The 57,671-nt window shown below is 35.7% G+C and carries 55 protein-coding genes (1 of these 55 running past the window's edge); 12 read left to right on the top strand and 43 right to left on the bottom strand.

Features of this window, described 5'->3' with window-relative positions; translation table 11 throughout:
* The 6 genes from ACLIBH_RS05620 to pdxS all read right to left on the bottom strand — a co-directional run.
* Window positions 1–936, bottom strand: partial view of a BCCT family transporter gene (locus tag ACLIBH_RS05620; protein ID WP_439315721.1) — the 5' portion only. Its footprint begins 537 nt before the window's first position; the window shows 936 of its 1,473 coding nt (coding positions 1–936); the start codon lies at window positions 934–936; its stop codon lies off the left edge, out of view.
* A gap of 200 nt (window positions 937–1,136) precedes the next feature.
* Window positions 1,137–2,657, bottom strand: coding sequence for a malate:quinone oxidoreductase (locus ACLIBH_RS05615; RefSeq protein WP_439315720.1), 1,521 nt, complete (start codon window positions 2,655–2,657; stop codon window positions 1,137–1,139).
* Window positions 2,658–2,949: 292 nt separating this feature from the next.
* The gene (locus ACLIBH_RS05610; protein ID WP_439315719.1) at window positions 2,950–3,225 is read right to left on the bottom strand and encodes a hypothetical protein; all 276 of its coding nucleotides are present in this window, start codon (window positions 3,223–3,225) and stop codon (window positions 2,950–2,952) included.
* A gap of 27 nt (window positions 3,226–3,252) precedes the next feature.
* Window positions 3,253–3,537 (bottom strand): hypothetical protein, encoded by a 285-nt coding sequence (locus tag ACLIBH_RS05605; protein ID WP_439315718.1) that lies wholly within the window; start codon window positions 3,535–3,537, stop codon window positions 3,253–3,255.
* Complete coding sequence (locus ACLIBH_RS05600) at window positions 3,524–4,255, bottom strand: nuclease-related domain-containing protein (protein ID WP_439315717.1); 732 nt, start codon at window positions 4,253–4,255, stop codon at window positions 3,524–3,526. The genes ACLIBH_RS05605 and ACLIBH_RS05600 overlap by 14 nt, the downstream gene beginning before the upstream one ends.
* Before the next feature lie 590 nt (window positions 4,256–4,845).
* Window positions 4,846–5,712, bottom strand: coding sequence for a pyridoxal 5'-phosphate synthase lyase subunit PdxS (pdxS, locus tag ACLIBH_RS05595; protein ID WP_439315716.1), 867 nt, complete (start codon window positions 5,710–5,712; stop codon window positions 4,846–4,848).
* Between the two features lie 149 nt (window positions 5,713–5,861).
* Here pdxS and ACLIBH_RS05590 point away from each other — a divergent pair, with 149 nt between their 5' ends.
* Window positions 5,862–7,265, top strand: a complete 1,404-nt coding sequence (locus tag ACLIBH_RS05590; RefSeq protein ID WP_439315715.1) for a MocR-like pyridoxine biosynthesis transcription factor PdxR — start codon at window positions 5,862–5,864, stop codon at window positions 7,263–7,265.
* 1,152 nt (window positions 7,266–8,417) lie between these two features.
* Here ACLIBH_RS05590 and ACLIBH_RS05585 read toward each other — a convergent pair.
* From ACLIBH_RS05585 to ACLIBH_RS05575, 3 genes are all read right to left on the bottom strand, one after another.
* Window positions 8,418–9,521, bottom strand: coding sequence for an HD-GYP domain-containing protein (locus ACLIBH_RS05585; protein ID WP_439315805.1), 1,104 nt, complete (start codon window positions 9,519–9,521; stop codon window positions 8,418–8,420).
* A gap of 546 nt (window positions 9,522–10,067) precedes the next feature.
* Complete coding sequence (locus tag ACLIBH_RS05580) at window positions 10,068–11,252, bottom strand: amidohydrolase family protein (protein WP_439315714.1); 1,185 nt, start codon at window positions 11,250–11,252, stop codon at window positions 10,068–10,070.
* Window positions 11,253–11,285: 33 nt separating this feature from the next.
* Complete coding sequence (locus tag ACLIBH_RS05575) at window positions 11,286–12,677, bottom strand: sodium:solute symporter family protein (RefSeq protein WP_439315713.1); 1,392 nt, start codon at window positions 12,675–12,677, stop codon at window positions 11,286–11,288.
* Window positions 12,678–12,980: 303 nt separating this feature from the next.
* Between ACLIBH_RS05575 and ACLIBH_RS05570 the strand changes: the two genes are divergently transcribed.
* On the top strand, window positions 12,981–13,874 hold the full coding sequence (locus ACLIBH_RS05570; protein WP_439315712.1) for a LysR family transcriptional regulator: 894 nt from the start codon (window positions 12,981–12,983) through the stop codon (window positions 13,872–13,874).
* Between the two features lie 370 nt (window positions 13,875–14,244).
* Here ACLIBH_RS05570 and ACLIBH_RS05565 read toward each other — a convergent pair whose 3' ends face one another.
* The 9 genes from ACLIBH_RS05565 to ACLIBH_RS05525 all read right to left on the bottom strand — a co-directional run bounded on the left by ACLIBH_RS05565 (window position 14,245) and on the right by ACLIBH_RS05525 (window position 22,071).
* Window positions 14,245–14,934 (bottom strand): SDR family oxidoreductase, encoded by a 690-nt coding sequence (locus ACLIBH_RS05565; RefSeq protein ID WP_439315711.1) that lies wholly within the window; start codon window positions 14,932–14,934, stop codon window positions 14,245–14,247.
* Between the two features lie 31 nt (window positions 14,935–14,965).
* Entirely contained in the window at window positions 14,966–15,895 is a 930-nt protein-coding gene (locus ACLIBH_RS05560) for a nucleoside hydrolase (protein ID WP_439315710.1), read from the bottom strand.
* Window positions 15,896–15,917: 22 nt separating this feature from the next.
* On the bottom strand, window positions 15,918–16,868 hold the full coding sequence (locus ACLIBH_RS05555) for a nucleoside hydrolase (RefSeq protein ID WP_439315804.1): 951 nt from the start codon (window positions 16,866–16,868) through the stop codon (window positions 15,918–15,920).
* Between the two features lie 33 nt (window positions 16,869–16,901).
* Window positions 16,902–17,810: a ribokinase gene (gene rbsK / locus ACLIBH_RS05550; RefSeq protein WP_439315709.1), complete on the bottom strand. Its 909-nt coding sequence runs from the start codon at window positions 17,808–17,810 to the stop codon at window positions 16,902–16,904.
* 89 nt (window positions 17,811–17,899) lie between these two features.
* Window positions 17,900–18,739 (bottom strand): energy-coupling factor ABC transporter ATP-binding protein, encoded by an 840-nt coding sequence (locus ACLIBH_RS05545; RefSeq protein ID WP_439315708.1) that lies wholly within the window; start codon window positions 18,737–18,739, stop codon window positions 17,900–17,902.
* Window positions 18,736–19,599, bottom strand: coding sequence for an energy-coupling factor ABC transporter ATP-binding protein (locus ACLIBH_RS05540; RefSeq protein WP_439315707.1), 864 nt, complete (start codon window positions 19,597–19,599; stop codon window positions 18,736–18,738). The genes ACLIBH_RS05545 and ACLIBH_RS05540 overlap by 4 nt, the downstream gene beginning before the upstream one ends.
* Complete coding sequence (locus tag ACLIBH_RS05535; RefSeq protein WP_439315706.1) at window positions 19,596–20,345, bottom strand: energy-coupling factor transporter transmembrane component T; 750 nt, start codon at window positions 20,343–20,345, stop codon at window positions 19,596–19,598. The genes ACLIBH_RS05540 and ACLIBH_RS05535 overlap by 4 nt, the downstream gene beginning before the upstream one ends.
* A 61-nt stretch (window positions 20,346–20,406) precedes the next feature.
* Entirely contained in the window at window positions 20,407–21,012 is a 606-nt protein-coding gene (locus ACLIBH_RS05530) for an ECF transporter S component (protein ID WP_439315705.1), read from the bottom strand.
* Between the two features lie 33 nt (window positions 21,013–21,045).
* Window positions 21,046–22,071 carry a LacI family DNA-binding transcriptional regulator gene (locus tag ACLIBH_RS05525; protein ID WP_439315704.1) on the bottom strand — a complete coding sequence of 342 codons (1,026 nt, stop codon included), beginning with the start codon at window positions 22,069–22,071 and terminating at the stop codon, window positions 21,046–21,048.
* Window positions 22,072–22,521: 450 nt separating this feature from the next.
* Here ACLIBH_RS05525 and ACLIBH_RS05520 point away from each other — a divergent pair, with 450 nt between their 5' ends.
* The 3 genes from ACLIBH_RS05520 (at window position 22,522) to ACLIBH_RS05510 (ending at window position 25,526) form a co-directional block, all read left to right on the top strand.
* On the top strand, window positions 22,522–23,574 hold the full coding sequence (locus tag ACLIBH_RS05520) for an alpha/beta fold hydrolase (protein WP_439315703.1): 1,053 nt from the start codon (window positions 22,522–22,524) through the stop codon (window positions 23,572–23,574).
* 84 nt (window positions 23,575–23,658) lie between these two features.
* Window positions 23,659–24,423 (top strand): SDR family NAD(P)-dependent oxidoreductase, encoded by a 765-nt coding sequence (locus tag ACLIBH_RS05515; RefSeq protein ID WP_439315702.1) that lies wholly within the window; start codon window positions 23,659–23,661, stop codon window positions 24,421–24,423.
* Window positions 24,424–24,518: 95 nt separating this feature from the next.
* On the top strand, window positions 24,519–25,526 hold the full coding sequence (locus ACLIBH_RS05510; protein WP_439315701.1) for a Gfo/Idh/MocA family protein: 1,008 nt from the start codon (window positions 24,519–24,521) through the stop codon (window positions 25,524–25,526).
* A gap of 184 nt (window positions 25,527–25,710) precedes the next feature.
* Here ACLIBH_RS05510 and ACLIBH_RS05505 read toward each other — a convergent pair whose 3' ends face one another.
* The 13 genes from ACLIBH_RS05505 to ACLIBH_RS05445 form a co-directional block, all read right to left on the bottom strand.
* Window positions 25,711–26,727: a Gfo/Idh/MocA family protein gene (locus ACLIBH_RS05505; RefSeq protein WP_439315700.1), complete on the bottom strand. Its 1,017-nt coding sequence runs from the start codon at window positions 26,725–26,727 to the stop codon at window positions 25,711–25,713.
* A 112-nt stretch (window positions 26,728–26,839) separates the two neighbouring features.
* Window positions 26,840–28,012, bottom strand: coding sequence for an ABC transporter substrate-binding protein (locus ACLIBH_RS05500; protein ID WP_439315699.1), 1,173 nt, complete (start codon window positions 28,010–28,012; stop codon window positions 26,840–26,842).
* A 64-nt stretch (window positions 28,013–28,076) separates the two neighbouring features.
* A complete protein-coding gene (locus ACLIBH_RS05495; protein ID WP_439315698.1) occupies window positions 28,077–29,396 on the bottom strand; it encodes an ArgE/DapE family deacylase in 1,320 nt (439 codons plus the stop codon).
* Window positions 29,397–29,437: 41 nt separating this feature from the next.
* A complete protein-coding gene (locus tag ACLIBH_RS05490; protein ID WP_439315697.1) occupies window positions 29,438–30,202 on the bottom strand; it encodes an ABC transporter permease in 765 nt (254 codons plus the stop codon).
* 20 nt (window positions 30,203–30,222) lie between these two features.
* A complete protein-coding gene (locus ACLIBH_RS05485) occupies window positions 30,223–31,020 on the bottom strand; it encodes an ABC transporter ATP-binding protein (protein WP_439315696.1) in 798 nt (265 codons plus the stop codon).
* A gap of 39 nt (window positions 31,021–31,059) precedes the next feature.
* Complete coding sequence (locus ACLIBH_RS05480; protein WP_439315695.1) at window positions 31,060–31,869, bottom strand: ABC transporter permease; 810 nt, start codon at window positions 31,867–31,869, stop codon at window positions 31,060–31,062.
* A gap of 21 nt (window positions 31,870–31,890) precedes the next feature.
* Window positions 31,891–32,691, bottom strand: coding sequence for an ABC transporter ATP-binding protein (locus ACLIBH_RS05475; protein WP_439315694.1), 801 nt, complete (start codon window positions 32,689–32,691; stop codon window positions 31,891–31,893).
* Between the two features lie 42 nt (window positions 32,692–32,733).
* Window positions 32,734–33,627 carry a sugar phosphate isomerase/epimerase family protein gene (locus tag ACLIBH_RS05470; protein ID WP_439315693.1) on the bottom strand — a complete coding sequence of 298 codons (894 nt, stop codon included), beginning with the start codon at window positions 33,625–33,627 and terminating at the stop codon, window positions 32,734–32,736.
* A gap of 170 nt (window positions 33,628–33,797) precedes the next feature.
* The gene (locus ACLIBH_RS05465; RefSeq protein WP_439315692.1) at window positions 33,798–34,664 is read right to left on the bottom strand and encodes a carbohydrate ABC transporter permease; all 867 of its coding nucleotides are present in this window, start codon (window positions 34,662–34,664) and stop codon (window positions 33,798–33,800) included.
* A 64-nt stretch (window positions 34,665–34,728) separates the two neighbouring features.
* Window positions 34,729–36,021, bottom strand: a complete 1,293-nt coding sequence (locus ACLIBH_RS05460) for an extracellular solute-binding protein (RefSeq protein ID WP_439315691.1) — start codon at window positions 36,019–36,021, stop codon at window positions 34,729–34,731.
* Window positions 36,022–36,047: 26 nt separating this feature from the next.
* Complete coding sequence (locus ACLIBH_RS05455) at window positions 36,048–36,872, bottom strand: carbohydrate ABC transporter permease (RefSeq protein ID WP_439315690.1); 825 nt, start codon at window positions 36,870–36,872, stop codon at window positions 36,048–36,050.
* A gap of 304 nt (window positions 36,873–37,176) precedes the next feature.
* The gene (locus ACLIBH_RS05450) at window positions 37,177–37,959 is read right to left on the bottom strand and encodes an SDR family NAD(P)-dependent oxidoreductase (RefSeq protein WP_439315689.1); all 783 of its coding nucleotides are present in this window, start codon (window positions 37,957–37,959) and stop codon (window positions 37,177–37,179) included.
* Between the two features lie 467 nt (window positions 37,960–38,426).
* Complete coding sequence (locus ACLIBH_RS05445) at window positions 38,427–39,884, bottom strand: aspartate aminotransferase family protein (protein WP_439315688.1); 1,458 nt, start codon at window positions 39,882–39,884, stop codon at window positions 38,427–38,429.
* A gap of 1,746 nt (window positions 39,885–41,630) precedes the next feature.
* On the opposite strand from ACLIBH_RS05445, the gene ACLIBH_RS05440 reads away from it, so the two are divergent.
* The 7 genes from ACLIBH_RS05440 (at window position 41,631) to ACLIBH_RS05410 (ending at window position 49,047) form a co-directional block, all read left to right on the top strand.
* Window positions 41,631–42,179, top strand: a complete 549-nt coding sequence (locus ACLIBH_RS05440) for an HD domain-containing protein (RefSeq protein WP_439315687.1) — start codon at window positions 41,631–41,633, stop codon at window positions 42,177–42,179.
* A 358-nt stretch (window positions 42,180–42,537) separates the two neighbouring features.
* The gene (locus tag ACLIBH_RS05435; protein WP_439315686.1) at window positions 42,538–42,687 is read left to right on the top strand and encodes a hypothetical protein; all 150 of its coding nucleotides are present in this window, start codon (window positions 42,538–42,540) and stop codon (window positions 42,685–42,687) included.
* A 161-nt stretch (window positions 42,688–42,848) separates the two neighbouring features.
* Window positions 42,849–44,282, top strand: a complete 1,434-nt coding sequence (locus ACLIBH_RS05430; RefSeq protein ID WP_439315685.1) for a WG repeat-containing protein — start codon at window positions 42,849–42,851, stop codon at window positions 44,280–44,282.
* A 100-nt stretch (window positions 44,283–44,382) separates the two neighbouring features.
* Window positions 44,383–45,741: a PD-(D/E)XK nuclease family protein gene (locus ACLIBH_RS05425; RefSeq protein ID WP_439315684.1), complete on the top strand. Its 1,359-nt coding sequence runs from the start codon at window positions 44,383–44,385 to the stop codon at window positions 45,739–45,741.
* Between the two features lie 108 nt (window positions 45,742–45,849).
* Window positions 45,850–46,926, top strand: a complete 1,077-nt coding sequence (locus tag ACLIBH_RS05420) for a helix-turn-helix transcriptional regulator (protein WP_439315683.1) — start codon at window positions 45,850–45,852, stop codon at window positions 46,924–46,926.
* 105 nt (window positions 46,927–47,031) lie between these two features.
* Window positions 47,032–47,925 (top strand): hypothetical protein, encoded by an 894-nt coding sequence (locus ACLIBH_RS05415; protein ID WP_439315682.1) that lies wholly within the window; start codon window positions 47,032–47,034, stop codon window positions 47,923–47,925.
* Between the two features lie 231 nt (window positions 47,926–48,156).
* Window positions 48,157–49,047, top strand: coding sequence for a DUF2779 domain-containing protein (locus ACLIBH_RS05410; protein WP_439315681.1), 891 nt, complete (start codon window positions 48,157–48,159; stop codon window positions 49,045–49,047).
* Between the two features lie 133 nt (window positions 49,048–49,180).
* Here ACLIBH_RS05410 and ACLIBH_RS05405 read toward each other — a convergent pair whose 3' ends face one another.
* The 12 genes from ACLIBH_RS05405 to ACLIBH_RS05350 all read right to left on the bottom strand — a co-directional run.
* Complete coding sequence (locus ACLIBH_RS05405) at window positions 49,181–50,773, bottom strand: recombinase family protein (RefSeq protein ID WP_439315680.1); 1,593 nt, start codon at window positions 50,771–50,773, stop codon at window positions 49,181–49,183.
* A 21-nt stretch (window positions 50,774–50,794) separates the two neighbouring features.
* Window positions 50,795–51,628: a recombinase family protein gene (locus tag ACLIBH_RS05400; protein ID WP_439315679.1), complete on the bottom strand. Its 834-nt coding sequence runs from the start codon at window positions 51,626–51,628 to the stop codon at window positions 50,795–50,797.
* Window positions 51,629–51,647: 19 nt separating this feature from the next.
* Window positions 51,648–51,929 (bottom strand): hypothetical protein, encoded by a 282-nt coding sequence (locus ACLIBH_RS05395; protein ID WP_439315678.1) that lies wholly within the window; start codon window positions 51,927–51,929, stop codon window positions 51,648–51,650.
* 28 nt (window positions 51,930–51,957) lie between these two features.
* Window positions 51,958–52,332, bottom strand: a complete 375-nt coding sequence (locus tag ACLIBH_RS05390) for a recombinase family protein (RefSeq protein WP_439315677.1) — start codon at window positions 52,330–52,332, stop codon at window positions 51,958–51,960.
* Window positions 52,333–52,421: 89 nt separating this feature from the next.
* Window positions 52,422–52,544, bottom strand: a complete 123-nt coding sequence (locus ACLIBH_RS05385) for a hypothetical protein (protein WP_439315676.1) — start codon at window positions 52,542–52,544, stop codon at window positions 52,422–52,424.
* Window positions 52,545–52,658: 114 nt separating this feature from the next.
* Complete coding sequence (locus ACLIBH_RS05380; RefSeq protein WP_439315675.1) at window positions 52,659–53,030, bottom strand: hypothetical protein; 372 nt, start codon at window positions 53,028–53,030, stop codon at window positions 52,659–52,661.
* Between the two features lie 42 nt (window positions 53,031–53,072).
* On the bottom strand, window positions 53,073–53,414 hold the full coding sequence (locus tag ACLIBH_RS05375) for a hypothetical protein (protein ID WP_439315674.1): 342 nt from the start codon (window positions 53,412–53,414) through the stop codon (window positions 53,073–53,075).
* A 29-nt stretch (window positions 53,415–53,443) separates the two neighbouring features.
* Window positions 53,444–53,827, bottom strand: coding sequence for a hypothetical protein (locus ACLIBH_RS05370; protein WP_439315673.1), 384 nt, complete (start codon window positions 53,825–53,827; stop codon window positions 53,444–53,446).
* Window positions 53,828–53,923: 96 nt separating this feature from the next.
* Window positions 53,924–54,268, bottom strand: coding sequence for a hypothetical protein (locus ACLIBH_RS05365; RefSeq protein ID WP_439315672.1), 345 nt, complete (start codon window positions 54,266–54,268; stop codon window positions 53,924–53,926).
* Between the two features lie 1,202 nt (window positions 54,269–55,470).
* Window positions 55,471–55,815 carry a hypothetical protein gene (locus ACLIBH_RS05360; protein ID WP_439315671.1) on the bottom strand — a complete coding sequence of 115 codons (345 nt, stop codon included), beginning with the start codon at window positions 55,813–55,815 and terminating at the stop codon, window positions 55,471–55,473.
* 38 nt (window positions 55,816–55,853) lie between these two features.
* Window positions 55,854–56,186: a hypothetical protein gene (locus ACLIBH_RS05355; protein ID WP_439315670.1), complete on the bottom strand. Its 333-nt coding sequence runs from the start codon at window positions 56,184–56,186 to the stop codon at window positions 55,854–55,856.
* A gap of 562 nt (window positions 56,187–56,748) precedes the next feature.
* Window positions 56,749–57,671: tyrosine-type recombinase/integrase (locus tag ACLIBH_RS05350; protein WP_439315669.1), on the bottom strand; the 923-nt coding region annotated here is incomplete at its 5' end.

Below are 57,671 nucleotides of genomic sequence, written 5' to 3'. Positions count from 1 at the left end.
CGTCCAATCATTAATCCACTGTCTCTTTTCTGTATGAACAGGCTTTAAATCAAAGCTCATTTCAATAAAATTGCCAAAATAATTGCCGATCGTAGTGGTAAACATATTTAAAATATACATGGAAGGACCTACGATGAATAATGTGATTACGAGGAGTATCGCAACAATCATGTTAATCGTGCTTAAATATTTAATCCCTTTTCCAATTCCAGTCCAAGCAGATAAAATGAATAACCCTGTAGCAATAACTAGGATAAGTAATTGAAACCAAAATGTTTTAGGCGCTTGAAATAAAAAGGATAATCCACTATTAATTTGCGCAGACCCAAAGCCAAGTGTTGAAGCAACACCGACAATAGTAGCAAAAATAGCAAGCGTATCGATGACACTCCCAGCTTGTCCACGCATAAGCTTTTTCCCAAATATCGGCTCTAATGTTGCACTTATTAACCCCGATGAACCTTGATGGAACTTAAAATAAGCAAGTACAAGCCCTACAATAGAATATAGTCCCCAACCATGAAAGCCCCAATGAAAAGCAGCATACTGAAAGGCTTCTACAATCGCTTGATCGGTTCCCGGTTCTGCGTTTGGAGCGCTTTTGAACGCATGAGAAATCGTTTCCGCTGTTGTAAAAAACATAAGACCTATACCCATCCCAGCACTAAATAGCATCGCAAACCAAGCCGTTAAACTAAACTCGGGCTTATCATCCTCTTTCCCTAGCTTAATACTACCGAAACGAGAAAACATTAAATAAATGCACAATACAATCATTGCAATGATGACAAACATATAAAACCATCCGAACCGGTTATATATAAAAACAGTCATAGAGCTAGTCAGTTGATTTAAATTTTCAGGAGCTATAGACCCCCAAAGAACGATCGCAACACATATAATTACTGCGTACCAAAACACATTCGTAATATGCAATGAAATCCCCCCATCCTTTATCGTTAGGATGAGCAAGATCGTCTAAAGCAATTCATTTTATATAAAAAAAGTCCGTACTGGAAACTACAAGTGCCTCACTTCATTTTGTTTTAAATTTAGTGGCTAAAAACGAAAAAAGAAGGCAAACATAATTCGTTTGCCTTCCTCTTTTAAAACTTATAATAAAAATGGCTGTAAAGCTAGTAAGATCCAGTAGCTTCAGCATGGCCAACTGTTTTTTCGTCTAAGCCAAGCAACTCATCCGTTAAAGCTTGAATTTCTTGAAAAAGCGCTCGATCGTCTGCCAACGACTGCCCATACGATGGAACCATCTCTTTTATTTTCGGCTCCCATTCTTCCATACGCTCTGGGAAGCATCGCTGCAATACATCAAGCATGACATGAACAGCAGTGGAAGCACCCGGAGAAGCACCGAGTAATGCAGCAATCGAGCCGTCTGCAGCACTAACTACTTCGGTACCAAACTGAAGCGTCCCTTTGCCACCAGCCTCTGTATCTTTAATAACTTGCACACGCTGTCCGGCTACAATTAGCTCCCAATCAGAATCTTTTGCATTCGGTATAAACTGACGTAGCTCCTCCATGCGCTGCTCTTTCGATAGCATAAGCTGTTTAATTAAATATTTCGTTAAGGCCATTTGTTTTGCGCCAGCTGACAGCATTGTCAAAACGTTATACGGCTTCACTGAAGTGATTAAATCAAAAATCGATCCGGTTTTTAGGAACTTCGGTGAAAAGCCAGCAAATGGTCCAAATAATAACGACCGTTTATTATCGATATACCTTGTATCCAAATGTGGCACAGACATTGGCGGTGCGCCAACAGGAGCCTTGCCGTATACTTTTGCATGATGCTGCTCAACGACATCAGGATTGTTGCAAACCATAAATAGACCGCTTACCGGGAAGCCGCCAATATTTTTAGCTTCTGGAATACCGGACTTTTGCAATAAGTGCAAACTCCCGCCTCCAGCACCGATAAAGACAAATTTCGCCGTATGGTGCGTAATTCGGCCACTTTCCATATGAATAACTTCTAATTCCCATAAGCCACCATGCGTACGTTTAATATCCAACACATTGTGCTTATAATGAATATTTACGTTTTCATTTTCCAAGTGATCGAACATGATCCGTGTCAGTGCGCCAAAATTAACATCTGTGCCTGTATCCATTTTTGTTGCCGCAATTGGTTCGTTACTTTCGCGTCCATCCATCATAAGAGGAATCCATTGCTTTAATTGCTCCGGATCATCGGAAAATTCCATCCCAGCAAACAAAGGATTTTGTGAAAGCGCCTCATACCGCTTTTTTAAGAACTGTACGTTTTCTTCTCCATGTACATAACTCATATGCGGCAAGGACATAATAAAGTCCTCGGGCTTGCGCAAACGACCATTCTTTACGAGATACGACCAAAATTGCTTAGACAACTGAAACTGTTCATTAATCTTTAATGCTTTGCTTATGTCTACAGAGCCATCCGGATTTTCTTTCGTATAATTAAGCTCACATAATGCTGCATGTCCTGTTCCTGCATTATTCCACTCGTTCGAGCTTTCCTCACCAGCAGCTGCTAATGTTTCAAAAACGGTAACCTTCCAGTCCGGTACTAACTCTTTTAAAAGGATCCCTAAAGTCGCACTCATAACCCCGGCACCAATTAATATAATATCTGATTCTGTTGGTTTATCGTACATTTTACCATATCCTTATTTCATATAATTATTTATTGTGCAATCTAAAGAAAGGATGTACATTACCTGCCCATCCATCGCTATTGTCTGGACAAATTTCGTCATCCATTACTTATATACCAATTATACATAATAATAGTTTAATAAAGCACTTCATAGACTATAGTATTTATTAATAGTATGTAATAAATAAAAGTTATACGATTGGACTTCTTGTAAACAAAGCTTAGATTCCTGTGGACCTTCGACCGGTGCCTTTCGTACAAAAGTCTACATGTAGCCCGATTTTCGCTAATTAATCCGTTAATGGAATTGTGAATGTTTCCTCACTGCCAGGAGTAGGTAAACTCCCGTCTAGACCGTCTACTAATAAAACATTGTTTACAACAAGACTTTCTGGCGTACCGTCTATCTGTTTAAATTTAAACGTATACACTTCATGCGCATTAGGGGGAATTTTTTCCATATGAGGAAACGACTCTGTTCCTTCTCCTTTATCCGTCTGCAAGGTTAATGTACCCGAACTTCCCCAGCCAAAGGCTACACTATACTTTTCATTTGTATTTTCCACACGCATCTCTACATGGTAGCCATCACTTTACTTTTCAATTGTAAAATCAGAAAACACTAGATTACTTGTAATAAAAGGTTCAATATGTGTCAAATCAAAATTCGAGTCATTACGTACATTTGCACTACTCAGCATTTTCTCGTCATCAGCAGTTAATTCTTTGATAACTTCTGCCTTAACCTCTTCCTTCAATTCACTTTTAACTTCCTCTCGAATTTCCGCTTCTGTTTTCGTGCTCTCCTTTGCCGAACAGCCTAACACACTAACTGTAAGAACTATGAGGATTACTGCTACAAACTTATACCGCATCATATTCAAGTGCTCCTTCTTCTATAAGTTTCTTCGTTTTTTCTATATCTAATTTCGATACTTTATGTTTTGGCACATAGTTCATTAAGTACTTCTTTAGCTCGTCTGGATCTGTAATTACCGCTGTCCTTTCGGAGTATACATTCACACTTACCTTTGGATTGCAAAAAAACACAACCCCTTCCACCCATGTTGGAATGCTATTCTGCTTTAAGAATTTGGACAGAATAAACGTTTGTCTACGAACTTGCTTTACCGGGTTTCCCATTTGGTTTGAGTACCTTCCACCGTTACGACCTACTTTATGTTGCGTCCACTTATAATCCGCTTCATTTCCTACAATATTACCTTTATGATTTTTCACTTCTACAATAAAAATTCCGTTTTCAGCAACTACTAAATGGTCGATTTCCGCATTTCCTTCACTCGTATTTATTTGCACAGAGCGAAATACCTTATAACTACTGGGGAGTTCTTGTAAAGCTATTGATGTTCTTTCTTCTCCCTTCAATCCCGATTTAAGAGCTGCATACTTGCGCCAAAAATTAATCCCGATTAGACCAGGAATAAATGGTAACAGATGAAATATTCCATCAAAATGAAATCCTTGGGTGAAGGCGATAAAATAAATAATTGTAGGTATCCAAAACAGGATAGATAACGTCACATATGTATTTGCTTTGCTATAAATTGAATTTTGCTTATATTGTTTTTTTCGCATTATACCCCCTACCTTCCATGAAATTTGCATCAGAAGCAAACGATACTAAATCTATTATACGATACAAATTGCCCTTTTGTTACTATTTGTCGAAAGATGATTGAGCCAAGTATTTGTGGGTGTTATTTTAAGAAGTTAAAAAACCTCTCTTTGTATTCGTTACTATTAGTATTGATTCCTACCGACCGCAGAGATATACACTACGGTTTCCGTGGGCACGGCCTCACCCTCCTCTAGAAAATCAACGGTGTTATTCATGTGTATATCGTTCGAAGTGTTAGATTCGTGCATCTGTTCCCCCACAAACACTTTACTCATACTCGAAAGATACTCTAACTACAACCTACCAGAAGAAAAGAAGAGTATAGCAATACTCGCAAATTATAAACCAAGAAATACGTTCGTTAAAGCAAAGAAAAACTAAACAGTGCAGCAGGAGCGATACGCTTCTTACATACGCCGTTTAGTTTCGTTTTTTCACTTACCGCCATTTCGCAGCAACAAAGGGTATTATTAGCACAAGTTCGATGAACCTATTGAACCGTTCACTCTTACTATATATATCGGATAAAACATAATTCACTGTAATCCTACCAGCCGCGATCTGACATTCTTTCTTCCGTACGTAATGAAGCAATCTCAAGCCCTTTCATTGCGGCTCCTAAATCCTTTGAAAGCTGACCAATTAACTCATAATCTTGGAAATTTGTCGTTGCTTGAACGATTGCTTTCGCGAACCTTTCTGGGGAATCCGATTTAAAAATACCAGATCCTACAAATACACCATCTGCACCTAGCTCCATCATTAATGCCGCGTCTGCTGGTGTCGCCACACCGCCTGCTGCAAAGTTAGCAACCGGGAGTCTGCCTGCTGCTTTAATTTGCTTCAATATTTCATACGATGCACCAAGGTTTTTCGCTTCTGTCATCAGCTCATCGTCATTCATACGTACTACTTTACGTACTTGTGCATTCACTTTACGAAGATGACGAACCGCCTCCACAATATTGCCGGTTCCTGGCTCGCCCTTCGTACGGAGCATTGAAGCACCTTCACCAATTCGACGAGCTGCCTCGCCTAAGTCACGGCAACCGCAAACAAATGGTACATTGTAATCGCTCTTTAAAAGGTGAAACTCCTCATCTGCTGGCGTTAACACTTCACTTTCATCCAAATAATCGACATTCATTGCTTCAAGCACACGTGCTTCTGAAATATGACCGATTCGAACCTTTGCCATAACCGGAATAGATACTGCTTGCATTACCGCTTCAACAATTCGAGGATCGGCCATTCGTGCAACACCACCAGCAGCGCGAATATCCGATGGAACTCTCTCTAACGCCATTACCGCTACCGCGCCTGAAGCTTCAGCAATCTTCGCCTGCTCTGGATTGATTACGTCCATAATGACGCCACCATTTGTGATTTCCGTAAAACTTTTCTTGTTTCCCATTTATATCACTCCACTCAAAGTTGTGTTTTCTCATTCTATTTTTTATTATAGAAAGGAAGTGACACTAATGAAATAGCCAGTTTTGATGAATTTGATGGTATCAGATGCGAAAGCACCGAAGAAAATGATTAATAAGGGGGAATTACTAGGTGGATATGCTAGCTTGTCATTTAAATCGAGCAATAGACATTCCGTTATATGAACAATTGTACGATTTTATTAAAAAGGAAATTACAGAGGGGCATTTAGCGTATGGCTCAAAGTTACCTTCAAAACGGAAGCTTTCTGAGTTCTTAAAGGTTAGCCAAAATACGGTAGAAAATGCTTACGGACAATTAATAGCGGAAGGGTATATCGAAGGGGTGCCTCGCAAAGGCTACTTCGTTTTAGCTTATGAGGACTTGGAGTATGTCCAAACAGAGACACCATCTGCTCATGAGAAAACAGTCGAACATAAAGATACTGCGTATTACTTTCACCCGAGTCGTATTGACACCGAAAGCTTCCCATTTGCCCAATGGCGTAAATATGCTAGAGATACGATTGACCAAGCACACCATTCCTTGCTATTGCTCGGAGATAAACAAGGCGAATTGGAATTACGAAAGCAGATTGCGAATTATTTGTATCACGCTCGTGGTGTGAAGTGTTCAGCAGATCAGATTATTATTGGTGCCGGAAGCGATATCCTTTTACAGCAGCTCATCCTTCTGTTTGATAAACAGACTGTTTATGGCGTGGAAAATCCAGGATACCACGTAATTTTACACATTTTAGAAAGCTATCAAAACACCGTACAGCCTTTAGAAGTTGATGCAGACGGCGTCAAAATACAATCAATCGAAAAAGCGAACATTGATGCCGTTTACGTTACACCTTCCCATCACTTTCCATATGGATCGGTCCTTTCCGTAAATCGTAGAATCAAACTATTAAACTGGGCAGCTGAAAAGGAGAATCGCTATATTATTGAAGACGATTACGATAGTGAATTTCGTTACAGCGGAAAGTCCATTCCTTCCTTACAAAGCATGGATCATCGCGAAAAGGTCGTTTACTTAGGCTCTTTTTCCAAATCACTAATCCCATCGCTACGTATTAGTTATATGGTATTGCCAATGCATTTATTAAAAAAGTATAAGGATAAAGAGCTGTCCTACTATCATTGCTCTGTATCCCGTATCGACCAGCATATCCTTTCGCAATTTATGAAGGAAGGGGAGTTCGAAAAGCATCTCAATCGCATGCGGAAAATTTATCGGCGAAAACTTGAAAAGACATTAGACGTATTAAAACCGTATAAACAGACCGTTGAAGTTATTGGTGAGCACTCTGGGCTTCATATTGTTTTAAACGTAAAAAACGGCATGCAAGAGCAAGAGCTCGTACAAAATGCTTGGAAGGCAGGCATTAAGATTCACCCGCTCTCCGCTTACTTATTAGAAAAAAGGGCGGATCCATTACCAAAAATGATTCTCGGCTTTGCTGGAATTGCCGAAAAGGAATTAGAAAAGGCGCTTACCTTATTACTCGAAAGCTGGGGAATTCGATAAGATGGAGGAGGGGGGGCTTGCTTAGCCCAACCCGTTATTCAGTGTATTCACTATGCTCCGACAATGATTACATAAATAACGGAAACCGATTTCCTCCTCCAAGCTTCACAATACTTGCTCGCAAAAAAACGGCTGGCGGAGGATTATTACCTATTAGAAAACAGTATGTATAGCATTCTGAGGACGCACAGCTAAGCTAGAATGATAGGTTTTTTCTCAAAGAGAGATTACGTCATTTCTTACGATATCCCCCTCGTATATTACGTTGAGGCATTATTTTCCGCCTATTGTTTCTAAATGGTTCTATATCAATAATCGGGTATGTTATACCCGTTACTTTGCACTACAGGCGGACGCTTTCCGCGGGCATGGCTTGAGCCTCCTCGGAAGAAAACCACTTCCTGTGGGGTCTCAAGACGCATGCTTTTCCCGCAGGTGTCGCCGCCTTTCATTCCAAGTAACTCATAAGTGCAATCATTGGTATAAGTGATTGAGTCTCTGTCTGAATAATATGTCAAACATCTTGGACGTTCCGTCATATTCCTAGATAATGGTCTTAGGATTATTTGGGATATTTAGTACAATTCTTATCCCCCTTGCAGGCATAAACATTCGGAAGACTGTTTCCCAGTCTGCGTTTTGACCTTCATACACGCAGGCTGTACACCTTGCTATTCAAACCTGGATGTTAGTAGCTCTAGGGCGGCTGTCAATACAAGGATCGTACTCATAGACGAGGCTGCTGATCAGCGTTCACACTAGGGATATTACAGAGCGTCCAAGAGCTAAGTTCCAATGATTATAAATCGAAAGGAGTGTTTATCCCATGAAGTTATTTGTTGGTTTAGATGTTCGTTTTTTTAATATCAAGGTTTGTATTGAGCACTCGTCTTCACCCCGCAAGAAAATTTGCACGTTTGGTGGATACGCTACTACGCAAAAGCCAAGTTTACACGTACAAAAGGGTCGTAGATATATGAAGCATAAATAGCTTCTAAACCCTTTTATGTTACCAGTACTTTACATATTTTTACTGGTGTTAGTTTTGTGTTGCCTTTTTAATATTTTTTAAGATAATAGTACCTTGATAAACCAATAACTAATTATTTTCTTCTTGACATATTACAGCAGGTCTACACAGTTTAATCGACTTTAAGCTTGCCCGGTTGCAGATACGTGTGCCAATTCAATCGGATCTTTATTGAGCTCCAGATTTTTCTTATGTACTTTTTCTACAATATAGCCCCAGTCATCAAGTACCATTTGAGCAATAACCGGGTCAAACTGTGTGCCTTTTCCCCGCTCTATCTCCTCTCGAATTTTGTTAAAATCCATTGCTTTTCGGTAAGATCGATTCGAGGACATAGCGTCAATTGCATCGGCAACCCCGATTACTCGAGCAATTAAAGGAATTTCCTCTCCTTTAAGACCTGCAGGATATCCTTTTCCATCCCATCGCTCATGGTGATATAGTACCCCATCAATAAATTCAGCTGGAATGCCAAGGCTTTTGCAAATATTAGCCCCTTCTACTGGATGCCTTTTCATCAAACGATATTCTTGATCCGTAAGCTTCCCTTTCTTTAGCAGCACAAGATCGGGCGTCGTTAACTTCCCTACATCATGTATGACCCCTGTTTGATACACCAATTCTTTATCCAATTGAGGGAAAAATTTGCTAATCGTTTTGCTTAGCAACGCCACACGCTGTGAATGCCCCTTCGTATATAAATCTCTTGCTTCAACACTTCGAGATAAACTCATAATCGTATGAATTTGCTTTGATTCTTTTTTCGTATTTTGAATCAGCTCTTGTACAACAAGAAAAATTAAAAAAATCATAATTAAAAATGATGTTAAATGATCGAGTAATACGACCATGTTTTCAGAGTGAGATATATCCTTTGTCATAAGTAAAAATAATAGCACCGAGCTAGTTGCTGCAAAGAAATAGAGCTTTCGATTTTTAAATAACAGTGATAGGACCGGGACAAGTAGAAAAAGACCACTTAGCGCCACTTCTCCCATTAGCAAATAAGCACTTGAAACAAGAGTTAACGCATTACAAACAATAACGAGCGGTGTAAACCGCTTTAATATAGTGTAATAGGCTAAAAAAGAAGGTATAAATCCAATTATTGCAATAAGTAAGACGAACCAATAGTGATTTGCCGGAGCTACAAAAAAATGTCGCATCGACAGCATAAATCCCCCAAAAAGTGAAGATGCCTGACCAGCTAGTATAATTTTTCTCATCACTCTGCACGCTCCTTTTGATATGTATCTATGTTTATACAGATCGTTTTTATGTATTGGTTAAAAGACTTTCTTCTACCCCATTTTCCAGTTGTACTAGGTAAATATAAAAACGAGCAGCTTTATTGCCTGCTTCATTCTATCAATGAGCACTGTCTGAGAGAGCATGCGTTGCGCATAAAGAAAGCGCTTACCAATGTTTTCTTAAAAATTATATTCAAGATTACTTATCATCCATATTTATTATACTAAATAGCTTTTTGAACTGTATATACTATTTTATCGGTAAAAACCTTTTTATATGTAGCTCTTTTTTTAAAATTGAATTAAGCTGTGCTTTACAACGTACGCACGAGAATCAAAAATGTACGTACTCTTACTTAGCTAACGAGTAATCGTAGGAATTGACCATCTGCATGCATTCATACGATAGTTCGCCACTCCACAGCAACGATATCTTTATTACTATAAAAAAAACAGTACTTTCACCTCTAATTTTCATATGGATAACTAGAGTGGAAGTACTGTTTCAACTTTTACTTATTCTTATTCATTATATGAACTATTCGTAATTTCACCATTCTTTAGTACGATCTTTTCATCTTTTAGTACACGTAAATCGGTACATGGATTTTCATTTAATAGTAACAAATCGGCTTTCTTTCCTTCCGCGATTATCCCTCTATCATCGATTCCTAAGCAAGCTGCCGCAATAGATGTTGATGATTTTATTACATCAATTGGCTTCATGCCAGCTTCTTCCATAATACACAGCTCTTCAAAATAATATTCAGGCGGTGTGCCTGCAGATCCGCAATCCGTCCCTGTTGCAATATTTACTCCGAGCTCTACCGCTTTTTTCAGCATATCCATATGTGGACCAGTTACTTCTAACGCCTTTTCTTGTGCGAATGCAGGGATCTGATCATATGTGGATAATCTGCGCATAACCGCCATTGTTGGTACGAGATACATGCCTTTTTCTTTCATTAACTGGAGCGCCTCTGTATTCGCATATATACCATGCTCAATTGTCGTTACGCCAGCTTTAATGCAATTCATTATCCCTTCAAGCCCATCCGCATGAGCAGCTACTCTTTTGTTTTTATTATTCGCTTCTTCTACAGCAACGGCAATTTCATCAAAGGTTAGCTGTGTATTCCCAGGATCTTCCCCTTCTGTATAAATGCCACCTGTAGCCATCAATTTAAGTAAATCTGCACCTTCTTTTAGCACCGTACGTGCAGCCGTGCGAACACCGTCGACGCCGTCCGCTTCTCGCCCTAGGCTATACACATGGCCTCCAGTAATACTAATCGATGTCCCTGCACTTACAATCGTCGGCCCTTTTAATAACTGGGAATTAATTGCGTCTCGGACGTGTAACACGGTTCGATCGGGAGAACCAACATCTCGTACCGTCGTAATACCGAGCTTTAAATAATCTAACGCATGCTTATACGCCCGTAAAGTTACCGCGTCATTTTCTAAATGCTCTATGACCGGCATCGGATCCGGACTGCCATCCCACACTAAATGCACGTGTGCGTCGATTAACCCTGGCATTACGTATTTCCCTTTTGCATCAATAATTTTATCCCCTGATTCCGTTTCAACAGTACCTTGTCCAATTGCTGTTATCGTATCGCCTTCGATAACGATGTAGCTATCTTTTATAACATCACGATCAATTCCATTAATTAAATGACAATCTTTTATTATTACTCTCACGTTTATTCTCCTCCAACTACACATGTAAAGCTTTTATTTTGTAAAGAACGCACCCGCATTTTCTGTATCCGAATGTTTCGTAAGCAGGGATACAACTACTAATAAAATAAGAGAAGTTGCCGCACCTACATAAATCGTCGGTATCGATGAATTTACACCAAACTGCCAAATTAATGTAGAAAGTAATCCCCCAGCAATGGACGCGACTGCGCCTTTATACGTAGCACCTTTCCATACAAACGCTGCAACAATCGGGAAAAACACGCCCGCACCATAAACCGTATAACCGACAAGCATAAAGCCTAAAAACGTTTCAAACCATAAAGCACCTGCAAGGCCGATAAGCCCAAGCACGACAACGGAAAGCCGCGTAATAATTAAAATTTGCTTATCTGTTGCATCTTTATTAATAAAGCGACTATATAAATCCTTTGAAATATTCGTCGCCGGTGACAGTAAATACGAATCCGCTGTAGACATGACAATAGACAAAATGGAAATTAACAAAATCGTCCCAACAAAAGGATGTAATAAATCTGTCGCAATAATGTAAACGGCTAAATCAGGATTAATATCTGGGAACATAACAGCAGAAGAAACAGCAATTACAAAAACTAAGAGCATAACCGTTACGCCACCAATTAAGCCAAAAGTAGCTCCCTTTCTTGCAACCGACTCCGATTTAGCAGAATACATACGTTGGTATAAGTTCTGATCGACTGTTGCGAGCATTAAAAACGGCAACGCTATTCCTAACGCACCAACAAGACCAAGCCCACCTGTAACTTCAAAGTGCGTAGACGACAAGTTCGCCTCCCAACCAGAAAAGCCTCCCGCAGAACTAAATGCAATTGGCGCTGCGATAATTAACCCAATTAGTAACATTGCATACTGTAAAACATCCGTATATGCTACCGAATACATCCCGCCGAGAACGGTATAGAAAATAACGAGTAACGCACCAATAATTGCCCCGACTTTTGGATCAATATTTGTCACGGCCTCCAAAATATAGGACATTGCTTTTATTTGCGAACCAACAATACCAGTAAAAGCGATAATAATCGTTATGGAACCGATTATTTTTGCGATTGGCCCATAGCGTAGCTCCAATAAATCGGGAACTGTATAAAGATCCAAACGACGCAGCTTTTTAGAGATTGCAATAACGATTGAAATAGCAGCCGTTCCCCCAGCAACCCACCATAATGCGCCAAAGCCGTTCGAGTAGGAGATATTCGCATGCCCAACGACCGTACCAGCACCGAGCCAACCAGCAATGATCGTACCGGTCAGAACAGGAAGCGTTAACCCTCTACCTGCAACCAAATAGTGATCCGAATCTTTCGCCTTTCCTGCCCCAACAATACCGATCACAACTAAAATAATTAAATAAATAATAATACCGACTATAAAAACACTCATAAACAACGCTCCTCCTTAGGAATATAAAGATTGGGAAAAATTAGAATAATTTCGATATACATTTCTATTTAAGCCTTATACATATAAAATTACTTTTGATTGAATCCCCCTTTTTACTTAGTGACAAGCACTTGTACGATTACGATGAAAGCACTTACGCGAAAATGTATTATTTTTTATATTATCACGATCAACCAATTTGTCTAATATATTAATTGATTTATAGTAATATCAAATATATATTAGTCTAAAATAGTAGACGCTATTTGTGAGCTTCAATAAAACAATAATGGAGTGGTTTGGTTGCAAATTCATCAATTAAAATACTTTATAGCTGTAGCCGAAAATCTACACTTTGGTCAAGCAGCAAAACAATTAAACATTTCTCAGCCACCATTAAGTCAGCAAATTATGAAGTTAGAAGAAAGCTTAAAGGTACAATTGTTCAATCGAACAAAGCGGAAAGTAGAATTGACAGACGCAGGACGTGTATTTTTACAGGAAGCGTATAAAATAATTGAACAAATTGAAGCTACAGCTTATAAGATTCAACAGCATTCAAACGGAGAAACAGGCGAGTTAACGTTAGGCTATTCGAGTTACGCTATTTTTGACGTATTGCCGATAGTTTTACGTGAATTTTATGCACTTTATCCAACTGTTAATGTAAAACTAAAGCATTTAAGTACCGCGAAACAATTAGAGGCCTTTAAAAACTCCGACATTCAAGTTGGCTTATTATGCCCACCGATAGAACAAAAACAGTTAACCCTAGAGTATATTTATGACCAACCTTTCATCGTTGCATTACCAGCTACGCATCCGTTGGCAAAGCAAGACGGCGCTTCAATCGACGTGAAAGACCTCGCACAAAGCCCGTTCATACTTACTCCCCGGGATATTGGAACAGGGTTTTATGACGCTATTATAAACATTTGCTTTGAAGCAAACTTCAGCCCAAACATTATCCAAGAAGTAAACGAATTACATGAACTCATATCGTTAGTTTCTACTGGGCTCGGCGTCTCCATCGTGCCAGAATCGCTCAACCAATATAAAAAAAGCAACGTCATCTTTAAAAAGCTAAACAATGACCAGTTTAAAGTCGACACTGCGCTTGTTTATAAAGAGAGCGAAACGTCCCCGGTTGTATTTAACTTTATTAAGCTCGTGAAAAATGTATTGAAGAAAGTATAGAGGGAGAAATAGCAAGCCACTGAAAAAGTCTTCACATACTTGTATATTAGCCGAAAGTCGTTGATTTCAATGAAATGCGGACGCGTTCCGTTGGCATGGCGAGAGCCGCTTCCCTCGCTAGAATCCGTCCAGGGTCTTCTGCTCATGCTTGTTGAGGCTGGAGTCGCCGCCTTCCACTACATTCAACTGGGAGCTCGTATTTTTGAGAACGATGAAGCCCATTAAAAGTTAACTATTCAAAGCAGCGAAAGGGTTTCTACAAGAGCAATCAAAAAAATGCTCGATAAGCAGTCTATCATTTCGATGAAACAACGAAAGAAAAAAATCATTCATAACGAATGATTTTTTTCTGCAGTGCGAGACGCGAAAGCTATTTATTTTTAATGACCACTTCGTCGACATTCAGATTTCTACGTGTTTGCATCGCAGCGATTATAATATCAGCAACGTCGGCCGGATCCATCATGTGCTGGATATCCGATTCTTTATAGATACCATCCCAGAACGGCGTCTTCATTCCACCCATATAAGCAGCCAACACGCGTACTGCAGAATCCTTCAACTCAGCTATTACACTTTCGGTAAACCCTTTAACGCCAAACTTACTCGCACAATAAACCGATTCATTCACTTTTCCTTCCAAGCCTGCAGTGGAAATCACATTTACAATCGTTCCTTCGTTTCTCTCTTTCATCGCTGACAGTACGGCCTGCGTGCAATAGATCGTACCCTTTAAATTTATATCGATCATTGCATCAACAGCAGCTTTGTCTAAATGCTCCGCAAGCTGAAACACGCCGACCCCAGCATTATTAATTAAAACATCAATCTGACCGCGCTCTTTTGCGATCGCCGCAAACGTTTCTTGAACCGAAGCAAAAGAAGCTACATCAACCTCGTAAATCGTACTCGTACCCGGTAGATCTGTAGCGGTTCTCTCTAACCTTTCCTTCCTTCTTCCAAGTAGAGAAAGATGAAACCCTTGATCAGAAAGCTTTCGTGCTAAGGCACTTCCCAACCCACTTCCGGCACCAGTAATAACCGCGTGTTTATTCGTCATAAATCATCGGCCTCCCTATTCTTCGTAAATGCTATACAATTCGAGTAAGAAAGAGCTCCAAAAACTGGGGTACATTGACTTCTGTGCATGCATTTACATTTGGCTCTTTATTAGATCTTATCCGTAAATCGGCTATTGTCCGTCCGTATGAATGATGACCTTCTAGATCGACTTGTAAATACATTGGCTGCGTTTTAACTAAGTCTGGTTTTATTACAACTGCAACAGCCAGTGGGTCATGTAAATAACAGTAATCAACTTGACCATGAAAACGATTGTAACTATTAACATAAAAAGTAGTAATTTCATGTATGAAATCAGCCCAAGGTGAATTCACATTCTTCCACCTTTCCACTTGATCCAAAGTTAATTTAACTTTAGTTGTGACGTCCAATCCAACTAATAAAATGTCTGCACTAGATTTGAATACAATGGAAGCAGCTTCAGGATCAGCATAGATGTTTGCTTCTGCATACATCTGATGATTTCCTGGAACGTTTACTGCTCCACCCATAACGATAACTCTTTCGAACATAGAAGCTAGATTTGAATCTTGCATTGTTAATAATGCTAAGTTAGTTAATGAACCTAAGCACACCAACGTAACTTCCCCAGGATATTTTTCTATCTGTTCTTTGATAAATTGTGTTGCATGCATATCCAATGGTGTTTGTGTGCTTTCTGGGAGTTTCTTATTAGCTAAACCATTATCACCATGAAAATCCGTTGAATACTGCTTTGTCATTGGACAAAAAATAGGTTGGTTAGCACCTGGGATTACTGGAACTTTCGATCCTATCATATCAAGCACTGCTATTGTATTTTTGGTTGCCATTTCAACGGAAACATTTCCAAAACAAGTGGTGATTCCTAAAATATCTAATTCATTTGACTGATTTGCAAGTATAATTGCTAGCGCATCATCAATTCCCGTATCGACATCGATAATCACTTTTTTCACAGTATTCACTCCAGTCTTTCCCTTATTTTACAATGGTATCGATATAATGCTGTAAAAACAACTCATCATTGACCTTAATACAAACAGATGCATTTGTTTTCGTTTGAGGAGTTCTTAAATCTGCTAATGTTGCACCAGATGATAATGCTCCTCTTGTTTCAATATAAATATAAAAATCTTTAGTTTTAACATAATTGGGATCTATGGCAACTCCAACTGCCAAAGGATCATGCATTAATCTAAATCTTCCTTCATTTAACTGATCACTCGCATTAAAACTAAATTGAAAAATATGATCAAAAAAATCTCTTAATCCTTGTTGATCGACTGGTAATTGTTCCATAACTTGTCCAAAATGTTCCTCGCCAAACTTTGTTTTAGACGTCACATCCAAACCAACCATTGTAATTGGAATACCTGACTCAAATACTCGGTGAGCTGCTTCAGGATCGCCATGTATATTGGCCTCAGCGACTTCGGTGACATTACCAGGAACATGAAGTGCCCCACCCATTAATACAAGTCTTTCCACTTTTGAAGCTATCGATGGATCCTTAGCAAGTGCAATTGCCAAATTTGTTAATCTACCTGTAAAAACAAGTGTAATATTATGCAGGTTTTCATGTATCTTTTTAATAATAAAATCTGAAGCGTGCTGCTCTACTGGATAACGTTTAGTAGCAGGCAATGGATATTCACCTAAACCATCATGTCCATGTATAGCTACAGAAGGCTCTCTGCGAGGACGAAATAAAGGCTTATCTGCACCAGCAGAAACAGGAATCTCATAACTAGGATTAATTAAATCTAGTACTTTTAAAGTATTTTCTGTAGCTTGCTTCACATCTACGTTTCCAAATCCAGTCGTAATGCCCTCAACGAGGATATCATCTGACTTAACCGCATAAATAATAGCAAGTGCATCGTCAATACCTGTATCCACATCCAGAATAATTTTCTTTTTATTTTGCATCACTTCTGCACCACCTTAGGAATAATTTAAATATTAAAACAGTTGTATATTGTCTACTTCTTCTAATGTAGGAATAGATGATTGCGCCCCTTCACGTGTGACTACAATCGCTGCAACCTTACTTGCAAATAATGCGGACTCCTCATCCGACATTCCCTTTTTAATTCCAACTGCAAACGCAGCAATAAATGAGTCTCCTGCGGCAGTTGTATCAATTGCCTTTACTCGAAATGCAGGAATGGTAATCTTTTTTTCTTTTGTCACAATAACAGAGCCCTTAGAACCTACCGTCACAACAACACGTTTCACACCCTGCGAGATCAGTTTTTTTGAAGCTAATATAATATCTTCATCAGTACTAATTTTTGTTTTTGTTAACATGCTTAACTCTACTTCATTTGGAATTATAGTATGTGTATGTTGTAATAGCTGCTTAGGTAATTCTATTACTGGTGCAGGATTAAGGATAATTCTTTTGTTAAATTCTTTTGCAATCATCGTTACGTATTCAACAACAGGCAGTGGAATTTCTAATTGCATTATAATAAGATCGGATGCTTTAACATAATGAGATAAATGATCAATGTCGGCTTTAGTTATCTCAGCATTAGCTCCAGGAACTAGAACAATATTGTTTTCACCATTTTCTGCAACGGTAATAAAAGCCATACCTGTAGTACCACCTACTAATACGCTATCGGTTTTAACACTTGATCTCATTAAACTCTCCTGAAGCATATTACCATAATCATCGTTACCAACTTTGCCAATCATCCGAACGTTTGCGCCTAATTTTCCTACTGCTACTGCTTGGTTGGCTCCCTTTCCACCTGGTATTGTAAGAAATTTATAACTTGATATCGTTTCTCCTTCTGCAGGCAAGCGTGAAACATATGTAACCAAATCCATATTTAAACTACCTATCACAAGTATTTCATTCATGGAATCACCAACCCAAAAGATATAATTGTCTTTTAATAATTCTTCTCTAATTACGATTCTATTTCGCTTTAACTCTTATAACAATGGTTCTACAAATTTGGGATATGTATACTTTCATTTAGTTGCTGAACTTGTTTGATTTCCTGAATCAACTCTGATCTGCTAATAATTTTATCACCAATTTGTAGTGCATTAGCTAATTTACTCATATGTGGTTGACTCAATAGTGCTTTGTTTAAAACATCAAAGTCCCAGAACACATCCCGTTTATTACCATCGGCAATAACCTGACAATCTGCCATGACAATGACTCTTTCAAAGTTGTTAGCAACAAACTCCATATCATGCGTAATGGTTATAATTGTTTTTCCCTCATTATTTTTAGCTTTAATCATATCTGAAATTATCTCCAGCGATGCTGTATCCTGTCCCGCAGTTGGTTCATCTAAAATAATAACATTTGAGTCCATCGCTAGGACGGATGCTATAGTGACAAATTTACGCATCGAATATGGTAGATTATATGGATTCTCTTTCAAAAAATCGGTAATCCCTGCAATTTCTGCTGAATTAAGAACATTTTCTTTCACTACATTTTCTGAAAGTCCAAGTTTTTTAGGTCCAAACTCTATTTCACTGTATACATCATTATGAAATATTTGGTCATCGGGATTCTGAAAAACATAACCTGCTTTCCTAGAAATTTGTGCAGTAGAGTGATCTCGTGTATCCCAACCGTCAACAATAATATTTCCTTCAGTTGGCTTTAACAATCCGTTCATCATCTTAACAGTAGTTGTTTTGCCTGCTCCATTTTGACCAATAATTGCTACGGATTCTCCTTTATCAAAAGACATATTTACATTTTTAACCGCTTGAAAGCCGTTTGGATACGAAAAAGATACATTATTTAATGAAAGATATGTCATGAGTTCACCTGCTTTTTATTTATTAACTGTTGAACAGCTGAAATCGCCTTTTCTTCCGTTAAGGGAATTGTTCCTAAATCCATTCCGTTTTCCTTCATTTCAATACCGAACAAGGCATACTGTGGCAAAGCGCATCCTAGAGCAAGTGCCTTTTTATTACTTAATACATTATCTGCGCTACCTTGTATTACCGCTTCACCATCTTTCATAACAATAATATGATCTGCGTATTCTGCTATAAGTTCAATTTTATGTTCTACTAAGATAATCGTTTTCCCTTTTTCCTTCATCAATTCAATGATTGAAAAAATTGCTTCTGTGCTTTGCGGGTCTAATTGGGATGTCGGTTCATCTATAACGAGAATTTCTGGCTCCATTACAATAATAGATGCAAGTGCTACCCGTTGCTTTTGTCCACCTGATAGCTCAAACGGATTTTTATGCTGAAGATGATCAATCTGTAAAAGCTGAATCACGTGTGAAACCCTGCTACGAATTTCGCTCACTTCAACCCCAAGGTTTTCTAACCCAAAAGCAATTTCTTCAAAAACAGTATCTTTCACACCACTTATTTGTGTAAACGGATTTTGGAATACATAACCTATTTTCGTTGATAATTCTCCCAGTTCCCAATCACGAATATCCCGTTCTTCAATTAATATGTCACCCCGTAAGTCGCCATGATAGAAGTGTGGAATAAAACCACGTATTACATTGCATAGGCTGGTTTTTCCTGCACCATTTGCACCAATTACTGCATAAAACTTTCCGGCTTCGAAATCTATAGAAATATCGCGTAGCACATCTTCGTCACTTGTAGGATATTTGTAATTTAAGTTCTTAATAGATATGATACTCATTGCACAACTCTCCAAACAATCAGTAATATAAACAATATGATTAAAATGATACGAACCTTTATGTCATGTTTTGATTTATTAACTTGATATAAACTTGTTTTATTTCCCTTTGCAGAAAATGCCCGCGATTCCAATGTAAGTACTCTTTCTTCCGTACTAGCAATTGAACCTAAAATAAGAGGACTTAATATCGGGACAAACGCCTTAACTCTTGTCATTAATTTACCTTCTGTTTCCACACCGCGAGTCTTTTGCGCATCCATAATAACATGAGTTGATTTTTGCATTTCTGGTATAATCTGTAATGTTGATAAAAATATAAATGTTACCTTTGGTGAAAGACCAAGTTTTTCCAAAGAGCTAACTAAATCCTTCACCTTCGTAATTCTAAAGAATAGTAATAACGATGAGGCAACAGCTACGATTTTAGAAGTAAGTGATAAAGCAAACTGAATACCTTCTTGTTTAATAGAAAATATTTTCCATTGCCATAAAATGTCTTCTCCTGGATAAAAAAACGCCTGCAACAGAAAGATAAATAATACAATTAGCATAAGGGCTTTTATTGCCAAGCTGAAAAACTCTTTAAAACAACCAGCTAAATAAGCAATAAGCATACATATCGGCAACACTAAATATGCCCATATTACCCCTGGCGTTATGAATGCTGACAGAACAAGAAAGGTCACTATAAAAAACTTTGTTGTAGGGTATAGCTCTAAAATAAACTGTTGAATTTTACTCAATCCTTGTACCTCCTTAAAAAAGGCGCTTCTTGCTTATTACGGTGAAGCGCCTTTTCACACTTTAGCTTGCTTTCCGTTTAATAAAGCTCGATCCATAGTTTAATTTTGATAAATACCTAGGTGACATTTTAATAACAATAAAGTATGCAATCATGAGACATATAGACTTATCTATTAATTCATTAATAATTTTGGTTGAAAATACTGCTGTCCATATTTGCTGACCAGATGCTAAAAACGTTGCTACTAACGCATCAGATGAGTTACCAGTTGCTCCACCAAACATTAAAACTTGGATTGGTGACGCAACAATCGTAGTAGCTAAAGAAACAATAATTGCCGAAACTAATACTTTCCAAACCTTGGTGAACATACCAGCCATGGACAATAATCCTATTGATAAACCTACCGCCATTTGCACTGGTGTAAATGCAAAGCTTACTGGGTTAATTAATCCTTTAACCAAATTACTTACTATGCCTGTTGCCATTCCAACCCATGGACCACCAATCATCGCTGTTAATGCTGTACCCATCGTATCAAGATACACTGGCAACTTAAGAAGATTAACTATTTGTGCCCCAACAAAGTTAATTGCTACACCTATCGGGATCAAAAGAATTGCAATTAAAGTAAAATCATGTTTAATACCCCTTTTAATTTTCATAATACATTCTCCTCACTATTTGGTTTTTTGTTATTACTCTAAATTATTTGGAACTGCCTTTGTACTATCTCTTATGATTAATTTAGTTTCTAAAAAAATAGATTGCTCTATTTTAGACTTTTTTTCACACTGATTAATTAAACGCTCTACTGCAACTGAACCTATTTGCTTGATAGGCTGTTCAATGGTAGTTAACCTAGGAGTAAGAATTTGATTGTAACTCAAGTTATCAAATCCAACGACAGATATATCATCTGGAATCGTTCTATTAAACTCCCTAGCGGCCTGATACACACCAAAAGCCATCAAATCATTTAATGCAAAAATAGAAGTAATATCTTTATTTTCTAGAAATAAAGATTTAGTTGCTTCATAACCGCCTTCCATGGTATAAAAACCTTCTTTTATCAATTTTTTATTAATCGTTAAACCAGCTTGTTTATGAGCCTGTTTATAACCATTCAAACGATGATTGGAATTCCAAATTGATTTCGGTCCTGTAATACAACCTATTTTTTTATGAGATAAATTTATTAAATAACTTGTAGCTAAAAATCCAGCTTTTGTATTATCAATAAACACTCCATAAAAATTACTTTCGTCATCTCCGCGATCAATAAAAACGACTGGTATATTGTTCGCATCTAATAGCTCTCGAACCCCATCATTTAATTCTGAATACGAACTAGAAAAAATAATGCCATCTACATTTTTTTCAATTAATAACCATAAGTATTCTTTAACTTTTATCAGCTTATTATCAACGTTACATAAAAACACTGAATATCCCATTTTATTAGCTATGTCTTCCATAGCTCTGGCTAAATCTGAAAAAAACGGATTTCGAATATCTGGTATAACCAAACCAATAGTTTTTGTACTCTTTGTTACCATGCTTCTAGCAATCCCATTTGGACGATAATTACTTTCTTTAATTATCCGTTCTACACGTTTTCGAGTTTCTTCCCCCACCCCCTCCTTACTTTTATTTAAAACACGTGAAACTGTAGTAATGGAAACATTTGCCTTTCTTGCAATCTCCTTTATCGTTATTTTCATAATGCAACTCCTACTCATAATTTTCACACATTTTAGAGAAAACGTTTTCTTAGAAAGATAACAGCACAGTTCCAACGAAAAGAAAACGCTTTCTTATTGAATATTATAAATTAATAGATTTATTAGACAAATATTATAGGTTGTTTGTTGGTTTAGTTTATTGTAAAACGCGTGCTTCTTTGCGCTTATCATTGTGCATAAACAATCTCCTTTTTAGGTTATGAATATGATAGTTCCCTTTACACACTTTTAATCAGTTAAATTCCTTCCTCCAAAAGCTAAAACGAGTTAATATTTTTTACTTGCTCTACTTTGAGAGTGCTGTGATTATCTATTTCCTGTGTTTTAAATTTTAAAAAAACTTAGTTAAGTTTAACTATTGACTTATCAGTTTATTAAGACTATTCTAATTATTAATTCCATACTATAAGAAACGGAGAATCAAATCTAATGATAACTAATACTTTTTATTCCCAAGAAAATCACGGTCCTTATGACATCTATCAATTAGGAGATTTTCTATTAGAGAGTGGAGAAGTGATCAATAATTGCAAACTAGCTTATACTACATTTGGAAAATTGAATAATAACAAAGATAATGTGATTCTTATGCCTACCTGGTTTTCTGGTACAAGTAAAGATATGGAAGCATTTGTTGGCGAAGAAAGAGCAATTAATCCTAATAATTACTTTATTATTATTATTAATCAAATTGGCAATGGTTTATCAAGCTCTCCACATAATAGCCCTGAGCCAATTGCAATGGCCAATTTCCCGAATGTTACAATTTTTGATGACGTCCGGGCACAACATAGTTTAATTACAAACAAATATGGTATTACTGAAATTGCCCTAGTTGTAGGTGGATCTATGGGGGCACAACAAACATATGAATGGGCGGTTAGATACCCAAAGATGGTTAAACGAGCAGCACCAATTGCAGGTACCGCAAAAGTAACTTCACATAATATACAATTCACACAAACATTAATTGAATCAATTACATCCGATCCGTTATGGAACAATGGTAGTTATAATGTACATACTGATGTCAAGGACGGTTTGAAAAGACATGCTAATATCTGGTCAGTTATGGGGTTAAGTACTGAGTTTTATCAAAAGGAAATGTGGTCAATTTACGATGTCAATAGTTTCGACGAATTTATTCATGAATTTTTACAACCTTTGTATCAAAAGATGGATCCAAACAATTTAATTTTAATGGCACGTAAATGGCAGAAAGCTGATGTTAGTAAAATTACAAACGGCGATCTAGCCGAAGCCCTTAGAGGGATTCAAGCTAAAGTATTTGTATTACCCATTGATGAGGATATGTTCTTTAAACCAAGTGATTGTAGAGCAGAACAAAAGCTAATACCAAATAGTGAACTTAGGATGATATATAGTTCAGTTGGTCATTTTGCACTTCCAGGACCGGAAGGAAATAGTTATCACAAGCAAATTGATCAACATTTAAATGAATTACTTGCTTGTACTAAATAGATATCATTTCATATTTAAGCGACTTGTAAAAATATATAACATCTAAAGTTATTCGGCTATTTATAAACTAAAGGAGGGATTATCTTGAAAAGATTAGCTGGTAAAGTTGCAATAATCACTGGTGCTGCAAGTGGCCAAGGTGCCGCAGAGGCTCGCCTATTTGCAAAAGAAGGTGCTAAAGTAGTTGCAACCGATATGCAAATAGAGTTACTAGAGAAAGTCGTAAATGATATTAACATTGAATATGGTAAAGTTGTAATAGCATTAAAACATAATGTTACTGATGTTACGGATTGGGAAAACACCGTTAGTAAAGCTATAAATACTTTTGGTAAAATTGATGTATTAGTTAATAATGCAGGTATCGGTGGAGAAGAAGGCTTTGCATCATTTGATGAAGTTGATTTAGAAAGCTTTAATAAGTTTTTAGAAGTTAATACAACTAGTAACTTTATAGGTATAAAACATGTAGTTCCAAAAATGAAAAAGGTTGGTAGTGGATCTATTATAAACATCTCTTCTGTAGCTGGAATTATTGGTGGTGGTGCTGGTGTTCATTATACTACTTCCAAAGGCGCCAATCGATTACTTTCTAAAGGGGCAGCAATAGAACTCGCCCCCTTTAATATTCGAGTAAACTCTGTACACCCTGGCTATATCGATACGCCAATGGTCTCAGTAATTACAGAAGATAAAAAAGCAATTGCGGAAATCAAAAATAGTATACCTTTAGGTTATTTAGGCACAGCGGAGGATGTAGCTAAAACGGTTTTGTTTTTAGCATCTGATGAATCTCGTTATATTACAGGAACAGAAATAATTATAGATGGTGGAATGATTGCTAAATAAATTTCCTGTTTTCTTTGTGAAATAGAAATTTTTTGTCAATAGAATTGATAAAATCATATAAAAAATTATCTTTATTAAGAAATGGAGGAATAAATGTGAGAAAAGTTCAATGGGGAATTTTAAGCACAGCAAATATTGCACAACAACAGATGATACCAGCAATAATTCGTTCAATAAATGCAGAAGTAACAGCAATAGCCACTAATAGTAATGTGAACAAGGCAAAAAAAATAGCAAGTCAATTCTCAATAGATAAAGTTTATAAAAGCTATGAAGAACTACTGAATGATTCACAGATTGACGCCGTTTACATTGCAACTCCAAATAATTCACATAAGGAATGGGCGATTAAAGCTGCTGCTAAAGGAAAACATGTTTTATGCGAAAAACCCGCCACTATGAATGCCAAAGAAGTACGTGAAATAGAAGCAGCTTTTAAAGAGAACAATGTTATATTTATGGAAGGATTTATGTATTATTTTCATCCCCAACATGAACGAATGAAAGAAATAATTAATAGGGGGGGAATTGGTGAGATTTCACTTATTCAGTCGGGCCATTCATACACCATGACGAAGCAAGACAAGAAAACAAATATTCGAATGAAAAAGGAAATGGGCGGTGGAACTATTTATGATTTAGGTTGTTATCCAATCCATCTCATGAGATATATTCTACAAGCAGAGCCTGAGTCAGTGTTTGTTCATACTGTTGAAGACCTTCGATACGAAGTAGATATGGAAACAGTCACCTACTTAACATTTTCGAATGGTGTAAGAGCAACTTTTGATACTAGCTTTAATTTACCTATACGTCATAATTTTAAGATAATTGGAACAAAAGGAAGTATTATTCTCACACGTGCTTTTCGTCCAGATCTTCATGGTGGAGAAGGGCATATCATTATTGAAAAGGATAATAAAACTACACTAGAAACATGTTACGGAGATCAGTATAGGAATGAGGTAGAGCATGTATCTCAATCAATTATAGATGGAGATAATGAAGTTGCTTTAAGTTTTAATAATACTTTTAAAAATATGCGTGTGATTGATGCTTGTTTAAAATCACTAGAAACAAAAAGTGTAGTACAGGTAAATTAATAGGCTTTATTTTGGCTTAGAAGTTTATATGTTCTAAATAGAATTAATGCTTATATTACTAATTTACCAGTTACAATGGAATGAAGCGGATGGTATATAGTTGCATGTTAAATATTACTACAACTTCATTTTATTAATGTGATTTTAATATAAATGAAAGTTTATCTTTTATAGTATAATAAGTTCAAAAACGTTGTGGTTTTAAATACACAACCTCTCCAGTATCTGCTGAAAGACGAATACTTTCAATAGCATCAATCACTTCTAGACTTTCATGATGTGGTATCATTTCTGGCTGTGTACATTTCTCGACACAAGATAGAAAATACTCAATTTCTTTAGCATAAGCATCATAACTTTCAGGCGTTTTAATAACAGGTTTTTCTCCAGTTTGATAAATTCTAATCTCACTTGAAGAAGAATCTCTTAGCCCAATATTCTCACCTGCTTTATAATAAAATTCAACAGTAGCTTTTGTACCTGCCACCTTAAAAAACATAGTAAATGGATAGCTATCAGGCATAGTAAAAGATGCCTCTGCTACTGCTTTAGCCCCATTTTTAAATGCAATGGATGACACTGCGTGATTCCAACAACCAGTTTCATCTTTATTTGCATGACAATAAACATAATCCATTTCTCCAAATACATATCTCAAGAAATCGACATCATGTACATGCATATCTTGAATAGCTCCAGCTCCTTTTTTAGGATCCAAAAGCCAATTGCCCCAATCGGGCAGGCTAGAACATCTGCTTGCAAAAGCCATATAAACATTCCCAAGCTTACCGGATTCATACATCTCTTTTATCTCTGTATAACCACTCCAAAATCGAACAACTTGGCCGACCATAAATATTACTTTCGCCTTTTTTACATTGTCCAACATTCTTTTAGTCGCATCGAGTGTCATTTCAACAGGCTTTTCACATAGTATATGTTTTCCATATGTAGCACAAAGACTTACATATTCTTCATGTAAGTACGTTGGTAAACAAATAATAACTATATCTATTTCAGCACTTTCGAACATTTCTTTAACATCAGTATAATAAGCACAATTGTATTTCTCAGAAAACGCGGTAACCTTTTCTTTGTCGATATCAACAGCAGCAGTAAGAGTAGCATTTTGAATCGATTTAATGGCATCAGCATGACTATAAGCAATTAGACCAGTACCTACAATACCTATATTGTGCAAAACGAATCGCCTCCAATAAAGAATACTTAATAAAAAAGAATAAGGCGATATTTGTCTCCCGCTCGAACAGGCGAGAGACTTGAAAATACCGCAATGTTTTAGTTATTAAATTTTATTCGTATTGATCTTTGACTTTAAATTCATAGTTTGCAGCATCTTCTTCAACTTGAGTCAAATCCCATCTTGTATCAACGAATTCATTCGTAAATATTCTGTCTAATGGTATTTCCTCTTTAATTGAATCCGTCTTCAGTGCCCATTCAACATTTAAAGCCCATTTCTCATCACTAGCTAAGCCAATTCCTTCAGCAACTCTTTCTTGCTGTTCCTCTTCACTAATTCCGAATCCTTGTTTTACCCGACCTAGCATAGCTCCGACCGCACCATCCCAAGTTATATCAATTGACGGAAACTGTCCAAGGACTATGTCAGCTGCAGCCTCTGGATTTTCTTTAACGAAATACATTCCTTTTGCAAGACCCCGAGCGAAACCCTCAACCATTTCTGGGTCTTTTTCAATTATTTCTAAACTTGTCACTAGTGGATTAGATGCATATGGTAAAACCTCATTACCATCAATGTATTTAAAATCAAAACCTCTTCCTTGTAACTCTGTAACTTCTCCAACCCAAGTAAATAAAATATCTATTTTCTCTTCCTGAACCATCTGGAATCTATTTTCACCAGCAACAACATATTCTAAATCTTCATCCGGATCAAGTCCTGCCGCAATAACAACTGGATTGATTATATCTTCCCAAGATGCATCACCAAGAGCTACTGTTTTTCCTTTCATGTCCTCCCACGTCTCGATGTCACTGTCTTCTAATACTGCCATTCCAAAGATATTTATCCAATCATTTTGAAAAACTGCTTTAATAGGTAATTCATTTTCAATCGACATTAGAATAAAGTTTGGTGCAGGAAGTGCAAATTCCGCATTACCTGTAGCGACCATCTTGACATCTGTAGTACCAAAAGATTCTTCAATAGAAACATTTAGTCCTTCTTCTTCAAAATAACCCATTTTAATTGCTGACCACACATGCGCATCATCGAGTACTTCTACAGTACGAGGGACAACTAATTTTACTTCTTGTAAATCCCCGCTATCTTTTGCTTCCTCCTCTTCTGTCTCTGATTCAGCCGTTTCAGCTTTGTCTGTTCCTGAGTCTGCTTCTGCCGCATCTGAATCGGCACTTTCTGTATCCCCTCCACAGGCAATTAAAAACATAGTTAGCAAAGCAATTACCAATAAGCCACCAAAAAGTTTAAATTTTTTCATTAAACAATCCCCTTTAAATTAATTTATTATATTCTAGAAGTTGTCCATAATAGACTTTCTCTTACTAATCATTACACCAATCAATCATCATACTTGCATACACTTTTGCGGCTTCAATTATACTATCAACAGTGATATATTCGTTATCCCCATGAACAGACCAACTTAATGATCCTGGTCCAAACACAACAGCGGGAACACCATGTTTATTTAAATATGTTGCGTCACAAACAGCTTTAAATCCTGATAATATAGCTTGCTCTCCTGAAGCTTCCTCGATGGATCCAATCATCGTTTGCACCCCAGGATGTTCTACAGGAACTTTAAACCCTGCCCAATCTTGAAAAACTGGGATATTTAAAGTTGGAGGATTTTCTCTTAAATAATCATCTGTAGAACTAATCGCTTCCACACCTTTTCTAAGCTCCTCCCAAACCTCTTCCTTGGATACAAGCTGATCAGGAAACCAAACATTATACGTGTATTTCACACGCGAAGGTACTGCACCTAAATAATCACCTCCTTCTATAAGTGAAGGGTTTATAGTAAACAAGCTAATTCCCTGTGAATCTTGAATAGGCTTACCGCCGGTACCTAGAACCGGGTCTCTCCATCGATGATTCCACTGTTCTTCTAATGAATAGAGGTAGTTTATAATTGGTAAAGATTTTTTAAACGCATCAACACCGACCTCACCACCACTAGGTACACCTCCTGGTTGCGGAAAAATGACTTGATTTCTAGCTGAGGTGTGCACAGCTTTTCCCTCTACAATTAATTCAAACATGAATAAACCAACAGAAGATGTATGCAATTCCAGGTTTGTAGGTTCACATACTACTGCGAAATCTGCTGTATAACCTCTTTCTAAACATGGAACGGTTCCTACTTCTTCTGCCTGATTTGATTCTTCTCCAACTACGGCCTGTAGGAGTACATCTCCTTTTAATTCGACTTTACACTCTTTTAATGCTTTCATAGCCCATATCACAGATCCAATGGGGCCTTTCATATCACTAGTACCACGACCAAACATCTTACCATCTTTAATTACTGGATCAAAAGGGTCATTATGCCACACTTCTGGTCTAGCAATTGGGACAACGTCCATATGACCATTAAATATAATACTTTTCCCTTCACCACTACCTCTCATAACTGCAACTACATTTGGTCGCACCTCCTCTTCATCAACAGCGAATTGATCCACTTTGTCAAACTCAAATTCTCTTAAGCTATTTGCTAACCAATCTTGTACATTCTTTTCATTCCCTCCCATTGTATGGTTAATAGACGGGATGCTTACCATTTTTTGTACATATTCAATTATTTGATCCTTATGATTATCTATATAATCAAAAACTGCTTGCTTATCAACACTCATCCGTATTCCTCCCAAATTAATTTTTCATTCCTGTTAATAAATTAAATTTCCCATCGAATAATTAACTTTTCCATTAATGAGATAAGTCCATACAAAACCGTTCCAATAATTGCAACAAATAATATACAAGCAAAGGCCTCTTCTGTTTTAATGTATTGAGTATACTTTATAATTTGGCTTCCTAATCCAGTATTTCCACCTACAAACTCAGCAGTAACTGCAGCAATCGTTCCAAAAATACCTCCTAGTTTGATTCCGGTGAATACCTCTGATAACGCTGACGGAAATACGGCTCTAAAAAACGTTTGTGATCTAGTTGAAGCAAGTGACTTCATTAATTCTAATCTAAGATTATCTACGTTAATGAAACCGGTTGCAGAATTCAGCATGATTATTGGGAACGCTTGAATAATAACGGCTATAACTTTCACACTTAGCCCATAACCAAACCACATCATTAACAGTGGTACTAAAGAAATTAAAGGGGTGGTAACTAATAATATAACAAAAGGAGATACTGAGAAATCTAAGTATTGGAAATTTGATAATAATGCTGCTAAAAATATTCCTAGTGGTATTGCAATAATAAATCCGATAGAGATAGTTTGAATCGTAACTAATATGTGCGGCAAAAAATCTGAAAAACTTACAATCATAGAATTAAAAATAGCGATAGGACCAGGAAGAATCCACCTTTCAATCTCTAATTGGTTTACCATAATTTCCCACGAACCGAAAATAATAAAAAACATAACTATGGGAGGTAATAGATTCGTTAAATACGTCTTAGTTATACTATTTTGCAATGTTTGTGCTCCTTCCGTGCCTACTTAATTTTACTTAATTCAACATCACCGATAAGTTCTGTTAATTTTGTTTCATAATGAATGAACTTTTCATCAGTAAATATATCTAAACTACGAGGTCTTGGAAGATCAATATCTACCTCTGATATAATACGACCAGGATTTGTGCCCATAACATATACTTTAGATGCGAGTAACACAGCCTCTTTAATATCATGAGTGATAAAAATAATCGTCTTTCCCGTTTTTTTCCATACATCAAGCAATTCTATGTTTAATTGTTCTCGGGTTATTTCATCCAATGCACCAAACGGCTCATCCATTAATAATATCTCTGGATCATGAACCATGGCGCGAATCACCCCTACTTTTTGTACCATGCCGCCAGATATTTCTATAGGGTAGGAATCTGCATGTTTTTCCAAGTCAAAAACTTTTAGTAATTGATCGATATTGTCTTCCCATTTCTGGCCACTATAACCAAATACTTTTAAAGGTAACGCAACATTTTGTCTAACTGTCAACCAGGGAAATAAGTTAGGTTGCTGGAATATAAAACCCATATTTTTAATTAACTGTTTTACAGTTTTATTACCTTGCATTTTTTGTTGCTTAATAAATATATCTCCAGCAGTTGGTTGAATAATATCGTTAATCATCCTAATAATAGTTGATTTTCCACAACCACTTGGACCAACAACAGCTACAAAATCACCTTTATATACTTCCATATTTACCTTTTCCACGGCCCGAATGGTTTGACCTCGTGTATGAAAGTGTTTCGTTATATTGTTTAGTTTAATCATTGTTTTTTTCATATATTTCCCTCCTTTGAAGACAGTTGTTATATATGCAAACTATTTCCGCCATACAATAACTTTCTTTTCAATTGAACTTGCAATTATATATAAAGAAATACCTATGAGCGCAACAATTAAAATCGTTCCATATGCCATTTCGGTCATAATTGATCCTGAATACTGAAGTATTCGGAAACCTAAACCAACATTGCCTGCAACAAAGTCGGCACTTATAGCTCCAATGGTTGAAAAAATACAACCTAATTTTACACCTGTGAAAACTTGCGGTAATGCGTTAGGAAAAGTCACTTTAATAAACGTTTGAACTCTTGAAGCACCTATAGATTTCATCAGTTCTAACTTCTCTGTTTCTACCTTTGAAAAACCAGATAACGTATTTAAAGTTATAATTGGTGTCGCTTGCACAACAACGGCTATTATACGAATGTTTGGGTCTGATCCTAACCATAAAACTAGCAATGGCACAATTGTAATAACTGGTGTAACGACTAGCAATATAATAAATGGTGTAGTCGCTTTCACTACAATCGGTAATTGTGAAAAAATAGCTGCCAAAGCTATACCAAAAGGAATTGCAATTATAAATCCAATTACAATTACTCTAGATGTCACTAGAAAATGTGGCCACAAATCTGCTGGAAACCGTTGAACTGTTTCCATTATTATTGCGGTTGGAGTTGGAAGAACTATTCTTGGAACGCCAGTCGCCCTAATAAATATTTCGAATGCCACGTATAAAAATATAAATGTTAAGATAGGTAATATCACATTCAATTGTATGTTTCTTTTACCTTTCTTAACTTCTATCACTTCAATTTCCTTCTGATTCTCATTCTCTGTATTCATTTAATTGCAACTCCTTCTTGCTTATAAAATTGCCTCTTGTTTGTTTTCAATACGAATAATATTATTTATTTTAGACTGAAGAGCCGTAAATTCTTTTAGTTCTATTATATTAGACCCACGTTCCTCTAAAGGAATGTCTACATTAATTTCATGAGTTACACTTCCAGGTAAAGACGATAAGATAAATATTCTGTTAGCCAACAAAATTGCTTCATCAACATTATTTGTAACCATGATTATTGTTTTTCTCGTTTGTTTCCAGATGTTTAACATTTCGAATCCAAGCATTTTACGGGTTATCGCATCCAATGCGCCGAACGGTTGATCCATGAGTAATATTTCTGGATTATGTACCAATGCTCTAGCAATACCTACTCTCTGCTTCATCCCTCCTGACAACTCATGCGGAAATACATTCATGTAATCTTCAAGGCCCACAGTCTTCAGCAACGAAGTGACTCTATTTGACCACTTTTCACCTTTTAAACGATTTACTTCTAAGATTAATTTTAAGTTTTGTTCTGCTGTTCGCCAGGGTAATAGATTGCTATTTTGAAAAACAAACCCAAACTTATTAAGTACTTCAGAAGGAATTCCCTTACTATATGTTGTACCATCAAAAGTGATTTCTCCTGTTGTTGGGAGTTGAATTCCCCCAACAAGTTTTAATAATGTAGACTTCCCACTGCCGCTAGGACCAAGGATACAAACAAACTCTTTATCTTCTATATCCATATTTATATCTTTTATTACCTGAAGCTGCTCATTTTTATCACCATAAACTTTTGATAAACCTTTAATACTAAGTATTGGTTCTTGCAAGAATCATCGCTCCCTTTATAAATCAGTTCCAGGTATAAGTAACTAACGTTTTAAAATTCGGTCCATTGATGCTGAGGTATTATAGACTATCTGATCAGTATATTGTTTATAGGATGGAGTCATTTCAGCATTTACCCAACCTGTATAGTTTATTTTTTCTAGTTCGCTAACTACCTTGGTAAAATTAACATCTCCTGCAAGCAAATCTACAAATCCTGATAAACCACCAGCAGCTGTGCGATAATCTTTAAAATGTACGGCCTTTATACGAGTACCTAATATTTTAATCCAATGTTCCGGGTAACCGTATAACATCATATTTGCCACATCAAGGTATACTTGTACCCATGGTGAGTTTATTTCATCAATAAACTCTCTCATCTCTAGTGGTGATAACAAAAACTTATTCCATACATTTTCTATTCCAATAATCACCTTTTTTTCTTCTGCGTATAGTGCTAATTCCTTGAATGCACTTACAGATCGGTCATAAGCGATATCGTAATCAATTATTTCTGAACCTGCAAAAAAATCATCGTCTCTTGCGTTTGGTACAACCTCGCTAGGCTTAAAATCTACTCCTACAGATCCTGGAACAACTAATATGGAATCTACACCAAGTAATTTACCAATATCTATTTGCCTACGGACGATCTCTTTTGCTTTATCTTGAATTTGATTTGAATTACTCGTTATCGAATACTGCCAATAAAGCCCGGTTGCTAAACTAGTAATATGAATCCCTATTTCATCAGCCGCATTTCTATAACTTAAGATCTCGTCATCATTACTATCTAAACTGAGATTACCGTCCCGATTTAGAACAAGTTCTATACCTTCAAACCCTGCCTTTTTAGCCATTTTCATACACTGGATAATACTAAGATTCTCCTCAAATGACCATATATTTATACTTTTTCTAAAATCGCATCCCATATTTAAGTCCCCTTTATAATACATATTCCTTGTACAACAGACATATTCTTTGGATAAGAAAATTTCTTCATCACAGCTGCTAGCAGCTGTAACTAGTAATTAAAAACCATTAAAATTGTTCTCCAAAGACCTAGAATTGTTTAATTAACTTCCAAGCGTTTAATCTTATATCACCAATCTCTTTTACTTGTCTTAACAAATAAGAAACTAAGGATTACTACAATAAATAATAGTAGATAGGACATAGCGGATGAATATCCTGTTTCAAGGAACGTGAATGCTTGCTTATAAATATGGTAACTAATAATTTCTGTTTCAGAACCAGGCCCACCTTTAGTTAAAATATAAATTAAGTCATATGTTTTTAATGCATTAATCGTGCGTAGTAAAATTGCCACAGCCATAGTAGGTATCATCATAGGTAAAGTAATACGAAAGAAAGTCTGTATACTAGAAGCGCCATCAATAAATGCAGCTTCATACGGTTCTTTTGGCAATGAGACAAGACCTGCAAGGAGTATTAAAACCATAAAAGGAACTTGATGCCAAATATCTATTAAAACAACAGACATTAATGCTAATCCTTTATCCGCTAACCAAGCTTGGCTAGACAACCCGATCGTATTCAAAACGTAATTTACAATACCAAGTTGTGGATGTAATAATAGTCGCCAAATTAAACCAATAGCAACAGGAGTAATCAACATCGGTGTAATTATAATTGTAAAAAAAACCTTTTTCCCTATAATCTTCCGGTTAAGAAGTAGTGCTATAATAAATCCAAATATAAATTCAAAAAACACTACCGTAACAGTAAAAATAAATGTCACCCATATTGACTTTGCAAAGTATTCGTTTTTGAATACATTTAGGTAATTATCTAAACCAACAAAACTACCAAGTCCGGACTCTTTTAGTGAGGTTGAAAAAAAACTGGTAACAAGTGCATAGAGTAACGGAAATAAAACGATGACCCCTAAAATTATTAAAGCAGGGTATATAAATATTGCTTCTTGTTTTCTTTTTTCAAACGCCACCTACATCTACTCCTGTTTCCCCCTTCTATTAAAAGCGGGGATTTAATAGCAATTAAATTATTTTTTAATCAAGTTGTTCAATTTCTTCAGCTACCGTATCCAACGCTTCTTGAGGTGTTTTATCTCCTGAAACAGCAATCGATAATTCCCTACCTAGTATCTCAATTAACTGAGGCGCCTCTGGAATAATTGGTATCATTTCTGATGTAGCTATAATTTCTTGTACTTCTTTAAAATGAGGGTACTTTTCTAATACTTCTTGATCATCAAATACATCCGATCGTGTAGGTGAGCCACCAAGCATTGCTCGTTGTTTGGCAACATCTTGTGATTCAACCCATGACAGGAATTGCCAAGATGCGTTTTTGTCCTCCGCATTATGTGGAATTCCCCAACCCCAACCACCGTTTAATGATTTTCCGAACGGCGTATGGCTAATATCAACATTACCCGCTACTTGAGATTCATCTGGATTATTCAATTTAGGTAACATAAAATTGTAAGAAACAAAGGATGCTGCATTTCCCTGAGCAAATACGTTAAACGCCTCATCGAAACCAAAACCGTTGGCTCCCGGGGGGGCTGCATTTGTCATACTGTCAATATATAGCTCTAAAGCCTCAACTCCTGCCTCATTATTAATTATTGCTTTTCCACTCTCATCAAAGAAATTCCCACCAGAGCTGAACAGGTAATTCAACCATTCCATTGTTATTGGATCAGGCCTTAAACCTTGCATTGCGGAGCCATATATTTCACCATTTGTTTCCCTAGTAATAAATTTACTAATATTTAAGTATTCTTCAATACTTTCTGGTACTTCTAAATCTCTGCCATATTCTTCTTTATACTTACTCTTTAATTCAGGGTCCTCATAAACATCAGCCCTATAGACTAAAGCCATAGCGTAGTTATAAAATGGCAACATATAAGTCGTTCCATCCACCTGACCAACCATATTAAACATTGAATCTAAATAAACACTAGTGTCAAAGTCATCTTTATTTATATATTCATCCAAAGGTTCCAACCAACCAGCGGATGTAAACTCACCAACCCAGTAATTATCCACAACGATAACATCATAATCACTTGACGTACCGGTCAGTTGCGGAATTAATTTTTCATGCATTGTTTCATAAGTAATTACTTCAAAGTTGAGCTCAATTCCTGTTTCCTCCGTAAATTGGTCGGCAATTTCTACTACAAACTCAGTGTCTGGTAGTGACTCCATCAATATATTTAATTTCTTTTTACCTTCATTATCGTTTTCATTTTCACTATTTGTTGAAGAATTACATGCAGTGATTGTCAGTAGCATTAACGTTAAAAATAGTACAAGAAATTTTTTCGCCATCTTGACCCTCCTCATTTAGTTCCCATCTACTTTAAAGATCCAAAGCTCATACCACTAACTAGATATTTTTGTATAAACATTGATAATAAAATAACTGGTAAAACTATTAGGATTACCGATGCACTTAATTCAGCAATCATAACTCCTTGATGTGTATTTAAGTTTGCTATTGCAACGGGCAATGTTCTTGACTTTGTTCCTGTTAAAACAAGTGCAAAAATAAACTCGTTCCATGCCATAATAAAACTAAATACTCCTGCAGATATAATACCTGGGGTTGCAATTGGTATAACGACTTTTACAAATCCTTTAAACTTCGAAGCTCCATCAACTTCTGCAGCCTCATCTAGTTCTTTTGGAACGGACTCAAAAAAGTCTAATAACAACCAAATAACATACGGTAAACTGAATGTCATATAAGTTGCAATCAAGGCAATCCAAGAGTCTAAAAGTCCTACAGACTTAATTAACACAAAGATAGGAATTACTAATACAATGGGTGGCAGCATTTGAGTTCCCAAAATTGATATTTTTAACGTGTCTCCACCTCCTTGGCGTAACCTTACAAATCCATATGCCGCCAGTGAACCAAAAATCAACGATAATATTGTAGAAATTAAAGAAATTCCTAAGCTGTTTGTAAAATTATGAAAAAATGTTGAGTTATTAATCACAGCTACATAATTGTCCAGTGTAGGTGTGACTAACCATTTAGGAGGTATTTGATATGCTTCAACCTTCTTAATTAGTGAAGTTCTTAAAATCCACAGTAATGGTAATAGAAAAACTAGGGAAATGATTGTTAATGCCAAGTAAGTAAAAACATCCATAATTCTCTTTTTTCTCTTCATCTGTTTACACTCCACCTTTTCCATAAAACCCCTTCATGTTTTCTTGTTTGGTCTAAAAACCAAAAGATCGTCATTCTGTATCAAAACTGTTCATTAAATTATAATTTAAATATTCCGATTATTATACATATAAATCATTCAAACAATTTTCTTACTAGGTAATGACATTAGATTTGAAATACTTATGTCAGTGCCCAGCAGTGGGATCGCCTCGGTATTTTTGTTCCGTAGTACAACATTTTAGCCCCATGAATATAAAGTTTTTGCAGTATTAAAAAACACAGAAGTCGATTAAGTTAAACTATTAATCCATAAAGGCTCCTCCATTAACTGATATGGCCTCTCCTGTTACGAAACCGGCATCATCACTTGCCAAAAATGAAACCACGTTTGCGACATCCTCAGAAGTTTGTATTCTACCTAATGGAGTATCACTTATCATTGATTCTTTTATATTTTCCACGGTTACATTTTTTAAGGAACTTTCCCATTCTAACTCTCTCACCTGCATTGGAGTCGATACATAACCAGGACAAACCGAATTTACAGTAATATTATGCTCTCCAAGCTCATAAGCCATTGCCTGAGTTAGTCCTACTACTGCAAATTTGGATGCAACATAGTGTGCAAGAAAAGGTACATTTCCTTTTTTCCCCGCCATAGAGGCTATATTAATTATTCTTCCTCCTTTTTTTTGTTTGAGGAATTGTTCCGTAGCCGCTTGACCACAAAAGAATACACCTTTGGAATTCACATCCAAATTCATATCCCACTCTTCTTCGGTAAGCTTGGTAAATTTATTCATTGTAGAAACACCAGCGTTTGAAACCCATACTTTTAAATCACTATATTGATCCACAAAAAAGTTCATTGCCTCTATAATAGTATCCTTTTTTGTTACGTCAATGAAATGCCCTTTCGCCTTACCACCCTTTCTTTTAATCTCATCTACAACCGAGTTGACTGCATCCATATTACGCCCAGTAACTCCTATAGTGTAACCATCTTGTGCCAAACGCAGAGCAATTTCCTTACCAATTCCGCTCCCGCCCCCAGTGATAATTGCTAAACCTTGATTTGAGTTCACTGAAATCATCTCCTATTTTATTGCTTAAGCATGTGTAAAATAATTTGTTTTTAAAATATGAGTACAAACATTCTATATCGCATGGACACCTAAGTTTATGCCTTTGCTGGAAAATGTTGAAAGCATTCAAACTTCTCTTTTGATGCTTTGTTGACAAGCTGTTGGAACGCCATGATGACTCCGGGGTCGTAAACTTGAGCTCAAGTACTTCTATACAATTTACCTATAATGAGATGGCTATTAACCTTGTCGGTGCTCCAATTTACTCACTTGGTCACAATATGATTGCAATTGATGATAAGGAAAAGCATTTTCATCGTAAATGCGGTTGTCAGAGGCTACAGGAAAATGAGAATGCCCAAACCCTCGTTCTGACTCTAGTTACGTTCAGGCATTCATAATGGTGTTGTGCACTGTAACAAGTCGCAAAAAAACTATAAAAAGTTTGAAAGTCACACGTTGTAGATTTACTTAGTGTTCAATTTTGAGAGTATCTTATCAAACTTAGCAATCACTTCATCTATCGTTTCATATGATATAGTTAATGGGGGAATGAGTTGAAAACGGTTGTGGAAAAATCCTCCTTTTTCAAATAGAATCCCCTCTTCTAAACAGGCTTGTAATATTTGTTGAGCTTCTTGATCTGCAGGTTCTTTCGTTTCTAGATCTTTAACGAATTCTAATCCAATATATAAGCCCCGAGCATCAATTTGTCCAATTATCGGATATTTCCTTTGCAATTCACGTAAACCCTTTGCAAAGTAGTCTCCTTTTTCCCTAACCGATTTTAGAAACGCCTCATCTGATACTTGGTCTAATATTTTATTTCCAGCAGCACAGGCAATAACATTTCCTGCTTGGGTTGATACGTGTGCACCCGGACCCCAAGCCTCCAAAACATCCGCTCTTGCAACTGCTGCCGATAATGGCAAACCGCCACCAAGTGCTTTTGATGTTAATAATATATCGACCTCAACATCTTCCCATTCAGTCGCCCACAGACGCCCCGTTCTCCCTAATCCTGTTTGAATTTCATCAACTATTAAGAGGATTCCATATTCATCTGCGATTTTACGCAACAATTTCAAATAGCCTTTTGGAGGTATGTAATAGCCTGCAGAACTTTGGAATGGTTCTACTATAATTGCTGCTACGTTAGAAATTCCGCTTTTCCCTTCTGTATAAGGAGTTTCTTTACTTTTTAATAAAAACTCTAAATAATGTTTAAGTTTATTTAAAGTATATTCCTCTGCTGATTCGCCAGTTGGCGGTTCTCCAAATGGTCCTCGATACGCGTAAGGGAAAGGAAAATAACCAACACCTGAATCCTGCGGTTGAATCGGATGAAAATATGGTCTCATCCCGCCCTTTGTAGTAAAAGGCATAGCACCATATGTCACCCCATGGTAATCCCCATACGCTGTCAGTACCATTGAGCGGCCAGTATAGTAACGCGCTGCCCGAATTGCTAATTCAACAGAATCAGATCCTGTAACTCCAAAAACTACTCGGGCATCTTTCCCTTTAATTGGTGTCATTTCAGCTAATTTTTCGGCCATTTCTATTCTCTCGGGATGAGGAAAATCAAAATAATGTGTTAACTTACCGGCCTGTTCTGCTATAGTCTCAGTTATCTCTGGATTGCATTGTCCTAAAGCTGAAACTGAAAAACCACATAATAGATCGATATATTCTTTGCCATCTACATCGTACAGTTTGTCACCAGATCCTCTCTCAATAATTGGAGGAACAGGAAATAGGGCTAATCCTACCTGGCCTTTTGACTCGATATCTAACCAACGACGTGCCCATTCCTTACTTTTTTTACCTCCGTAATTCATATTGTTTATTCGATGCTGCAATTCTTCCTCACTAATTGATAGTTTTTCCCGTTGTTTCATTTCATGTGATTGATGCTTTACCATAAATCGTAGCCTCCTATAAAGTTATATTTTTCTGTTCTTCCTCTAAACTCATTGTCCACAAGCCTTTTTAATTGCACTATGGTCGCGATATTCCATTTTGAGCGCCAATTTTAGTAACAAAAAGTACTCCAATTGCAACGGCGGCGAATTCAGCCATTTGTACCTACTACATTGGCTGAGTAACTAAAAAAGTAAGCACTAACTTATCACCTTTATACACATACACTTTATAAATAAAGTAATCACCTTGCTAAAACAATTTTGTTCATCAATTTTCTTTTGATGTTTCAAACGATAATGTAGCCTCTGAACTAACCTTGCACTTGCTACCGACTGATTGCGTCCTCTGAAACTTAAATACAAATTATTCAATGTAATGTTATAGGACATGAATAACTACAATTGTCTCCCCTGTTAGAATTAAATCTTAATAATTGCTTTTTATGTAAGATGAAGGAAGTTAATTCTTTAAGCAAATTATAATTTACCTACTTTGAGTACGGTTTTTGGCCATCACACCTTTTTAGATATAAAGAACTTCCTTCCTTTTGTCCAAATGTTTGCATATTCTAACACCAAACAACATTTAATATCATTTTATAATTATTTATATTCAATAATAACACGCCCTAACATTTTGTCAATTAATAATTTTCTAAATAGACTGAATTGTTAAAAGGTGAATGACTCAGATATTACAATGCTGTTGTCTTTTTTAGGATTAATTCGTACTCCTATTGCGATGTCGACTATACTTGAAATTAAACTCTTAATTTCAATTTTTTTTAACCTTTTACTATTTTAGCAAGCTTGAGAGCACCGCTTTGGAGTTAGAACTAGTAGATTTATTAAATTATGTTGTCCATTTAAATAGACATAAAAAAGATTCAAACAGTAAGGCGTATTAACAAATTTCGTAATTCATTCTAATTTCGGGTTTTTACACACCGTTTCTTGGATACTTAGATTAAATAAATGTTAAAATTTGTTATTTATGAACGAGTAAATAGTTAAAAGACGTTAAAAAATGTGAAATAAGATTTTGTTTTTGTTGATTTTTTATAAAATGTTAGTACTTTAAGAGATAGTCTAAAGTAATGTTTTCCTATACTGCATTGAACCACTTGATATAACGTTCACAGGAGAACCGATTTCAAGGGGAAAAACTAAATTTTATCTTTACTTGTGTACGGTTTTCAAATTATGTGTAGTAAGTAAGTGTATGTCATATGACCTTTAAGGGCTGTACAAGATTTATACAGTAATCGGACCCGTCTTTCTAAACGAGGCTCGCCTTACTTAAGACGTGCGATTCGGCTAGCTGTATTTGTCGTAAGAGTTTATGAACCAGTACTTTCTTTGCACGATCAGCGCTTACGTAAACGTGGTAAAGCTTATGGGACCGCTTTAGGCGCGGTAGCATGTAAATTAACTCATATCCTCTTTGCAAACTGCAATACTTAGAGACAAGAAACCCTATGAACCACAGCCAATTATTGAATAATGATTTCTTAAATTCCAGCGACTTTTATTTTAGAAGAAGATTTTCCTATTTCCCTATTAAAATGTCAAAAGAACGGATCCAAAGGAGCTTCCATGGAATCCGCTCTTTTTTATTTTACTGGCGTTTTGTCCCAGCCTTTTTCCCAGGCTATCGTATGTTAATTAATTATTCGATGTGTAAAAAACTACACATGAACATTGGTATACTCGATATAACGAAAAGATGAAAAAGGAGATGTAATAATGATTAATAAAGCGATAAACTTTGCAACAGTAGCTCACTCCAACCAAACGAGAAAAGGAACAGTAATACCTTATATATTACATTGTCTTGAAGCAGGGACAATAGCTGCAAACTTATCGATGAAAAATGGAAAGATTGATGAAGATGTAGTAGCTGCTGCAATATTGCATGACACAATTGAAGATACATTCGTATCTTATGAATCGTTGAGGGAAATTTTCAATGAAAATATTGCAGACCTCGTTCAATCTCAGAGCGAAGATAAATCGAAAATGTGGCTCGACAGGAAACAAGCTATGATTGATTTTCTTAAAGCAAATAAATCAATCCAAGTCGAAATCGCCGTACTGGCTGATAAGCTATCGAATATAAGATCTATCTATCGGGATTATCAGATCATGCAAGAAGCATTATGGAAAAAATTCAATGCGGATAAAAACTGGCAATATTGGTACTATCAATCGATAGCGGATGCATTGTCACAAATTCGCTATACCGCTGAATTTAAAGAATATAAAGCGTTAATTACAAAAACATTTGAAAGTTAATAAAATACTCCATGGCCAAATATACGAACATAAAATGTGGTGCTCTAAATAGAGAAGCTAGAAGCAAAAATGAAATTCAAAAGAAACGTATCATGTTGTACCTTCCAAATTCATTTCTTTATTCCCACTAGTAACTTTTGAATTCACTCCCAAACAACCTGAGACTGCCAACATCAAATCAAAAGAGTAAGCCTAAGATAGACAGTAATTACCTTAAAATTAGACCTTGTTACTTCACAATTCTTGTAGGCATATGGATATTAATGAATAAATAAAAAATACGAAGGAGAAATTTAATGAACCATTACACTCTCCAGTTAAAAGGCGGGAAGTAAACATCTATTCTCCGATAATTAGTATGTTTGTGATTGAAGATGTGACGAATGAAGAAGTGAAAATCGCCTTAGCTTTACAAATGGAGTATACGGTAAAACTTGATTTCATAAAATTGCTCATAACGTTCCCCCATGGAGATACAACGATGGATGGCGAGGTGATCGTACATTAAGAAGCTGTATCTATCTATAATGAGTGGCATGATAAACCTATCAACGAATCGGGGTTCTTAATGAATATTATTCACTCATCGACGAGAAAATTGTTAAGTAAAAGATTTCGTGCATACAGATTGTTCCATAAAGGTCATTGATTAAATTAGGAGGTATGACGATGACGAATGTAAATATGATTAAAGCCGAGCATGGAAAGCCGTGTGTAATCGATTATGAAGGGAACATATTGATCGAGCCGAGAATAGATGTGGATACATTATTTTACCCATCTAACGGTTTAAGTATCGTCGGGAAGGGCGGGAAATACGGCTATATTAATCAATCTGGTAAATTGGTTATCCCCATGAAATATAAGAAAGCTTATCCATTTGCAGAAAATGGCTTAGCTTTCGTCGTATGCCAAAATGGTTTAGGTGGATATATGAACAAGGAAGGGGAGTTTATAATCGATCCGATATATGAAACTGGTTCCCTTTTCCGCTTCGGCTTTGCAGCTGTATCGAGAGATAACGAATATATATACATCTATAATAACGGAAGTAAGGCCATCAACAACACCTTCAAGTATGCAGGTGGGTTCTCTGATTGTGGCCTCGCAAAAGTAGTAGGGTTCGACGGAAAACATGCACTGATGGATACGACAAGCTTGGAGGTCCTTTCGTTGAAGCTTGGTTGCGAATTAGCAGGCTTTAAAGATGGAAGTAGAATTACGAAGTTCCGTAAAAATAACAGAGAAGCACTTATCAACGCTGCAGGTGAGATCATTACCGGATACTATGAAAAAATAATTATCTCTCCGTATAACCGTCTTCATCGATTCTTACGGAATGGATTGTGGGGATATCTCGATAATCAAGGAAACGAAGTCATCCCGAACATCTACAAAAAAGCATCCGCATTCGAAGCGTATAAACAATACAAGGTGGCCGCAGTGGAATCTTATCACCCCCTCGCAAAAAATAATGTTGTAAATCTCTATATCAATGAAAAAGATGAAATAGTTGACAGCAACTTAATCGAAGCAAGTAAGCAACACCTAATTGAAAAATTCCCCAAAGTGAACCGATTTAAAGCTCAGTTAGCATTGGCTATCAAAAAGGAAGAAGAAAAAGCGAAAACATATACTCAAGGAGGAGTAAAAAATAGGAATGAAAAACAACATAATGATGAACACAAAGAAAAAGCGCAAACTGGGAAAAACGAGCCAGCAAATGATGAGACGAATGACGAAAAAAATGACGATCGACAAGACATTGTAAATGAGGTACGATTTGAATCGAAGGAAGAAAAGTATTATGAACAGTTCATTGACGAGTCAAATATGGGTAGCCTTTATGAAGTCAGTATCTTCTTTAGGAATATGCCGATAAAAAAAGAAATATACGACTTTCTAAATGATGGATTAGCAGCGGGTATTATAGTAGTAGATATAAAAGTGAATTATGCTAGGTTATTGTGGCCAATTTCGGATTGGGAGGACCCAGGTGATATTGAAAATGCGCTATACTATCTCCTTGATGATGTAAGACTAGGAGAATATAAATATACGTATGTCGATTCCTATTACAGCACAACAAGCAATATAGAATAGAATTTATTATCTTATAAACCCCACTTGGATAGCTGCTGATAAAATATTAAAGGAATATAGCTAAGATTAAAGGAATATACCACACGAGAGGAATACTTATATGACGTATCAATTAAAAGACTACAAGAATTACTTAAAGAAGCTGGAGATGATTAAGGAGTATGACTGGGTACAAAAGTTTCTCGAATTAAAGGAGAAACCTAATTTCTGGACAATTATCGAATATGGAAGAGTGAAAAGTTCACAGGAAAGATCCGCTCATGAAACACGCTACTCCAAAATGATCCGCTGGTTGCTTGATCCGAATGAAACACACAATTTAGGAAATATCTTTGCCCATAAAATTCTCGACTTGGTTGCTGGTGAGTTGAAACATGACCCAGATAAAAACAAAGCAGTCAATGTGACGAACGAATTTATGAACATCGATGTTTTCTACAAAGATTTCTTGCAAAATATATGTATCGCAATTGAAGTAAAACAATTTGATAAAGAACGAATTTCAGAAGAAGGAATATCTCAACTGGATAATTATGAGGAATCATTGGAGGAATGGATAAAAGAGGGGAATAAAGAACTCCGGCCTTATTACATATTCTTGACCCCATTAAAAGATGTGCCCTCAAATGATAGGTGGCATGCTGTAGGCTATGTCGAATTAATCCAGATAATAGATAAAGTTTACGAGGAATACATATTAAAGTCAGATGATCGATACATAGAAGATACGAAAAAAATTATGATGGATTTTAAAGATGATTTAGAACGAACGATGTATTTGGAAATGAAAGACCGTGGCATTAACATACTTTCTCTAAACGAAGAAAAGCTTACAAAGGATTTGGCAAGAGAGATCCAATCAGAAACGGATTCCGAGCATCTAGACAAATTGATGGAGCTTGCGCAAGATGAGATACCGGTGTTGGAACAAGTAATCCTAATGATAGATGAATACATTGCGCGCCAAGACCGAACGCCAAATGTTGCTGTACAACTGCTTCTCAGAAAAATTTACAATTACCTTTCCGATGGGATGCAATTAAATACGGATGAAATAGTCGAATATAAAAATAGCGAAGAGACAATAGTCCCGTTAAAAAAGAATTTAATTGAAAAATATACTTTGGAATTATCCCATATAAGATTAACAGCTGATAAAGGACAGGGATTATATTTAACTCATAAAGAGGGGAAATATGAAATCTATTTTTCTGGAGCAGCAGGAGGGAATTTCCCAAATGATTATATTCATTTACGTCCACCGAAAGGCTTTAAGCGGACGACTGCTAGAGCTGTAAAGAAAGACCAGTTCAATGTAGATAAAAATCTAATATTGGAAAATAAAATAACCGATAGAAATGGTCATGTCATTGATCTGGAACAACTAATGGAAGAATACGTACTAAAAGGAATCAAGGAATTGGATGATTTCGCCATTGAGAGTAATTACAATAAGTAGGGTAATTGCTGAGTGTCACTACATTACGGAAAAAATTGTACCCACTATTTTTAAATAAAGATAACTAGAAAAAAACCAAGGTAATAATTCATGCGGAAGGTGATATACATGTGCGGTGGGGAAAATATCCTCATACTTGCTTTGTTAAAGATTTTACAAATACATTCCGACGAAGAGCATCCTTTGACGCAAAAAGAGATCATCGAAATTTTAGAAAATGATTATCTTATTGATGTCGACAGGAAAACCGTAAAAGATAACATGGAAAGGTTAATCAGATTCAGTGAACAGAGCGGAGAAAAAAATATCGGATATGATATAAAAGAACGAAAGACTACTAATAAAGAGACGAGCGAAGAAACAATAACAAAAGTATTCACCAACTTTTACTACGAACATGCTTTTACCCAATCGGAGCTTCGTCTCATCATTGACAGTCTTTTATTTTCCAAATATATCCCTGATAACCAACGGAAAGAATTGATCATTAAATTAGAAAATCTTACAAGCAACTATTTCGATTCAAAATCAAAGCATATCCTTAGCTTGTCGGATAGCTACCTTAAAAATAATCAATTGTTTTACAATATTGCTATTTTAGATGAAGCGATCAGTAAAAATGTTAAAGTTACTTTCAATTATAATAATTTTAACGTGGATGAAAACGCAAAATTGATATTTGAACCACGGAAAAATGAAGATGGAAGTCCAAAAGAATATATTATCAATCCTTATCAAATGGTTGCAGCAGACGGACGTTATTACTTAATTTGTAATAATGACCGATTTGATAACATTTCCCACTATCGTGTCGATCGGATTACAAATATCGGATTACTTGAAACAAATCGAAAATCTTTCAAAGCAATCAGTGGAGATAAACATGGGCTCGATTTAAAGAAATATATGGACGAGCACATTTATATGTTTTCGGGAGAGTCTGTCAGAGTTTCATTAAGATTAAAAAAGTATGCATTAAATGAATTCATTGGCTTTTTCAATCCAGAAAATATTCGTTTTTCTGATCAAACGGAAGATGAAGTGACTGCTAGAGTAAGAGTGAACCAGATGGCGATGCGAAATTGGGCATTACGATACGCACTTCAAGTAAAAGTGTTATCTCCCAAAAGTTTGGTGGAAGAAATAAGAAGCGATATCGAACAAGCGTGGAAAAACTATCAATGATTATACCATTCAGCGTTTAGAAAACCTCAAAAAATCTAGTAGTTTACGCGCGTAAGGCTTCATTTTATTTTTAGTAAAACTCATTTCTATTTTAGGAGCGATATTTTGAAAACTAGATATTTGACAAAATCACGATTTAAGCTAGGAATGGAGTGTCCGACGAAGCTTTTTTATGCCGGAAAAAAGGAATATGCGAACGAACAACTGGATGATCCGTTTTTAGAAGCTTTGGCAGAAGGCGGAATACAAGTTGGCGAACTAGCCAAAGCCTATTACCCTGGTGGACACAAAGTTGCGAGTCTCGATTATCATGCCGCTTTAAAAGAAACACAGGAACTTCTAATGCAAGAAAACTGCATCATTTATGAAGCGGCGATCAACTATGAAAATCTTTTCATTCGTGTAGATATCCTCGTAAAAGAGGGAAATGCCATTAAAATCATTGAAGTCAAATCGAAATCCGCAGCGCTTTTAAAGCATACATTGACAGATGAAACCATCCATCCACTATTCCAATATGAAAAAGGCAAAAAGAAGGGTGAAATAAGAAACCCATGGAAACCGTATGTATATGATATCTCGTTTCAAAACTATGTGGCAGAACATGCACTTCCAGAATATAAAATTTCACCTTATTTAATGTTGATTGATAAACAAGCAATATGTCCGACGAATGGATTAAACCAAAAATTCAAACTGAGAAAAGATGGGAAAAGTCATCGGTATTCTGTTCTAACGGAAGAGCTATCAAAAGAAGATTTATCCGTGCAATTGGTCGTTCCCATAGATATGAAAAACCTTTGCCACCAAGTAATCTATGAAAATACATATCCCTTTGAAGGTACGATGATCCCTTTTCCGGAATTGATAAAAAACTTTGCTGCACATTATGAAGCAGATCACCGGATGGAAGCGGCAATAAGCAGCAAATGTAAGCATTGTGAATTTAAAGCAAGTGAAGCGCAATTGCAAGAAGGGTTAAAAAGTGGCTATCACTAATGTTTTAAGAGCTATTTAAATTGGAAAGATGAGGATTTCGCGGAAGATAATATTTTCAGTTTATGGAACTTTAGAAATACCGATGAATTAATTAAACAAGGGAAAATAAAATTTTCAAATATAAACAAAGCAGATATCGGCTATGAGGAATCCAATCAGCTAGGACTATCGAATACACAAAGACAGTGGTTGCAAATTAAGAAATCACGGGAAAGGGATCGGACGATATATTTGGACAAACAAGGGCTTGAAAGTGAAATGAAAAAATGGACATTTCCCCTTCATTTTATCGACTTTGAAACAGCAACACCCGTCATTCCATTTAATAAGGGACGGAGACCGAATCAACTCATCGCTTTCCAATTTTCCCATCATATCGTACATGAGGATGGAACCATTGAACATAAAAGTCAATTTTTGCATACAGAGATCGGAGTCAACCCGAATTATGCGTTTATTCGAGCGCTGCATAAAGCTCTTGGAAATGATGAAGGAACGATATTTCGTTACTCATATCATGAAAACACCGTGTTAAATACTATTTATGATGAATTGACAGCCGATGAAGCTTTCATAGAGGATAAAGAAGAACTATGCGACTTTATCCGTTCCATTACGCAGCATAGATCCAATAATGAATCGATAAAAGGTCCAAGAAACATGGTCGACCTCCTGGAACTTGTGAAAAAATACTATTACGACCCATATATGAAAGGTTCAAATTCTATTAAAGTAGTGCTTCCAGCCGTATTAAACAGTTCCAATCATTTACAAGAAAAGTATTCCAAACCGATTTATGGTGCTGATGACGGGATTAAAAGTTTAAATTTTAAAAATGAAACATGGATTGAATTTGATAACGGAAAAGTTGCCGATCCTTATAAGCGTCTACCAAAACTATTCGAAGGTATTTCGGATGCAGATTTAGAACTAATCAACATTCATGCCGAATTGAATAATGGTAGTGCAGCTAGTGTAGCTTACGAAAGACTACAGATGGAAGATTCGCCATATCAAATAAGAGAGGAAATAGAGAAGGGACTATTAAAATATTGCGAGCTTGATACGTTAGCGATGGTTCTGATTTATGAAGCATGGATGGATATGATTAAAAAAGATTAGCTTTACCTTCATTTTTATACAGGAAAAAAGAATTGAACATTCCCAGCCCAAGATATGCGAAAATCATTTAGATGATCGCATATCTTATTTTCTTGCCCACTAAAATAAGAGTAAAATTACTAACATCATTTACTTATGATACGGTTCTCCGTTCGTCATTCACTGGTAAAACATCGCCAAAAAAAATTGAAGGTGGTGGGGGAGGTGTATCCCCCTCCTCAAACCATAATGTTATTGCCTTGATAGTCTTCCTATCAGGATTTAATTCTATCTTTTTTATAATAGAACGCATTAGCACCTTACGGGTTTTATTATCTGCTATTTCGTATAACCCATCAAAATCCTTTAATGCAGCCATTATTAAATCCTTATTAATATTTAATGAAGTTGAATGATTTCTTATATAAATTTCATACTCTTCCACTCTCTTTTCTAAACTTTCCCTTTCGCCAACCGTTTGTTCTAACATTAAATTATAATTGTTTTCTTTCTTTTCATTTTTTTCCTTAATTGCCTGTCTTGCTCTTAATAATAGATTTGCCTCTTCTTCCAATTTCTCTTTTAATTCCTTCTTTATAAATTCAAGTTCCTTACTATAATTCCGAATATCTTCACTACGTTTCTCCTCAATATTTTGACATACACCATCAATGATATTTGGTGAATCAATTAGACCTTTAATCTTTCGAATAACTTTCTTTTCAATATCTTCTTTAACAACTAAATTTGAGTTACATGCTGCTAAACCCCGTTGATGGAAGTTTTGACATTGATAGTATAAATAATAACTATTCTCCGATTTCTTTGTTTTTGACATTACCATTCCTTTACCACATTGAGGACACTTCAATATTCCTGATAATACAAACTCACCTTCAAAATTACTTGTCGTCCTCGTGTGCTTCTTTTGTTCTTCAGCAATAATTCGAACTCTCTCCCATAGATCTCTATCGATAATTGCTTCATGTTCTCCCTTTACTAACTCTACATTTTCCTGCTTACCACTTCTTCGTTTTTCACTCCAATTCCTATGTTTCCCCCATCGGATAAAGCCAGCATATGTAGGATTATCAAGTATGGTCTTGATGGAATTAATTCCAAATGGATTTCCCTTTTTTGTTTTAAAACCTTTAGTGTTTATATGGTTTACGATACTTTTATAACCATGACCTAATGACCTTAACTCAAATATTTCTTTGATTATGTTACTTTCGTTCTCGTTAATCACTAGATTTCCGTCAATTGTATCGTAACCTAGAATTTTCCCACCATTCCATTTTCCCTTTTCAGCCCTTTTCTGCATACCACTTCCAACTCTTTCAATAATTTGAGTTCTCTCGTACTCTGCAAAAGTACCTAATAGCGAAATGAACATATAACCATTGGCTGTAGAACTGTCAATATCACAAGTACTAATAAGTAATTTTTTATCAAAGGGTTTTAAGTAATTATTAATTAAACTTAGAACCTGCTCATTATTTCTAGAGAGCCTATCTACCTTCCATACAGCAATAGCATCAAATTTATCTAAATTTCTTATTAGCCTCTGTATGTTTGGGCGATCAAAATTCTTTCCTGAATATCCATCATCGATGAATACTTCTATTTTTTTATATCCTTTTCTTTCTAAATAAACTTTTAACTGTTCGACTTGGGATTCTAAAGAGAAACCTTTAACTTGTTCATCTAGAGAAACCCTTGCATAGATTGCAGCACTATTAAACATTGCTATCTCCCCTTTCCATTGTTAAGCACTTATAAAGTCGCTTTTCGTATCTATAGTCTTTTTTTGTACTCTCTCCCATAAATCTTGGTTAATTATAGGGGCATGATTTCCCTCTACAAATTGGATATTCGCATTCGAGTTACTATATAGTTTTTCATCTGATAGATTGTCTCTAATTAAACCAGCATAAATAGGATTTTTAAGTATAGTTCTTATAGAGTTACTTACAAAAGAATTCCCCTGCTTTGTCTTATAGCCTTTGTTATTCAGATATTCTGCAATACTTTTATAGGTGTTCATATCACTTCTTAGTTCAAAAATTTCTTTAACTATCATACTTTCCTTCTCATTAATTGTAAGCCTACCATTAAGTAAGTCGTATCCTAGCATAACTCTACCATTCCACTTACCCAAACTTGCCCTTCTCTTAAGTCCATGCCTAATACTTTCATTCCTCTGCGTCCATTCATACTTCCTAAAAGTGTTTATTAAAGAAAGAAATATGTAACCAGTTGGAGTTGAACTATCAACATCACAGGTACTTACCAATAACTTTTTGTTTAATGGTTCTAAATTGTTATTAATAAGTAAAATAACCTCATCATAATTCCTTGAGATCCTGTCTATGTTCGTCACAGCAATGGCTTCAAATTCTCCTAATTCACTCATAAGTCTTTTGAAACCGGGCCTAGAAAGGGAATTTCCTGTATAACCATCATCAACAAATACTTCAATTTTTTTATAGCCTTTATTATTTAAGTATGATCTTAAATGTTCAACCTGAATTTCAATATTAAATCCCTTTGCTTGCTCCACTGTAGCAACACGGGCGTAAATTGCAGCCTTTTTTGTCATTATTATTTCCCCTTTCTTTTTAGGCATATGAAGAATCATATTTCTTTCTTGTGTTCAAAATTTGTACTCTATTCCTTAACTCTTGCCCAATAATAGGTGGATATTTTCCAATTATAAACTGAGTATTTACAATCACTTCTATAGTCTCGTTTAATTTATCATCTGTAATTTCACCAGCATAATTAGGCTTATTGAGTACGTTTCTCATGGTAAGATTATTTTTCCGTTCCAAAATTCTTACGAATTCCTCCCTTGTACCTACGCGCATGTAGACAGCAGCAACAGCATTCATTTTTCCCATATTCTTCTCCCTTTCTTTTATACAATATTTAATGGGTATATCTATTTGATACTTTCGATCCTTGATGAATAAGTAGTTCTTGGACCTTATCCCATACCTCAGATGGGACAATCCCTTGATGGCTAAATGCAACAATAACCGTTTTGTTATCTTTCACATCGTCATAAAACAAATTACCAGTATAAAAGTAATTTTTAAGCATTGAACTAATCTCCATTGCGTTAAATCTGTGCTTATTCTCTGGAAATAAATCAGAATTATTTATCCCTTCAGTAACCTTTATTACAGATTGATATTTTATAAACAATCTAAATATCTCTCGAACCAACATAGCCTCATCTTCATTAACTTTTACTTGATCATCATTCTCTAATTTGTAACCAAACGGTACCTTTCTCGACATAATACCCCTCCATATCTTTCTATGTTATATTCTGCACCTTAACTTTATTGAAGATTCTGTGAATTGAGGTGGCAATATAGCCACCTTTTTTATTTAGATTTCTGTTCTGCATATGCTTTTACAAGTCGGGCTAATGTTTCAATCAGTTCTTTCTTTTTTAGTTCTTCCGTGGTCGGCAAAACTAATTCCTTGGATTTTGTAAGTATTGTCATGACGTAGCACCTCCCGTAATGCCTCCCTGCAACTTTTTGTATTTTAATTACTACTTCAAAACCGCTTTAATCTTTCATGGTTTTAGCAAACCAGATTTCTAAAGAGGAAATAAGTCATATCCAAAGTTTTTGTTCTGGATTGTAATAGAGCATTAGACTGTAAAGTACCTGTTGAAAATTCACCATTTTACTTGAAGTTATGTTTTCATAAACAAATTCGATTTTCTTTCCATTCTCGTGGGCAATCCTTACGGTCTTATGTAGGTCAACCAAGTCACTAAATACACCTACACTAAAAATCTGATATTCTTGGATGTCATTTCTTTTAAAAACATTCTCTAACTCTTCATTTGATGGATTTTCTAAATAGAGGTAGTTGTAAGATCCCCAATTAAGTGTCGAAAAACGCTCTCTTTGCATTTCTAATTCACTGTTAGAACCAAATAATAAAGTAACAATCCTTTTCTTCTTATCTTCATTTTCCATTTTATCTCCCCCATAATTCATTGAATTTTATAATGACAATCCTTAATACCCATTAAAGCACGTTCCAATTTTTACAAGAATCTCTCCAATAGGATACATTTCTTCCGAATTAATACCCTCTTCATCAATATGATAGTGGGCACCGTTTCCAAGCACCACTTCCGAGAACCACCAAAAGTCCTCCAAATCATCAAAGACCTCTACACTTGAAACATACACATCTTTGTAATCGTTGTTTCGTAGTACTTCCTCCACACCATCTAAGTCCATAATAGGATAATACTCAAAGCGTTCCCCTAATTGTCTTTCTAAGGGAGAAAAACGATCCACTAATTCATCCATTGCTTCGTAACCGAATGCAAATACTACTTTTTTATTTCCCAATGATAACTCTCCTTTCACATTAGATTTTGTTAATTTTCTGCAAGTGGCTCTGAGACTACTAATGTTTCTTTTCCTAACCATTGTTTTTTTAATAATTCAGGTTTAATTATGTAATCCTCATCAATAACTCTAAATCTGACATTCTTTCTAATAAATTGATTAAGAATCTTATCATTTGCAACTAGTTTTGGTGATATTATTAACACCGTTGACCCTTTCCTCAGTTTTGAAAAATATTCTCTTAAGCGGTTGTTTTCATAAGTTGAAATACCACGTGCGCTTCTTAAAATTAGATCATGTTTATCAGCAAAAGAAAGGGCGATTGTTAAATACATTAGAAATTCTTTATCTGCTTCCATTCGTTTTCCTTTGATTGACTCTGGCAATAAGGTGAAAAATGTTACTTCTTCCATAAATCATCATCTCCTTTAATGGTTTTATAGTTTTATATGGCTATTAATCACAGATCAATTAATTAACTAGTGAAATTTATTCGCAGCCATATTTACTTAAAATAATTTGAGCAGTTCTGGCATTTTAACTAGACGATTCGGCGTTAAAATCTCCACATTGTTTTCCAACAAACATGTGATTATTTCATTCCTCGAAGATTGATTACCTCCCAGAGACTTTTTACTTTTAATAATTACTCTCTTCAACTGCTCATCTAATGCCATAGTAATTAGCACATGCCGATTACACCTAATTCCAGAGTGATCAACTATGATGTAATCCCACTGACGACACTTTTCATTCTGGGAACAGAATTCTTGTAAGTATTGTCCATGCTTTATAATTCTTTCAGAAAGTTCTATTCCACTCGGCTCGTACACGTAAATTATTGTTTTATTCATACGACTAACTCCTTTACAATTGTTTCCACTATCCAAATCCAACTCTATAAAGAGTGCACGAAAATCAACTAAATTTTTCCATTAAAAAAAGTCCCCTCCTTTTCGTTACAAAATAAAAAAGAGCAAATAATCTTATACAAACATTCAATCGTAATTGAATACCTAAGAGGCACACTTAATACTTGGATAAGCCTGTGTAAACAGATATATACACTTATCCAAATGGGATGTATTAAAGTATATTTGTATAATTTTACTTGCTCTTTCGATTCTGTAATAAAAAGAAAGAGACTTAAATATATAAAAAGTATATAAAAATCTTGTAAAACTTTTTAAAGCATGTATATTTATATTGCGTATTTAATATACTACCATATGATTTTCTGCTTGTAAAGCAAATTTTATATTTTTTTAAGAGAAGGCCCCTAGGAAGCCTTCTCCCTCATATATGAAAGTATATTAAATATATTATATAAACATTGTATAACGTACTTGAGGAAAAATAAACAGATTTGCAAGTGGAGCAAGAAAATTGCCTGAGAGAATTAAATACCTACGAATCGGTGGAAGTACCCTATTAGTAATAATAATACAATTCCTATACACAAAAGTATATCGAGCCATGAAATAAGTTTCCCTTTCTCAACATTATTTTCATAATCTATTTTTGCCTTAACATATCCTCTGAGTACACAATACCAAGCGTATCCCCCAAACATAAGAAATAGAAACATATAAACATAAGATAGTATATTACCAATAAGAAATGACATTACCCAAATTAAAAAAGCATATAAAATTAACTTATAGCAAAATACCCTTAATACAAATCCTATCGGGAGACCCTTTTCTAACTCTGGTTTTTCTACGTAGTAACTAATGGTAAATATAATATTAAAAACTATTCCTCCAAGAAAAAATAAGAAAAAGGAATTAAAGAAAAATTCCCCAGTAGGAGTTTCGAAAAATATCCACACCATAGGTAAAAAGATAATAGTATAGAGAAAAGAAAAAAAACACATTAGTATTAATAAGGCCAATTTATGACAGCCCTTATCAACTATTAGACCCAATATCGCCACTCCCTTTCACACGTAAAATTATTCATTAATAACTGTTAATAAACCAACTCTATGTTATGCAAATGGTATTCATATCGTTTAATCTGCGACATCCCTATGTAGAAGTACCACCTTTAACGATCAAGAAATTCCATCCTTTTTTAAGGCAACCTTTACTAATGTAAAAGCCTGATAATCTGTTAGTTTTTTTATCTTTTTAAACATGGAATCTAAATTACCGTTCCATTTTATATCTACCATTTCATTAAGGTAATGATTAATGTTATCTATGATAATGTCATTGAAGGGAATTCCAAGAGGTGTTTCAGTCTTATTCCAAGTTTCTCTGACTAAGTCAATTTCACTTTCTAAAAACAGGGAGCGTATTCTTTTTTCTGATCTTGCTTCATTTTTGACTGCTGCATTAAGTTTTTTATTAATGAACTCTATCTGTTCCTTCGTATATCCTTCAAATTGATTATCCATTTATTAGTGCCTCCCTTCTGGTTCTTATGAATTCTCTTTTATGTAATGCTACAGAGATAGGGCAGTGATGTGTCCACGTCGCTATGGAGATCTATGTTTTTTTTGACAATGCTATATTCAAGCCCATATTTAATACATAAATTCGATAACCTCTTGAAGTTTTCCCAGTTACCCAATTCTTCGTAATCGTAAAGAATTACACGATCTACCTTGCTACAATCCATTGACTTGAAGTAGATTTCAAGTATATTAAGGTCAACCATTAAGTGCATCTCTAGTTTCTTATTAAAACATTTTGCATGTTCTTCCAGTCTCTTTTTTACTTCTGGATACTTTTCTCCATCAAATGTTATGCCAAAGTACATTCCCATAATTATCATCCTCCAAGTTGATTTGATGATAACTATAGCGCGAATCTAATCATCTTCAAGTATTTATCTTTAATTGATCGATAAACGAATTTTAATGAAGAACAAGTGGGCTTTAATACAATTGCAGGTTTTAACTACATATTAGAAACTGCACCTTATGTTTGGAATAGCCAAAATTGAACCTTTTGTAAATGTGGTGTATTCTGCTAAATTACGGGGAATTCGGGGGAAATAAAGGTTTACGATTAAATGTCGACTTAAATCTAATTCCTTCTAGTTCTTTCTTTTTATTTATTTTTTTCAATTTATTTCTCCTATATTAGGTATTTTTTTTATTTTTTTCATCTGTACTTAGTATTACCGAAGAGATTTGGGTTGGAAAAGAGTAATGTGGCGGCTAATAACTTTTCTCATTAATAATTATTAGCAATAATTATAATTGTTGTATTGGTTATAATCGTTAATACTCTTAATAACTATAAAAAACACTTATACTGATTAAAATTTAAACAATGATTAATAATGAATATTAAAAGAGCGCTCATTTATCTGAACGCTCAATTTAAAACTCTGTCTTTTTCAATGCATCTTTTAACTCCCGAATGGAGGGAGTTACATATATCCTTGTAGTATCAACACTACTGTGTCCAGCAAGTTCTGCAATAGATTGAATATCTACACCCTGCTGTGCTAACTGTTTGCAATATGTATGTCGGAGCGAGTGAGGGGTAATCTCTATTCCTAGTTGCCTACTATATTTCTTAAAAATATGCTGTATGGCTCTTGTAGTTATATAATTGCTTTTGCTGCTCACTAGCAAATAGTCGGATTGTTGATCACGCACCTTTAGCCAGTTATCTATTGCTTCCTTAGTATTTTCAGTCATAGGTACAATTCTGTATTTATCGCCCTTGCCGTTAATTCGTAAAATCGATCTTTGAACATCTATATCTGCTAACTTAACATCACACATTTCCTGTACACGAAGTCCTAAATTTACTGCTAAATAGACTATTGTTTGATGGAGTACTCCCTTTTTATAATTTTGCTGTTTTTCCAATTCTATAGCATGTAATAACTTACCAACTTCTTTTCTCGTTAGCCAACGTATGTTATTCTGTCTCTGAACCTTTTTGATTTTAATGTTATTTGCAAGATTAATATAAGTTGAACCAATAGTTACAAGAAATTCAGACCATTTCATTAAAGTTATTAATCTCCTATTTATTGTAGAAGGGGCAATTGTGGAGTCAGACTTGAGATGACGTTCATAATCCTTTAAATCCGTAGATGTGAGAATAGATATTAAATGAGGTGGTTCATATCTTTGCTGTATCCATTTGAAAAAATAGTTTAGATCCTGACTGTAACTTTTAATTGTGTTTAAACTCTTGTCATTCTCAAGAAGATAAATTTTAAATCTCTCAATTGATTGTGAAATTGTGACTGGAGCGGTGTTCATAATAATCCTCCCTGCTATGTTAT

Origin of the sequence: Virgibacillus sp. W0430, assembly GCF_051846935.1 — a bacterium.
In the GTDB taxonomy this organism is placed as follows: domain Bacteria; phylum Bacillota; class Bacilli; order Bacillales; family Amphibacillaceae; genus JBPYCR01.
This window is presented reverse-complemented; position numbering and strand designations above follow the sequence as displayed.

Bases quoted from the DNA above. Each gene is read 5' to 3' on its own strand.
- ACLIBH_RS05615 (WP_439315720.1), bottom strand. From the start codon at position 2,657: ATGTACGATAAACCAACAGAATCAGATATTATATTAATTGGTGCCGGG.
- ACLIBH_RS05605 (WP_439315718.1), bottom strand. From the start codon at position 3,537: ATGATGCGGTATAAGTTTGTAGCAGTAATCCTCATAGTTCTTACAGTT.
- ACLIBH_RS05600 (WP_439315717.1), bottom strand. From the start codon at position 4,255: ATGCGAAAAAAACAATATAAGCAAAATTCAATTTATAGCAAAGCAAAT.
- pdxS (WP_439315716.1), bottom strand. From the start codon at position 5,712: ATGGGAAACAAGAAAAGTTTTACGGAAATCACAAATGGTGGCGTCATT.
- ACLIBH_RS05585 (WP_439315805.1), bottom strand. From the start codon at position 9,521: ATGAGAAAAATTATACTAGCTGGTCAGGCATCTTCACTTTTTGGGGGA.
- ACLIBH_RS05575 (WP_439315713.1), bottom strand. From the start codon at position 12,677: ATGAGTGTTTTTATAGTCGGTATTATTATTTATTTAATTATTTTAGTT.
- ACLIBH_RS05565 (WP_439315711.1), bottom strand. From the start codon at position 14,934: ATGACGAATAAACACGCGGTTATTACTGGTGCCGGAAGTGGGTTGGGA.
- ACLIBH_RS05555 (WP_439315804.1), bottom strand. From the start codon at position 16,868: ATGCAAAATAAAAAGAAAATTATTCTGGATGTGGATACAGGTATTGAC.
- rbsK (WP_439315709.1), bottom strand. From the start codon at position 17,810: ATGAATGAAATACTTGTGATAGGTAGTTTAAATATGGATTTGGTTACA.
- ACLIBH_RS05545 (WP_439315708.1), bottom strand. From the start codon at position 18,739: ATGACATATCTTTCATTAAATAATGTATCTTTTTCGTATCCAAACGGC.
- ACLIBH_RS05540 (WP_439315707.1), bottom strand. From the start codon at position 19,599: ATGAGTATCATATCTATTAAGAACTTAAATTACAAATATCCTACAAGT.
- ACLIBH_RS05530 (WP_439315705.1), bottom strand. From the start codon at position 21,012: ATGAAAATTAAAAGGGGTATTAAACATGATTTTACTTTAATTGCAATT.
- ACLIBH_RS05525 (WP_439315704.1), bottom strand. From the start codon at position 22,071: ATGAAAATAACGATAAAGGAGATTGCAAGAAAGGCAAATGTTTCCATT.
- ACLIBH_RS05520 (WP_439315703.1), top strand. From the start codon at position 22,522: ATGATAACTAATACTTTTTATTCCCAAGAAAATCACGGTCCTTATGAC.
- ACLIBH_RS05500 (WP_439315699.1), bottom strand. From the start codon at position 28,012: ATGAAAAAATTTAAACTTTTTGGTGGCTTATTGGTAATTGCTTTGCTA.
- ACLIBH_RS05495 (WP_439315698.1), bottom strand. From the start codon at position 29,396: ATGAGTGTTGATAAGCAAGCAGTTTTTGATTATATAGATAATCATAAG.
- ACLIBH_RS05485 (WP_439315696.1), bottom strand. From the start codon at position 31,020: ATGAAAAAAACAATGATTAAACTAAACAATATAACGAAACACTTTCAT.
- ACLIBH_RS05480 (WP_439315695.1), bottom strand. From the start codon at position 31,869: ATGAATACAGAGAATGAGAATCAGAAGGAAATTGAAGTGATAGAAGTT.
- ACLIBH_RS05470 (WP_439315693.1), bottom strand. From the start codon at position 33,627: ATGGGATGCGATTTTAGAAAAAGTATAAATATATGGTCATTTGAGGAG.
- ACLIBH_RS05460 (WP_439315691.1), bottom strand. From the start codon at position 36,021: ATGGCGAAAAAATTTCTTGTACTATTTTTAACGTTAATGCTACTGACA.
- ACLIBH_RS05455 (WP_439315690.1), bottom strand. From the start codon at position 36,872: ATGAAGAGAAAAAAGAGAATTATGGATGTTTTTACTTACTTGGCATTA.
- ACLIBH_RS05445 (WP_439315688.1), bottom strand. From the start codon at position 39,884: ATGGTAAAGCATCAATCACATGAAATGAAACAACGGGAAAAACTATCA.
- ACLIBH_RS05440 (WP_439315687.1), top strand. From the start codon at position 41,631: ATGATTAATAAAGCGATAAACTTTGCAACAGTAGCTCACTCCAACCAA.
- ACLIBH_RS05435 (WP_439315686.1), top strand. From the start codon at position 42,538: ATGTTTGTGATTGAAGATGTGACGAATGAAGAAGTGAAAATCGCCTTA.
- ACLIBH_RS05430 (WP_439315685.1), top strand. From the start codon at position 42,849: ATGACGAATGTAAATATGATTAAAGCCGAGCATGGAAAGCCGTGTGTA.
- ACLIBH_RS05425 (WP_439315684.1), top strand. From the start codon at position 44,383: ATGACGTATCAATTAAAAGACTACAAGAATTACTTAAAGAAGCTGGAG.
- ACLIBH_RS05420 (WP_439315683.1), top strand. From the start codon at position 45,850: ATGTGCGGTGGGGAAAATATCCTCATACTTGCTTTGTTAAAGATTTTA.
- ACLIBH_RS05405 (WP_439315680.1), bottom strand. From the start codon at position 50,773: ATGTTTAATAGTGCTGCAATCTATGCAAGGGTTTCTCTAGATGAACAA.
- ACLIBH_RS05400 (WP_439315679.1), bottom strand. From the start codon at position 51,628: ATGACAAAAAAGGCTGCAATTTACGCCCGTGTTGCTACAGTGGAGCAA.
- ACLIBH_RS05395 (WP_439315678.1), bottom strand. From the start codon at position 51,929: ATGGGAAAAATGAATGCTGTTGCTGCTGTCTACATGCGCGTAGGTACA.
- ACLIBH_RS05390 (WP_439315677.1), bottom strand. From the start codon at position 52,332: ATGTCGAGAAAGGTACCGTTTGGTTACAAATTAGAGAATGATGATCAA.
- ACLIBH_RS05385 (WP_439315676.1), bottom strand. From the start codon at position 52,544: ATGACAATACTTACAAAATCCAAGGAATTAGTTTTGCCGACCACGGAA.
- ACLIBH_RS05380 (WP_439315675.1), bottom strand. From the start codon at position 53,030: ATGGAAAATGAAGATAAGAAGAAAAGGATTGTTACTTTATTATTTGGT.
- ACLIBH_RS05370 (WP_439315673.1), bottom strand. From the start codon at position 53,827: ATGGAAGAAGTAACATTTTTCACCTTATTGCCAGAGTCAATCAAAGGA.
- ACLIBH_RS05365 (WP_439315672.1), bottom strand. From the start codon at position 54,268: ATGAATAAAACAATAATTTACGTGTACGAGCCGAGTGGAATAGAACTT.
- ACLIBH_RS05360 (WP_439315671.1), bottom strand. From the start codon at position 55,815: ATGGATAATCAATTTGAAGGATATACGAAGGAACAGATAGAGTTCATT.
- ACLIBH_RS05355 (WP_439315670.1), bottom strand. From the start codon at position 56,186: ATGGGAATGTACTTTGGCATAACATTTGATGGAGAAAAGTATCCAGAA.